The 42236-nt window shown below is 34.4% G+C and carries 31 protein-coding genes and 3 pseudogenes; 17 read left to right on the top strand and 17 right to left on the bottom strand.

The window, feature by feature from the left end; translation table 11 throughout:
• Positions 1-248 precede the first annotated feature (248 nt).
• Together E0F98_RS15445 and E0F98_RS15440 are read left to right on the top strand one after the other, a co-directional pair.
• On the top strand, positions 249-2291 hold the full coding sequence (locus E0F98_RS15445) for a head-tail connector protein (RefSeq protein ID WP_132113071.1): 2043 nt from the start codon (positions 249-251) through the stop codon (positions 2289-2291).
• Positions 2292-2321: 30 nt separating this feature from the next.
• Positions 2322-5774: a DEAD/DEAH box helicase family protein gene (locus tag E0F98_RS15440; RefSeq protein WP_132113069.1), complete on the top strand. Its 3453-nt coding sequence runs from the start codon at positions 2322-2324 to the stop codon at positions 5772-5774.
• On the opposite strand, the gene E0F98_RS15435 is transcribed toward E0F98_RS15440, so the two are convergent.
• Entirely contained in the window at positions 5771-6784 is a 1014-nt protein-coding gene (locus tag E0F98_RS15435) for a helix-turn-helix transcriptional regulator (RefSeq protein WP_132113067.1), read from the bottom strand. The two genes, E0F98_RS15440 and E0F98_RS15435, sit on opposite strands and share 4 nt — an antisense overlap.
• Positions 6785-6895: 111 nt before the next feature.
• Between E0F98_RS15435 and E0F98_RS15430 the strand changes: the two genes are divergently transcribed.
• The 7 genes from E0F98_RS15430 (at position 6896) to E0F98_RS15400 (ending at position 13065) form a co-directional block, all read left to right on the top strand.
• Complete coding sequence (locus E0F98_RS15430; RefSeq protein ID WP_132113065.1) at positions 6896-8704, top strand: DUF3696 domain-containing protein; 1809 nt, start codon at positions 6896-6898, stop codon at positions 8702-8704.
• Between the two features lies 1 nt (position 8705).
• Positions 8706-9659, top strand: coding sequence for a hypothetical protein (locus E0F98_RS15425; RefSeq protein WP_132113063.1), 954 nt, complete (start codon positions 8706-8708; stop codon positions 9657-9659).
• A 376-nt stretch (positions 9660-10035) separates the two neighbouring features.
• Complete coding sequence (locus tag E0F98_RS15420; protein ID WP_132113061.1) at positions 10036-10425, top strand: hypothetical protein; 390 nt, start codon at positions 10036-10038, stop codon at positions 10423-10425.
• 12 nt (positions 10426-10437) lie between these two features.
• Positions 10438-11178 carry an N-formylglutamate amidohydrolase gene (locus tag E0F98_RS15415; protein ID WP_132113059.1) on the top strand — a complete coding sequence of 247 codons (741 nt, stop codon included), beginning with the start codon at positions 10438-10440 and terminating at the stop codon, positions 11176-11178.
• Positions 11179-11397: 219 nt separating this feature from the next.
• Positions 11398-11718 carry a hypothetical protein gene (locus tag E0F98_RS15410; protein WP_132113057.1) on the top strand — a complete coding sequence of 107 codons (321 nt, stop codon included), beginning with the start codon at positions 11398-11400 and terminating at the stop codon, positions 11716-11718.
• 288 nt (positions 11719-12006) lie between these two features.
• Complete coding sequence (locus E0F98_RS15405; RefSeq protein WP_165929339.1) at positions 12007-12294, top strand: DUF6922 domain-containing protein; 288 nt, start codon at positions 12007-12009, stop codon at positions 12292-12294.
• Between the two features lie 3 nt (positions 12295-12297).
• Complete coding sequence (locus E0F98_RS15400) at positions 12298-13065, top strand: nucleotidyl transferase AbiEii/AbiGii toxin family protein (protein WP_132113054.1); 768 nt, start codon at positions 12298-12300, stop codon at positions 13063-13065.
• Between the two features lie 678 nt (positions 13066-13743).
• Here the strand turns inward: E0F98_RS15400 and E0F98_RS16100 are convergent.
• From E0F98_RS16100 to E0F98_RS15385, 5 genes are all read right to left on the bottom strand, one after another.
• Positions 13744-13920 carry a hypothetical protein gene (locus tag E0F98_RS16100; protein WP_165929338.1) on the bottom strand — a complete coding sequence of 59 codons (177 nt, stop codon included), beginning with the start codon at positions 13918-13920 and terminating at the stop codon, positions 13744-13746.
• Positions 13921-14610: 690 nt separating this feature from the next.
• A complete protein-coding gene (locus tag E0F98_RS16095) occupies positions 14611-14784 on the bottom strand; it encodes a hypothetical protein (protein WP_165929337.1) in 174 nt (57 codons plus the stop codon).
• On the bottom strand, positions 14785-15024 hold the full coding sequence (locus E0F98_RS15395) for a hypothetical protein (protein ID WP_132113052.1): 240 nt from the start codon (positions 15022-15024) through the stop codon (positions 14785-14787). It abuts the gene before it with no gap.
• Between the two features lie 18 nt (positions 15025-15042).
• Positions 15043-15468, bottom strand: a complete 426-nt coding sequence (locus tag E0F98_RS15390; RefSeq protein ID WP_132113077.1) for a DUF5675 family protein — start codon at positions 15466-15468, stop codon at positions 15043-15045.
• Between the two features lies 1 nt (position 15469).
• On the bottom strand, positions 15470-16225 hold the full coding sequence (locus tag E0F98_RS15385; protein ID WP_132113050.1) for a hypothetical protein: 756 nt from the start codon (positions 16223-16225) through the stop codon (positions 15470-15472).
• Between the two features lie 306 nt (positions 16226-16531).
• Here E0F98_RS15385 and E0F98_RS15380 point away from each other — a divergent pair, with 306 nt between their 5' ends.
• The 4 genes and pseudogenes from E0F98_RS15380 to E0F98_RS15365 all read left to right on the top strand — a co-directional run bounded on the left by E0F98_RS15380 (position 16532) and on the right by E0F98_RS15365 (position 19339).
• The gene (locus tag E0F98_RS15380) at positions 16532-16771 is read left to right on the top strand and encodes a helix-turn-helix domain-containing protein (protein WP_132113048.1); all 240 of its coding nucleotides are present in this window, start codon (positions 16532-16534) and stop codon (positions 16769-16771) included.
• Positions 16772-16776: 5 nt separating this feature from the next.
• Entirely contained in the window at positions 16777-17109 is a 333-nt protein-coding gene (locus E0F98_RS15375) for a HipA N-terminal domain-containing protein (protein WP_132113046.1), read from the top strand.
• A complete protein-coding gene (locus tag E0F98_RS15370) occupies positions 17102-18052 on the top strand; it encodes a HipA domain-containing protein (RefSeq protein ID WP_132113044.1) in 951 nt (316 codons plus the stop codon). The genes E0F98_RS15375 and E0F98_RS15370 overlap by 8 nt, the downstream gene beginning before the upstream one ends.
• 81 nt (positions 18053-18133) lie before the next feature.
• A pseudogene (locus E0F98_RS15365) lies at positions 18134-19339 on the top strand (IS3 family transposase).
• Positions 19340-19398: 59 nt separating this feature from the next.
• On the opposite strand, the gene E0F98_RS16090 reads toward E0F98_RS15365, so the two are convergent.
• Positions 19399-19995, bottom strand: a complete 597-nt coding sequence (locus tag E0F98_RS16090; RefSeq protein ID WP_165929336.1) for a helix-turn-helix domain-containing protein — start codon at positions 19993-19995, stop codon at positions 19399-19401.
• 876 nt (positions 19996-20871) lie between these two features.
• On the opposite strand from E0F98_RS16090, the gene E0F98_RS15355 reads away from it, so the two are divergent.
• The 3 genes from E0F98_RS15355 (at position 20872) to E0F98_RS15345 (ending at position 27014) form a co-directional block, all read left to right on the top strand.
• The gene (locus tag E0F98_RS15355; RefSeq protein ID WP_132113040.1) at positions 20872-21342 is read left to right on the top strand and encodes a T9SS type A sorting domain-containing protein; all 471 of its coding nucleotides are present in this window, start codon (positions 20872-20874) and stop codon (positions 21340-21342) included.
• Positions 21339-21968, top strand: a complete 630-nt coding sequence (locus E0F98_RS15350) for a hypothetical protein (protein ID WP_132113038.1) — start codon at positions 21339-21341, stop codon at positions 21966-21968. Before E0F98_RS15355 ends, E0F98_RS15350 begins: the two co-directional genes overlap by 4 nt.
• 144 nt (positions 21969-22112) lie before the next feature.
• Positions 22113-27014 (top strand): beta strand repeat-containing protein, encoded by a 4902-nt coding sequence (locus tag E0F98_RS15345; RefSeq protein ID WP_132113036.1) that lies wholly within the window; start codon positions 22113-22115, stop codon positions 27012-27014.
• A gap of 111 nt (positions 27015-27125) precedes the next feature.
• Here E0F98_RS15345 and E0F98_RS15340 read toward each other — a convergent pair.
• The 9 genes and pseudogenes from E0F98_RS15340 to E0F98_RS16355 form a co-directional block, all read right to left on the bottom strand.
• Positions 27126-27677, bottom strand: a pseudogene (locus E0F98_RS15340) (tRNA-dihydrouridine synthase); the annotation flags it as partial.
• Complete coding sequence (locus E0F98_RS15335) at positions 27649-27852, bottom strand: glycoside hydrolase family 92 protein (RefSeq protein WP_262709005.1); 204 nt, start codon at positions 27850-27852, stop codon at positions 27649-27651. The gene E0F98_RS15335 and the pseudogene E0F98_RS15340, both read right to left, overlap by 29 nt.
• A 59-nt stretch (positions 27853-27911) precedes the next feature.
• A complete protein-coding gene (locus E0F98_RS15330) occupies positions 27912-29978 on the bottom strand; it encodes a glycoside hydrolase domain-containing protein (protein ID WP_132113034.1) in 2067 nt (688 codons plus the stop codon).
• Between the two features lie 9 nt (positions 29979-29987).
• A complete protein-coding gene (locus E0F98_RS15325; protein ID WP_132113032.1) occupies positions 29988-31250 on the bottom strand; it encodes a YdcF family protein in 1263 nt (420 codons plus the stop codon).
• A 55-nt stretch (positions 31251-31305) separates the two neighbouring features.
• A complete protein-coding gene (locus tag E0F98_RS15320) occupies positions 31306-32970 on the bottom strand; it encodes a RagB/SusD family nutrient uptake outer membrane protein (RefSeq protein ID WP_132113030.1) in 1665 nt (554 codons plus the stop codon).
• Between the two features lie 11 nt (positions 32971-32981).
• Positions 32982-36371, bottom strand: coding sequence for a SusC/RagA family TonB-linked outer membrane protein (locus tag E0F98_RS15315; protein WP_243699264.1), 3390 nt, complete (start codon positions 36369-36371; stop codon positions 32982-32984).
• Positions 36372-36457: 86 nt separating this feature from the next.
• Positions 36458-37066 (bottom strand): sigma-70 family RNA polymerase sigma factor, encoded by a 609-nt coding sequence (locus E0F98_RS15310; RefSeq protein ID WP_132113026.1) that lies wholly within the window; start codon positions 37064-37066, stop codon positions 36458-36460.
• Positions 37056-38033, bottom strand: coding sequence for a FecR family protein (locus E0F98_RS15305; RefSeq protein WP_132113024.1), 978 nt, complete (start codon positions 38031-38033; stop codon positions 37056-37058). The genes E0F98_RS15310 and E0F98_RS15305 overlap by 11 nt, the downstream gene beginning before the upstream one ends.
• Before the next feature lie 490 nt (positions 38034-38523).
• Positions 38524-38970 (bottom strand): annotated as a pseudogene (locus tag E0F98_RS16355) (IS6 family transposase).
• 207 nt (positions 38971-39177) lie between these two features.
• On the opposite strand from E0F98_RS16355, the gene E0F98_RS15290 reads away from it, so the two are divergent.
• Positions 39178-39432 carry a hypothetical protein gene (locus E0F98_RS15290; protein ID WP_132113022.1) on the top strand — a complete coding sequence of 85 codons (255 nt, stop codon included), beginning with the start codon at positions 39178-39180 and terminating at the stop codon, positions 39430-39432.
• Positions 39433-39972: 540 nt separating this feature from the next.
• Here E0F98_RS15290 and E0F98_RS15285 read toward each other — a convergent pair.
• Positions 39973-42236: T9SS type A sorting domain-containing protein (locus E0F98_RS15285; RefSeq protein WP_132113020.1), on the bottom strand; the 2264-nt coding region annotated here is incomplete at its 5' end.

Raw genomic sequence — 42236 nt, 5'->3', positions numbered from 1 at the left:
AGTAATGATTTGTTTTAAGTCCATAGGATCAAGTTTATTAGCCATATCGTACTGTTTTAGATAACAACAAGATAGTAGCTGATTTTGATCTTTCAAAGTGGCACAAATCGAACCGGAATACCATGATTTATTAGTCAAGTGACACAAATTGAACCAAAATAGTGGCACAAATCGAACCGGAATACTGTGACTTTTTAGTCAAGTGGCACAAATCGAACCGAAATAGTGGCACAAATTGACCGAAATGGGTGGCACGGTCTAACCGAAATCAGTGGCACAAATCGAACCGAGATATCCAAATACTTGACCGCATAAATGAAAGCGATAGAAAAGAGATTTTAAATCAAATTTTTACAGAAAAATGTACTTCGAATGATTATTATAACTATGAATTGTTGGTTTTAATAATTGATCTTTTTAAACAATATGAAATATCAATAAATTATAATATCGTTCAAGAAGATTTGTTGCTAAGGTTATGGGAAAATAAAATTATTAACTATTTCCCTTTTGAATCCATATATAACAATTTAATCAGCTTCAAAAATTACTATTATAGTACCAATAGTGCAGATGAAAAATCAAAATATTTTTCTAAGGCTTCTGCTTACATAGATAAAATCACTAATGCTGATTTTAAAAATATTCTGGCTAAAACTCATTTTGAAAAAGATACCATTAATGAAAAAGATACTTTTCAAACTGTTACATTTTTTATTGATCTTATTTCTGACATCGAAACTAAAAATGAATATATAGCTGAAATCTCCAATAAAGCTGACAGTTATTACAAATTGCAATTATTTATTTTAGACTACACCTATGACATTGATTATAATGACGTTGTAATCTACACTGGTTTACTTTCGTCCACAGCGCAGAAATTATTTTTCAAAAAAACAATCAAATTGATCGCCGAGAAAAAACTGCAACTCACAATCGAGGACCTTCAAAAAATCACAACAATTGACTATCAAACTAGTGAGTATGCCAAAGAAATAGATGGAGTTGGTTTAGATTTTACATTGAGTGTCATCCTAAAAATCATAGTAGATCTTAAAAACGGGACTTCAACATCAAGAAATACCGTTTTTGACATTGTCGCTTCATATGTAAAAAGACCAAAGGATTTACTTGTAATAGATGGTTTCTTTGAAAAATGCACTGGTAAAACTATTATCGAAAAACTCGATAACACCATTAATCCTGAAACCAAAGAGGTAGCAGAACATTATATAACAATTAAAAAAGAAAAATTCTTACCGAGATTTTCAACGTATTGCGATGGTGTAAAGGCAACTATAAAAGGAACAGAAACACCTGCTCTTTGTAAAAAATCAGGATTTGAATTTTGGTGGTGTGAAAATAGTCAATGCTTTGATCCATGTAGGACGAAACACAATAGCAATGAATGGAGACAGTATACTTTAGAAGATATTTTGAGGGTATTACAGATTCCTTTCAACGAAGGACAATATGAAATAATGTTAAATGTGATTAACCGTGTTAATCGATTTTTGTCTCATTTATCATGTAAAAAATGTAATTCTATTCTAAAACCGAAAGGAAAATCAAATTATGCATTTTATGGGGTTACTCATTTTTCTTGTAAGAACGTAGATTGCACAGAGATAGACAAGGATATATACCTTTCACATTGTTTGAATGGTAAATGTGAAGATATTATTGACAGCCGTGATTCCGTAAAATGCAAGACGCATGGTTATGGAGAAGAATGCGGCTGGTACATTTGTAAAAATTGCAATGCTTGCTGTAGTTCAGAAAAACTGGTGGCTCGAAAATCATATCTTGAAAAATTTGGACAAGAATATAAATGTCATATTGAGGGACACCGAAATAGAGGAATACTCTGCTGCAGTGATTGCGGTACAGAAATGATCGAGCCTAAAGTGAATTCAGATTTATATGTTAAACAGCTAAATTGGTTTATAGAACACAAAGACAAGCATGTTAACATAACAAAATATGGCCAAAGACCGAAAGACAATAAGTGGTGGTTTATTTGGAGAAGAGGTCAGTTTAGTTATGATGAGTACAGGAACCATTTGGAAGGACTTATAAAATCAGGCTTTAATATACCTGATTTTAATGATAAAATGAAAGACAGCCAACTAATTGCAGAACCCTTCGAAGAAACAAAATTTTCAAGTGGTACTACCTTTGTCTGCCCAGAATGTGACAACCGATTTGATTTAAATACGTTCAATTTTACAAGAAAGAATGCAATTCAATCTTTTCATAACGTCTTATTTAAACATATTGAAATTTAAGTAGTATTTTAGTCGCATAATTAAATTCTCATGCAAAGTAACTTCATTTTTCTCCAAAACGAATTTCCCGAAATCTATCGTGAAATTCAAGAAGCCGAAAAACACACCTTTACGGCTCCTCGTTATGCAGCGCTATTGTGCAGAAGCACCTTGGAGAAAGCTATGTTTTGGTTGTACAAAAATGATGAAGATTTAGAGCTCCCATATGACACCAAGTTAGGGGCCTTACTCCACAACGAAAGTTTCAAAAACATACTCAAACCAAGTATGTTGATGGAATTGGATATCATACGCCTGAACGGAAATAATGCTGCACACGGTAAGACGGTAAAAGCATTAGATGCATTACAATCCTTAAAAAACAGCTTTCGCTTTCTGACTTTTCTCAGCAAATATTACAGCGAAAACAATCCTGAAATTCCTCTTTTTGACGAGAGAGTAATTCCCTACGGAGATACTAACGATAAAACTAGCAAACAACTGCAAGCACTAGCAGAAAAACTAGAATTAGAACGTGCAGAAGCTCAAAAAACATTAAAACTACAAGTAAAACTAGCAGAAGAGAATAAATCCCTACGCAAGCAATTAGACGAGCAAGAGCAAATCATTGCAGAGCGTAAAGAAGTTCGTTTTCAAGAAATAACAGTTGAACAGGCTATTCCTGAATTAACTTCTGAACACGAAACCCGACTTATTTTAATTGATTTATTATTAAGAGAAGCGGGTTGGGATAAACTCCAACAAGGTAGAGATGTTGAATTCGAGGTATTTGGAATGCCTTTAACTACTAATCCGTCCGGCAAAGGTTTTGTAGATTATGTATTATGGGGTGATAACGGCTTGCCACTAGCAGTAGTTGAAGCTAAAAGTACTATTCATAATGCGTCCAAAGGAAAACATCAAGCCAGTCTATATGCAGATTGTTTAGAAAAAAGTACAGGCCAACGGCCCATTATTTTTTACAGTAATGGATTTGAAACACACCTTTGGGACAATACATTTTATCCTGACCGTAAAGTACAAGGTTTTTATACCAAAGAAGAGCTGCAACTTCTTGTAGATAGACGTCGTGACCGCAAAGATCTAAGAGATTTTGATGTCAATAAGGCTATTGCTGGAAGATATTACCAACTAGAAGCTATTCAACGCGTAGCTGAAAGTCTAGTGACGACATATCAAAATCAACTAAAAGGAAAAAATAGAAAAGCGTTACTGGTTATGGCAACTGGTAGTGGTAAAACAAGAACAGCAGCAGCAATCGTGGATATGTTTACCAAATGTAATTGGGCTAAAAGAATCTTGTTTCTAGCTGATAGAAATGCATTGGTAACACAAGCTAAAAATGCCTTTAAGGAACATTTACCACATCTATCAGCAATTGACTTAACCAAGGAAAAAGAGGATAATGGTACCAGAGTAGTCTTCTCTACTTACAAGACCATTCTAAATAAAATTGACAACCTTAAGAAGGAAGACGAACGCTTTTATGGTGTGGGCCATTTTGATATCATAATCATTGACGAAGCCCACCGTTCAGTTTATTCAAAATACCAATCTATTTTTACGTATTTTGATAGTCTCCTCATTGGCTTAACAGCTACCCCAAAAAAAGATATTGACCACAATACTTATGCACTTTTTGAAATTGAAGATGATAATCCAACCTATGCCTACGAATTAAACAAGGCAGTAGCAGATAAATTTCTAAAACCACCTAAAGCATTCAAAATACCCTTAAAGTTCCCTAGAGAAGGAATAGTATATGATGATCTTTCAGAAGGAGATAAAACAAGATTTAGAGAGATTTTCGGGGTTCAATTTGGTGATGAAAATATAGTTGAGAAAGTAAATAAAAGTCAAATAAACTCCTGGTTATATAACGATGACACCATCGATAGGGTACTCGATTATTTGATGACTAATGGCCAAAAAATAGAAGGCGGTGACAAAATAGGTAAGTCAATTATTTTTGCAAAAAACCATAAACATGCAGCTTTTATTGAAGAACGTTTCAATAAAAACTACCCTCAATATGTCGGTGAATTCCTTAGAGTTATTGATAATTACGAAGATAAGGCTCAGGATCTATTGGAAAAGTTTTGTTTCGATAAGGGAGAAGAAAAAGACCCCCAAATAGCAGTCTCAGTAGATATGATGGACACAGGTGTTGATGCACCTCGAGTATTAAATTTGATTTTTTTCAAAGAAGTAAAATCATTTTCAAAGTACTGGCAGATGATTGGCCGAGGGACTCGTCTATGTCCTGATATTTTTGAACCGGGAGTCGACAAAGAATATTTTTTAATTTTTGATTTCTGTGGTAATTTTGAATATTTCGGTGATAATCCGGATGGTGAAATACAAAAAACCAGTCTTCCACTATCACAACAAACATTCAATACCAAACTCGACATTGTAATGGCCGTTCGCTTATTACAAAACCCTACAGACGAGCAAGAGAAAATCCAAGTTCAATACACGGATGATTTGCATCAATTGGTAGATGATTTAGATGACAGTCGTTTTGAAGTGCGCAAACATTGGCGTTATGTTTTGGAGTATAAAAATAGAGCACGATGGAACAACTTGTTGCAAGGTGATATACTCAACATTCAAAGCAACTTATCTCATCTAATAGATTACAACCAAGATAAAGATGAATTTGCAAAACGATTTGATTTATTGGTTTATAAATTGCAACTGGCCTTGGTTACAGGAAATAAAGCCCAAGTAAAACATATTGATAATATTTTCAATATTGCAAATATGTTATTCACCAAGCGAAATATTCCTGCAGTGCAAGCCAAGCTTTCAACCATAAAGAAACTACAAAACGAACAATTTTGGAGTACAGTTAATGCAGAGAATCTAGAAGAAATTCGTCAAGACATACGTGATTTAGTGCAGTTTCTAAAAGACGAAAAGAAACTAGATCCTATTTATACCTCATTTAGTGATGAACTCGATTTAGATGCCGTAGAAGAAATTGACATAATAGCTTCATACACTAGTTTACAGAGTTACAAAGACCGGGTAGAAGCCTTTATCAGAAAAAACAAATCACATTTGGTAATTGATAAACTATACAAGAATTTACCTATTACCGAAAAAGAAATAGGCGTTTTAGAGCAATTTCTAATTAATGAAGCCTTGGAGAGTAAAGATAAATTTGCTCAAGAATATGGAGACCAGCCGTTAGGTAAATTTATTCGCAATATTGTTGGATTAGATATTGAAGTGTCAAATCAGTTATTTGCAGACTTTATTTCGAAGGGAAATTTAAACGCTAATCAAATCACATTCATTAAAAAAATCATCACTTACCTTAATCAGAAAGGATTTATTGAAAAGGAATTATTGACTCAATCTCCCTTTAACGAGCAACACGATCAGGGTATTTTCGGAATTTTTCCAGAAGAAGATAAAGCAGTAAAAATCATTAAGGTGATCAATCAAGTCAACGAAAATGCAATGTTTGCTTAATAATTCTCTAACCCTTTTAATAAACGTAATTTTATCTTGTCTTGCAAATGTTGAGGTTCTATGACCTTTACGCTTTCACCATAGGACAAAATCAATCGCTCTAATTCGTAGTTAGGCATCACTTTAATCTTCAACTCTAAAGTAAATTCATCAATCCATTTATGCTTTTGGGTTTCGTGTATCGATTTATTCTCCATGTACTTTCCAGTCAATTGGTTAAAATGTAACACGACATCTTCTAAAACAGCATTTACTCCTTTACTAACTCCTATCATGTCCGAAAAATAGTCTTGCCAATCAATAATTTCATTAACTACAAAAGGCACAGAGCACGGTATTACAGACACTATTCTATCAATAGCTACATTCCAGTCCCATTTATAACTTTCGGGATGGAAACCAAACAAAAACCACCGATTATTATACTCTTTTAGATAATAGGGGTGAAAAATATAAGTATAAGGTTCTTCTGTTTTAAAGTCTTTATAGGTGATTTCTAAAGGAGTTTTATTTTGCACGGCATTATACAGTGTACTAAAATATTCAATGCCTTTTAAATCTTGGGAACTGTCAAAACCAATAAACGGTTTCTCATTAGTTGATACTTTTAAATCAGTTTTCAATTTTGCTATAATCTCCTGAATTCCTTCAAACTGTGGCATACCCTCAAATTGTGAAAGCACCTGTATAGCTGACTGGAACTGATCCATTTCTACCTCATTTAACGGAGCATTATTGATAGAATAATTTAAATCTTCATACCGATAAATCCTTTTTTTACCCTCTTTTATATCATCCAGTTCAATACCCCATCCTTCCTCACTTTTCATAAAAGAAATATCATCTTGCAACTGACGAAGTTTAATACATTGGGTTTCATCATCAAACAAATCCAGTAGCTTTTCATTAACTGTCGCCAATAAAATATCAATAGTAAAATTCTTATAAGGATTTTTAAAACAGGCATCTAAAATTTTATAGCGAACAAGTGGCTTTTTTGTGACTGCCATAATATAAAATGATTTAATTTGGTTAGATTTGATACAATACTACGGAATATTTCTTACTATGCAGTAAAGCTGCGTAGATATAGATTTATTTTGCATTAAAATAAACAAAACATGATTAAGAAAATAGGTGTTGAGAATTTTAGAGTATTCAAAGAATTTACTGAATTTGAGATTAGACCTCTTACATTACTTGTTGGTCCAAACAATGCAGGAAAAAGTTCATTTACTAAACTATTACTGTTGTTAAAGAATGGGGTTTCCAAATTAAATTTTGAGGAAGGATTGCATAATTTGGAAAGTTTCGAAAAAGTCCTTAATTGGGAAAATGATAATAAGTTTTTAAAGATTCGATACGATAATCAATTGATTTTTTTGGATGACAGCTTTTTTGTTGATGTCCTTTATGCACCTTTTGGCACAAGTAATGAAATAGTTGCTTTTAATATTGCTAACAAAGAGGCTAGCTTGTTTTCCATCAATCTTACTTCTGATGTAGAAAATAAAAATACTATTTATCGTTTGAATTTGAATATTGATTTAATGATGAATTTACTTTACCATAATGAAAAAACTAATTTTTCAAAGGTAAGTGACAATCGAGAGCTTTATATACCAGGTGCTCCTGAAATCGGTGAGTTAGGAGGTTCAGTGAAAATTTATGAAGGTGATTTGTCAATCGAAAATTATGAAGAAATTTATAAGAGTATTGAGGGATATGGCTTTGAAGAAACTGATTTAGAGTACAATTCGCCAATTGGTAAAATCGTTTTAAAGCACGAAATTAGAAAATTGGAAAAAGATTTTTTACTTTATGATATTTTTATAAAAGGAATAAAAGCAACTCAATATCACAGAGAAGAAATTATTGAACAACAAAAATTAAAATTTTCAAAAGTTAATTTTTATTCTAATTACCCATTAATTTATCAATTAAGTAGCTGTTTAAATAACGCAAACGAACAGGTTAAACTCGAAATTAAAGATTATTTCTCAAAGTCTTTAAAGGAAGAAAATATTGAAATTAAAGAAACTAGATTGGGCAGGTTATTTTTAACCGAAAAATTATTTGAATCAGCAAGTGATAATTCTTATTTTAAAAATAAGAAGATAAATTACCAAAAAACTTTCTTTCAACAATTCGACAACTTTATGAAAGGTTTAGCTGAAGATTTTAATACTATAGAGTATCTTTCTGCAAATAGAGGGAGTCAGAAAAGAATTCTTAGTAATAAATCAGAAAATGATATTGACAAAATTGTATTAGACTTCTTCAATAAATCGGATAAAAATAGAATTTATCTCGAAAAGATATTTACTGTTTTAGAAATTCCGGGAAAGCTTACGGTTGAGCGCTTTGAAAATGTCATTTCAGTAGTTTATTTAACTGTCAATGACAAAAAAATAGCGTTATCTGATGTTGGATTTGGCTACTCACAACTAATTCCGATAATTTTAAAATTAGCAACGCTTTTACCTTCTATTCACAATCCTTCTAAAGTTTTTAATCCAGGTGAACATCAAGAAAATATTTACAAATCTAGAGAATATGGTGAAAATAAAACACTAATAATCGAAGAACCAGAAGCCAATTTACATCCTAGTTTACAATCAAAATTAGCGGATTTGTTAGTCGCTACTATAGAATATTATCCATATATCAATTTTGTTATAGAAACACATAGCGAATATCTAATCAGAAAACTACAATTTTTAACAGCTAATAAATCAGTTACAACAGATAAATCGATTATCTATTATTTCAATGCTGATAAGTATGTAACTGCAAATGAACCAAAAGTTAAACCTATCGAAATCAGAGCAAACGGAAATCTAAGCGATACGTTTGGTCCTGGATTTTATGATGAAACAAGCCGTTTGCAATTTGATTTAATGAAATTGAGCCAAGAACAAAACAATTAGTATGGAACTGTATATTGAAAAGGAGTTTTTGGATAATTTTTATCTCGAATTTGATGATAAAACAGCTTCTGCCTCACAAAAGATTGTAGCGACAATTCTAAAGGAATATGCAGAGGTAGAATGGTTTATTGATTGTACAATTGATTCTATTGAACAATTAGAATCATTGAAAAATGATAATCCATTTTTTCACGCTCGCAGTATCTACAGTAGTCCTATTACGGTGAGATCAATTAAAGAACATTTTTTTGAAAAATCTAAATGTGAGCAAACTTTAATTTTTGCTCAGGGCAATGAAGATTGGTTTAATACTGCTGAACTAAAAGGTGCAATGTGTTTTTCGTCAAAGAACTATAAAGCTAAAATAGAAAGTATTATCTATAGTTGTCATTTTAAGATTGATTTGAGCGATCAATTTAGGGGCTGGGAATTTTTAAGCAATCTAAAAAACATCCCTTTTAATAAAATTATGATTAATGACGGATATATCTTAGCTGATAAAAGCACACAAAAAATACAAGATAACTTGATCCCGATTTTACAAAATATAATAGGGAAAAATTACCAACAAAAGTCCGACTTAGAGATCTATACTAAAGATTTAAATCCTCTTCAGCCAGGAACTTTTGAGCAAATAAAGGACGAGGCAGATAAAAAATTGAGGCGATTAAATAGTGTATTTGCAAATTACCAATTAAAAATAAAAATTATATCAAACACTTTACAAAAAGGGAAGTATGATTTTCACGATAGATTAATTTACCTAAATTTTTTGATCATTGACAGTCCTAAAGGTTTTAATTTGATTCCATATAAAAAATCTAACTCTCAAGTTACAATAGAGACAATATTTGACAAATACACCTACAATCGTATTAAAAATCACAAAAAAATGCATGCCGATTATTTAGACAAAATTGTTAGCCTGCAAACTTTAGAGTTTAAACATACTTAACTCCTATAGAAACTGTCTTCATTGGTTCTAGCTTTTTTTTCTAATTGAATGGCAGCATATCTCTTGAATAATAGACTTTTAGGATAATAAATTTACTCCGCACCTACAATACATATATAGCTTTTTCCTTTGCGTAAGAATTAATTAAAAAAATTATGGAAAAGGCAATGATAATTTTAGACCATTTGCAATTCGATTGTCCAACAACTGAACAAAAACTAGATTAAACCGTTCAATAATAAATCGGTTGTTACTTACAATGCTTGAAGACTAGCTGTATTCCGCTGCATCCTTGAGTAAATCTTTTAATAATCCAATCGCCAAGATAATGATTCCAACAGAACGCAAAATGACTCAAGATATAATTATATAAACGATGAACAGCATAAGCATTAAAACGTACACAGCCCAGGCAACAATAGGATTGTACAAAGCATATTCAAACGAACCTATTACTTTGGGTGATTTTAAAAAAGTAGTGTTCCAATCCCAAGAAAAAATCAAAAAAGAGCTGGGTATAGCTTTAAGCATAAAACTTACGCCATGTGAAATTGTATTCTTAGGTCAGGAAGAACCATCGGTAACGCTTGATTTTATACAATATCCTAAATTTCCAACAACCGAAAAACTGCTGAAAAAAGCAATCCTGCAATTAGTACAATTGCTTATGGAAAGCTTGGATCAAATTAGAACGGTTATAGTATTTCCAGATGATACCATTTGCTTGGAAAAATCAGATGAGATAGATCCTAAAATTCAGTTGTAAAAAAAGAGAACTATGAAAAAGTTAATACTACACATTCCGCATTCCTCCACCATAATTCCGTCGCTACAAGGTTATGTCGTCGGGCAGGATATTCTCAATGCTGAAATAGAAAAGCTAACAGATTGGTATACCGATGAATTATTTAGCAATCCAACTGATGTCAGCGTAGTCGCTCCTTTCTCCCGTATCTTTTGCGACCCAGAGCGTTTCACGGATGACAGTCAGGAGGTAATGGCAAAGTTTGGCATGGGCGTGCTATACGAAACCCTCGACAGCGGCGACAAAATGCGCGAAGTGACGGCCCAAAACAGGGCATTCATTTTAGAAAATTTTTATGACCCACACCACAAAAAATTAAACAGTAGCGTGCTACAGCAGCTGCAACAAACTGAAAAAGCACTAGTAGTCGATTGCCATTCCTTTCCTTCAGTCCCTTTACAAAGAGCGTTGGTTCAAGATACGAACACCCCCGATTACAATATTGGCACCGATGCATTTCATACGCCTCAAAAATTAATCGATTTTTCGAAAGACTACTTTGAAAATTTAGGCTATTCATTAGGCATTGACACCCCTTATAGTGGCACTATAGTACCCATGGAACACTACCATAAAAACAAGAATGTGCAATCCGTTATGCTAGAAGTCAATCGCAGATTGTACCTCAACGAACCTTCCCATCAAAAATCAGAAAATTTTGAACATACAAAAAGTGTTGTACAAGGATTTTTAGCTGGTTTACGTAGTTTATAGAAGGTTCTAGTGAACTTGATTTTTTTTCGATACGAAGAATTCCACGTCGAAAAAAAATATCAAAACCAAAAGCTTGCTGTGCTAGAAAACGATACGTTTACAACGCACCAAATCTTTCGAAATCAAGTAAGCCGACAGAAAAACAAGAGTAAGCTTTACTTCTATATATTTTTTAAATTTCAAGATTAAAATAAAATTACAATTGCAAATAAGTAAAATATGGGAAACATAGTAGCAACCTTATGCCGCAGCTGCGGTTTTAAAAATGAATTTAGATTAGGCGGAGGTAGATTTAGCTATAAAACTAATTGCCCAGTTCCTGCTATTAACAAGGAAACTCTAGAATTCGAAAATGTCAATCATTACGAACATAAAGATTCAGGGAAATATTTATTTTATTCCGATGATGATTTAAAAGGGGATAATTACAATGATAAAAGATTCAGTAATTTTGATCTATATTTTAATGAAGAAGGAAATTACTGTCCCAGTTGCAAAGCCAAAAAACTAGCATTCCGTATCACAATGTATGTAGATTAGTTGATTTGATTATCTCATTCAGGGAAATAAAATCCACGGCTAGTTCAAGTATTCATAAACTCGCTGTCATTCCGTTATGATTTTGAGTGCGAAGATTCCCAACTCAATAACAAAATGCAATACTTCTCGACATCGCGTTGAAAAAGATAATTACAAATACATTTACATATTATGATTAATATAATAAAGGCGATCTTAGTAGTTTGTACTTGCTTAATTACGTGCATAAACACCAGTTTGAGCATTTATTAACGAATAGTATTAAAAAAAAAACACTAATTTTGTATTGTGAAACAATCAGTTAACATAGCAACAATTTTTCCCAAACACTTATTTTGGGATATGGATCATAGTAAACTTAATCTCTCTAGAGACAAGGATATTATAATCCCAAGGGCTTTGTATGCTACCACTCCAGATACTTTTGAAACTGATATTCAAAAATTGGAAAGTTTATATTCTCATAAAATGATTGTTAAATACTTAAAACAAACAAAAGAGAACATAAGCAATAAAGTATGCCTATTGGTAGCCAAAAGATACAATGTTGAACCATTTCTTCGCTTCTCATTATAAGTTATGAAAGCAGTTTCTCCGGCAATATGCGAAATCATTTTAGAGTTACAAAACTTACAATCAATATCTAATTTTTCTTTAGGTGGTGGTACGAATTTAGCATTCCAATACAACCATCGAATTTCAGAGGATATAGATTTATTTTGTCCAAATATTATTGGAAAACAAGGTTTTAACAAAGTCATAGAGGACGTTAAGGAGTATTATGGTGCAAGAGCCAGAAACTTTGATGATCCTTGCGATATTAATGACCAATTCAGTTTTATTCGGTTTTTCATCGATACCAAGCAAGGCGAAACCATAAAAGTAGAGTTACTTCAAAACATGAAGAACCTTTACGATATTGAAATCAAAGATAATATCAAATTACTTTCCAAAAAAGATATTGGACTGTTTAAATTAATTAGTGCGGCAAACCGTTCAGCAAAAAAAGACATCTACGATTTAGATTTCATAACCGATGAAATTCCTTTAATCAATCTATTTCAAGAGTTAAAAGTGAAAACGCTTAAATTCAATACAGATGAAGACAAAACCATTTTTGATCTAAATAAAAATCTATCTCCAATAGAGTTTCCGGAATTACTATTACAATTTGATAACAGTACAGCTACCAGAAATTTGCCAATGCACAGTCACGATAACATTAGTATTATTGAGGGTAATAAAACTTGGATAGAAAGCAAAATAAGTTGGCGTTCCAAAGTCAGAAAACTATACAGCCATTTAGGGAAAGACTTCCCTGGTCCAGTCGGCACAAAAATCAAATAATAATCTAACAAATAAAATGTCAGATTTTTATAAAGATTTTACTTCCAAAAGATCAACTATTTATAGAAAGATTTTAACACTCCCATAAGACAATTTAGCTAATCACATCACGAGCAAACAATAGGTCTCCCTCCGGTCGCTTCCTTTGTTCCGCTCGGCGGTTCCAGTCGGTGTACCCTGAACTCGTTTCAGGGTCTATAACGTGACTTTCTTCAGGATCCTCCTCCGTTCCACCGACGCAATACGGCCACAATAAAACAGCAGTCCCGCCCCAAAAGCGGGACAACTATTTTTTTGAGCCATATCGCTCCTCATCTCCACACGGTCGCTTCCTGCGTTCGGTCGGGCTACCATAACCATAATACCGCTTCATTTCGTTTACCCTGATAAAAATCAGGGTCTACTCCATTCCAGCCGTATTATAGTTATAGCCCTCCGTTTTTTCAGCGGTTGCTCCTTCGCTCAGCCATCGGGTTTGGCTCCGTTCCGTGAAAAACGGCACTTTGCCCTAAATCAAGGTTTCCCGCTAAAAAAAGGCGGGAGAATTTTAATTTTTACCCGCCGTTACACGCTCTTAGCCGCTACGTTTCGCGCCAACTGCACACACAACTACTACTAATTGTCATCCCGCGCGGTGTCAAGGAACAGAACGATTCAAAGGGCACTCAACTCCCGCTTCTAAGGCGGCTGTTCGATTGCCGCAACCCCGCCACTGCGCTCCTCATCCGCAATAAAAGTTCCTTCTCGTCCAAAAGGACGAGACCACTTTTTATTGCTCCTTGCGGTGCTTGGGGGTGTTTGATTGCCTCTTAAACACGACTCATTTCCAAGAGAGAATCCAGAACAACCCTGCATTTTATCGAAAAGAAAGAGAAAAAAAGAGAGCAAAACTAGCGTCCATTCCTCACTCTCAGTCGGCTTCGAGCTGAAGTAATTTCAGCTTCTCAGCGCTCCGTTTCCGTTCGTCTTTTCCGCTTTAAGAACGGCTTTCTTTTTTTCTCTTTTTTCTTTTCGAAAAAATTTAAACAGAAAAAAAGGCCGAACCTAATCCAAATAACTACTCCGAACTTCATCATTAGAACACGCCAAAAAGACACTCATTACCAGAACAATACACAATATATCCTAAACAAAGGGATGAATAGCGATAAATGGAACGAAGTGGAATTCAGCAATTCCAAAAAAACAATAGAAAGGCATTGGTAAACCCCGAAAACAGTGAAACCGAAATCATCACATTTTAAACAAAAAAAAACCTAATCTTACGACTAGGCTTTCCTATAAAATTCAGTAAAGGTTACCACACGTAAACTGAATTCCTATTTTACTCTGAACTTGGTTTACTCTGAACTTGTTTCAGAGTCTCAGATTATTTTGAACTTGGTTTACTCTGAACTTGTTTCAGAGTCTCAGATTATTTTGAACTTGGTTTACTCTGAACTTGTTTCAGAGTCTCAGATTATTTTGAACTTGGTTTACTCTGAACTTGTTTCAGAGTCTCAGATTATTTTGAACTTGGTTTACTCTAAACTTGTTTCAGAGTCTCTATTTCTGATTCTTGGTCAACCATTTTAAAAAGAGCGAAACCAAAAAACTTGCTAGCGCTCCAACTACTGCTAAGATAATGGTTTTTACAATATCTTCCGAAAATATGTTGGGTGCAATACTCAACAAGGTTCCCGATGCGGTTCCGGTTTTTAAAGTTAAATTCGTTTCCATCTATCCCCTATTTTCTTCAGCATCTTTTCCATGCTTGTGATCTTCAACCGTCAATTGACTAACTGCCGATAGTATGCCGCCCACAACTCCCAAATAACCTGCAACGCTTACTATTACCACTGGCAATGCCAAGGGGGCAGCAACAATACTACTACTAATTCCTAGTAAAACCAAACCGACATTTCTCAAAATCCTAAAAAACTTCGGAGTGGGTGCCTTTGCTCTCTCAATTACATTCATAATTTTTCTATTTATTTTCTAACTTGTCATCCTGAGCGGAGTCGAAGGATTAGATTGAATAATGATTTTTACTTCTAAATTGCTTGCCAATAGCGGGAAAACTAAATCTCGTAACTTTTCCATAGCCAGGCGAGAATAGATCCCCTTCCCTATTCCAATGTGTTTCGTGACAGGAGCAATGCAGCCCAACAATTCCGTTTTCGCATCATTGGCCGGATGGATTAATATTAAATCTCTTGCCGGAACATGCAGCAAATGCAAATGCCATTTGAATTTTGGACTATGCCGCCGCTGTAAAACATATTCACCTTCAGGAACACAAGAAATGCGTCTTTGGTTTTCCAACCAAGGCAACTCGATGGTATAACAAACTAAGGTGCCGTTCCATTCTAAAATCCCTTGCGTTCCATCAGGAAAATACGTCCTATTTAACACCAGCAACATCTTACAATCCACTAACTTCCACTAAGGCCAATGGATTAAACGCTCCATTTTTCAATGGATACATCTGGCCATTAACTTCTTGGTAAAACTCAACTCCCAAAGCCAAAAACAAAGGTTTTGTACTGTTGGCAGTTACCGCATTACTATGACTGATTACCGCCGTGGCCGTCATATCCCAAGGAAGAATAACCGTTTCCGAACTACTGCTAACAAATGTTTCGGCTTCAAAATCAACTTCGGCACCAGCCGAAATAATTTTAAAGTGAGTCGTTCCACTTGGCGCTGCAATCATATTAGCCGGAATAAACGAGTCCAGGTCAACGCTAATATTCCCGGCCGTTCTGTTAATTACCCCCGCAAATGGCGCGAACAAACTTGTGCCAAGTTTCCCACGGATATTGAACTCAAAACCAGCGAGTAATTCGGCCTCACCATCAATCACATTTCGCATACCACGAATACTAACCAAATCCGCTTGAATCACTTTGACCATAGCCTGAGTCAGTCGACTTACCATTCTACCATCGGCAGAATTTAAAAGCAACGCTCTTAAAGCGGTTCTCAAAATCTTTCCAGCCTTCCCGGCTCTTCCAAACTCAGAATTGTTCTCACGCGTTCTTTGGAAAGCGGGATCACTTTTGATTCTGCTGGCTTCGATACCACCTTTTTTTCTGGCCAAATGCCCGTCTTGGGTTTTGTAAAAAGTAATATCCCCAATAGTACCTTTCAATTTAATTATGCCTTTCTGTCTTGCCATAATTCCTAAAATTTAAGTTTATAATTTGTTTTAAATTCGGCTTAATCCACCATCCGTTGCAACAATTCCGATGGATAGCCCAACAAATTTTAGCCAATTAAATCGCATTACAATCACTCCCCTATTCGAGATGTCACTATCAAACTTAAATGGCATAAAACGACTAAAATGGCACTAATAGATCTAAAATAAGCATCCGATAAAACTATATGCAAGAGCATAGAAAACCTGTCTAAAAATCTAAACTATATGTTTATACATATAATTTTGTATATTTGTTCTAATTGGATGTAAATACATATAATCATGATAACACTAGCAGACTTTGTAAAACAAAAAAGAAATGAAGTAAACCTGACTCAAGAAGCGTTTGCAGAACGCGCTGGAGTGGCACTAACTGTTATTCGAAAAATTGAACAAGGAAAAGAAAATCTGAATCTAGAGCGGGTAAACCAAGTATTAAAAATGTTCGGACACACCTTAGCCCCTGTTAATGCAAGAGAATTGACCCTGTCTGCCCGACAGTCAGACAAAATTAACGAATAATAAATATGAGAAAAGCAGCCATATTTTACAAAGAGTTATTAGCGGGAATCCTCACAGAAACAGATGAAGGAGATTACAACTTTCAATATGATGAAAAATACATCAAGGATTATCCAAAGCAGTTTCTAACGTTTACCATGCCAGTAAGCAACAAAAGATATACTGACAAACGACTATTTCCTTTTTTTGAGGGACTAATCCCTGAAGGCTGGTTATTGGATATCGCATCCAAAAACTGGAAAATCAATCCAAACGACCGAATGGGTTTACTGATGGCCTGTTGCCAAAATTGCATCGGAGCTGTTAGTGTTCAACCAATACCAGACGAAGATGAGTAAGAAATGCCTCTACTGCTATAAAATAGTAGACAATCAAATTATTGGTGAATTTCATGAGCAGTGCAGCTTAGATTTTTTTGGAACAAAAAAGCAACCTGCATTCGAACATACCCTGCAACAAATGACAGCGCTTGCATTAAACGTGGTAGAGCGAAGCGTAGCAGTACCAGGAGTACAGCCCAAGTTGTCGTTATCCATTGTAAATGACACAATCCAAGACGGAAATAAAGGACGTTTAACCGTTGTAGGTGCTTTGGGTGGTAATTATATTTTCAAACCGCCATCCGAACAATTTCACGAAATGCCGGCAAACGAACACCTAACCATGCGCATTGCAGAAGCTTTTGGTATCAATACCGTAAAGTCAAGCCTAATCCGACTACAATCTGGAGAGCTATCTTATATAACCAAACGAATCGATAGATCGGCAACAGGAGAAAAAATCCACATGCTTGACATGTTCCAGATCACTGAAGCTTTTGACAAATACAAAAGTTCGATGGAAAAAATAGGTAAAGCCATCAACGAATATTCTGATAATACCTTATTGGATAAAGTATATTTCTTGGAGTTAGCAATTTTCAGCTTCTTAACAGGAAATAACGACATGCATCTCAAGAACTTCTCGATGATAAACACAGGCGATACCTGGACATTAGCCCCTGCCTATGATCTTCTGAACGTAGCTATTGCAAATCCAGAAGACACCGAGGAACTAGCTTTAACATTAGATGGCAAAAAGAAAAAATTAAAATGGGAGCATTTCGAACGATTGGGAAAATCATTAGATTTAAACGATAAACAAATCAAAGGAATTGCAAAACGATTTCAGAAAAATAAACCTATCGCCATCCAATGGATCAATACCTCTTTCCTATCCGATGAATACAAAGAAAAATATAAAATCTTGCTAGAAGAGAGATACACTACCCTATTCTTATAAACACCTTAAAATCAATTACTTTTTTTGAACGTGCAAACTTAGCCTACACAGAAAGTTAAGAAATAATCTTAATTTTAGCCTATGAAAGAAGTCCGCAAAATTTATGACAAAGCTTTTAAAGAAAAAGCCGTTCAATTGAGTTACGAGAGAACAAATGTATCGGAACTCGCCAGAGAGTTAGGAGTCACAGCACCACAGTTGTATAAATGGCGCAAAGAGCACGAGGAGTTTGGAGAAGGAAGTTTTCCTGGGAAAGGAAATTTAAAACTCACTCCCGAGCAAGAAAAAATCCACGAACTGGAGAAAAGACTCAAAGATGCCGAGTTAGAACGTGATATATTAAAAAAAGCAATCGGCATTTTTTCCAAGAGTGGTCGATGATTTATAGTTTCATTAAAAACAATGAACAAGTATTCCCGATTGAAAAAATGTGCAAAGTTCTACAAGTGAGTAGTGGAAGTTATTACCGATGGAAGAAACAAGTAATTACAGCAAGACGACAACTAAAAATTATCATAAAAGAAAAGATAACATTGATTTATTTTGCAGCGAAACAAAGATATGGAAGTCCTAGAATAACATTGGAATTACAGTATTTAGGTTATAAAGTTTCACGACCCGAGAGCTTTGCTCGAACAGGCGAAGCAATTACAGTTGCAAAATATTATGAAAGAACTTGGCTTAAGAAGCAAATTAAGCAAAAAGTTCAAAGTTACAACCAACTCAAATCATAATTATTTAGTTGTCGAAAATGTATTAAATAGAGAGTTTATTGTAAAAATGCCTTCAAAAGTTTGGGTTTCGGATATTACTTATATCCAAACTAAAGAGGGGTTTGTATACCTGACCACTATTATGGATTTATACGACAGAAAAATTATTGGTTGGAGTTTGAGTGACGCAATGAGTACAGAAGAAACTACGCTTGGAGCATGGAAAATGGCGGTTAAAAACCGAGATATTGATGAAGGTTTGATTTTTCATTCTGACCGAGGTGTCCAATATGCCAGTAAAAAGTTTGTAAATGTTCTTGATTCCTATAAAAAAATAACCCGCAGTATGAGTCGTAAAGGAAAGTGCTGGGATAATGCTGTGGCGGAAAGCTTCTTCAAATCTTTGAAAACGGAATTGATTTATGGGAACAAACTGATTTCTAAAGAACAAATGAAACTGGAGATTTTTGAATACATTGAAATTTGGTACAACAGAAAAAGGAGACACTCTGCTTTGAATTATGCAACTATTGAAGAATTTAACAATCAAATTAATTACAAAAATGTAGCTTAACTTATACTGCAGGTTTTATTTGCATATCCAGTCCGTGCACAAGCTGCTAATGAATGGATTTATATAGACAATATATATTTTTGCGGAGAGATTCCTGTACTGCTTTTAAAACTGGTAAAAAAAGGATTATAGGATGCAAATCCTACTTCTTTTGCCAATGATTCTATCGTATTTGTTTTTAAATAGTTTGATTCAATCAATAGAATCGAACGATGAATTCGGATTTTCTTTTTATAGTCTGAAAACGAGATTTTAGAATGATATTTATACAGATAATTTACATGGCTGTTTGGGATATTTAATTTTATTGCTAAATCATTCATTGAAAATTTCGATTCTTTAAACAATTCAAAATCTAAAGTAATTTTCTCGATTTCACTAATATAGCGTGCAATATTGGGATCTATTTTTTCTTTTAGCTTGCTATCTTGAATATTTTTTTGGTCTTTGTTAGATTCAAGAATCCAATCAGTATCGAATGGCAAATTAAAGGTAGCGGATTCTTTTAGGGGATTATTAGAAATAGTATATCCATAAAGTATTTCAGGAGAAATTAAGACTTTAAAAAAGGTCAGTATCCATACTATCGCACCAAGCCACTGAAAACGTTCGCCAGCAACAAAACCAGTGCGATTGTCTTCTAAAAATAGAGCCATAAAAAGTTTGATCGAAATAATTAGTAAGATGAAAAATAAAAAAAGAGTCCATTTTTTAATTAAGCTAGCGTATTTACCATCAATTATGGCTTTGTCTTTTTGGGTCCAAACATTCTTATTTAAGATGTAGTAAGCCAGAAAACAATAGCTTATATTATACAGAAATAAAACGAAAAAGGTAGAGAAATAAAAAAAAGAAGGAAGTACCTTATTTGTACTAACGATGGATATATTTAGGGCCAAAAACACGATCGGAAAAACAAAATGGACAAGATCTTTCTTTATAAATGACTTCTGATTGGCAATCAAATTTTTAAAATACAAATAATAACTGGGAATGATCAGTATAAGAAACTTGTTGTAATTAATATAATGTTCTTTTAAAAAACCTAAATAACCAAAGGATAAAAATCCATTTAATAAAAAACGAATTGAAATTAAAACAAAAATCAACGTTAAATAAAAATTCATCATTCTATTTACCCTGTAGTTTGACAGCGTTATGATTACGGTGAGAATACCAAATATACCGGTGATGATGAAAAGTAAGTTTACAATCAAAATTTATATTTTTTGAAATGAAATTAAAAAGCAATTTTTATTGCAGTTGTTACTATGCAAAAATATAAATATATATAGTAGTAATTCCATCTTTTGGGTCACAAAAAAATTAAAAATTAACTAATTTTTTTTCAACCAACGGTAAAACAATCTTTTTGGGATTTCTAACCTATTTTCTATTTCGGAATATTCTTACTTAAATAGTTACTAAAAACTAAAAAACACTTACTATTTCTCTTTATTCATGTATTTTATCGGATTTATATTGTCAGACATCGATGTTTTTATTTTATTATTGCTTAAAATCAAATTCACATGAAGTATTTACTTTTACTGTTCAGTATCACTTTTCAAGGACAAGTCCTGCACCATCAAATGCTTTCGTCACAAGGAATGACCACAAAAACAGCTGAGGGTTATATTATAAGTCAAACTATAGGTCAACAAAGTGTTACTGGAAATTCGAATACTAAAGAAGTTGTTATGCAAGGATTTCAGCAAAGTCTTTGGGGAAGCTTTATAGCTTCTAATGAGAAAGCCGAGATTGTTACCAGAACCTATCCTAATCCGTTTAAGGATATTATCAATTTTGAATTCTCACAACTCATGCCTAATCCTATTGATATTCATGTTTTTGACATCAGTGGGCGGTTAGTTTTCTCAAAAGAAGTAAAAATTGAAAACACTATTTTGACCGTTGAACTGGCTAACTTACCCCGCTCAGAATATTTAGTTCAACTACAGACTACAAATTTTAAATACTATACTAAAATAATTAAACAATGATAAAAAACTACTTATTTATTTTCTTCTTTTTGGTTGCAATTCCTCTTTTTTCACAAGAGCTATATTTCAAAACAGGTAAAAATTATACCAAGTACATTTATAAAGATGAAAGTCATCAAGTAAATCCAAATATTCAAAGTGGAACGGGTAATTTTTATGAAGTTGGTTTAGTAAAACCTTTAGGTATCAACAAATTTTCCTATGAACTCGGACTTTCGTTGAATGATTACAATGCAATCGGGGGCAACTCCGCCAATTCTTATCGTTGGGATACGCAGTATCTTGGAGTGCATGGTGGCTTGACCTATTCTTTATTAACTAGCAAGAACAAACCTAAAAAAGATTTTGATGTTTTGGTTCGAACAGGATTGAATGCTTCAACCTTAATTTACGGTAAACAAGAAATCAACGGAATTTACTATGATTTGATGAATCAAAAAGAATTTTCAGGTCTTGTATTAGGAACTGCTGTAGGATTGACTACCAAGTACGCTATATCTTCTTTTGGAGCCTTAAGTCTAGGCTATAATTTTTGTCAGAGTATAAATGTTACCAATACTTCCAAAGAAAATTTATCATTTAATACCAATCAATTAGAGTTAGGCGTGTATTTTAACATGAACTAATTTTTATGAATAGTTATTGGTAAAAATGAGTTTTGAAGTCAACTTTATAAACCTGCCGCTAGGCAGACATCAAAAAGACATTAATAGAGTGAAGTTACTCATGAGTAAGTCGCTATGTCCACTAACAAATAAATTTCAGAAAATATGAAAAAAATAATTTTACTATTTGTGTTTTTTATAGCATCACAAACTTTTGCTCAAACCAATGGGATAAGTTACCAGGCTATAATAATGAATCCAAAGGGAGAATCGATGCCAGGGGTGAATAATGCCAATAGTCCTGTTGTAAACAAGAATATTTGCATGGTATTTAAATTTGTTGATGAATTTTCAAATGTTGAATACCAAGAAACAGCTCAAATCAAAACAGATGGCTTTGGAATGGTGAATCTAGTTATAGGTAAGGGTACGCAAACTGCTGGATATGCAGCTTCTTTTCAGTCTATTGTATGGAGTAGTATGAAGAAAAGTTTAATTGTAGGAATTAATACCAATGGAAATTGTGCAACTTATACAGAGATAAGCAATCAGGAATTTAGTTATGCACCTCTTGCTTTTTCGGCAATTAATGCAGAAAATGTTACTGGTGTTGTTGCTATAGAAAACGGGGGTACTAATGCTACTACTCTTTTAGGAGCTAGAACCAATTTAGAAATAAACAATCTCGACAATACATCAGATTTGAATAAGCCTGTTAGTACCGCTACTCAAATGGCATTGAATCTTAAAGAAGATTTAGCAAACAAATCAATTGATGTAACTATAGATGGCAATTCGGACACTAAATACCCGAGTGTAAAATCGGTAAAAATGTATGTTGATGGTAAATTATTGTTTTTAACCAATGGATTAGACGCAGAAGTAAACAGAGCTAAAGTAGCAGAAAATACCTTAACAACAAATCTAGCTGCCGAAACTACAGCAAGAACTTCGGCAGATGTAACTTTGACAGCTAATTTAACTACGGAAGCAAATTCCAGAATTGCCGCTGATAATACCTTAACAACAAATCTAGCTGCAGAAACTACAGCAAGAACTTCGGCAGATGCAACTTTAGCAGAAAATTTAACTACTGAATCAAATTCCAGAATTGCCGCTGATAATACCTTAACAACAAATCTAGCTGCTGAAACTACAGCAAGAACTTCGGCAGATGCAACTTTGACGGCTAATTTAACTACTGAATCAAATTCCAGAATTGCCGCTGATAATACCTTAACAACAAATCTAGCTGCTGAAACTACAGCAAGAACTTCGGCAGATGCAACTTTGACGGCTAATTTAACTACTGAATCAAATTCCAGAATTGCCGCTGATAATACCTTAACAACAAATMTAGCTGCAGAAACTACAGCAAGAACTTCGGCAGATGCAACTTTAGCAGAAAATTTAACTACTGAATCAAATTCCAGAATTGCCGCTGATAATACCTTAACAACAAATCTAGCTGCCGAAACTACAGCAAGAACTTCGGCAGATGYAACTTTGACAGCTAATTTAACTACGGAAGCAAATTCCAGAATTGCCGCTGATAATACCTTAACAACAAATCTAGCTGCTGAAACTACAGCAAGAACTTCGGCAGATGCAACTTTGACAGCTAATTTAACTACGGAAGCAAATTCCAGAATTGCCGCTGATAATACCTTAACAACAAATCTAGCTGCTGAAACTACAGCAAGAACTTCGGCAGATGCAACTTTAGCAGAAAATTTAACTACTGAATCAAATTCCAGAATTGCCGCTGATAATACATTAACGACAAATCTAGCTACTGAAACTACAGCAAGAACTTCGGCAGATGCGACTTTAGCAGAAAATTTAACTTTAGAAGTAAACAGAGCAACGGAAGCAGAAAATACCATTGCTGCTAATTTGGTTACAGAAAAAGACAATCGTATCACAGCCGATGAAACAATTACTACAAATTTAACTGCAGAAGTAAATTCCAGAATTGCCGCTGATAATATGTTGCAAACTAATATTACTGCTGTGAATACAGCTTTGGATGTAAAAGCAAATCTAGCTTCACCTACTTTTACAGGAACGGTTTCAGGAATTGATAAAGCGATGGTTGGTTTGTCAAATATTGACAACACATCTGATATAAACAAACCCGTTTCTACAGCTACGCAAACAGCACTGAATTTAAAAGAAGATTCAGTAAACAAAAGCACAGACATAACTACTGATGGAACATCAGATGCGAAATATCCAAGTGTTAAATCGGTAAAATCGTATGTAGATGCAAGTGCTACGTCGGCTTCTAGTGCTTTAGCAAATGAAACGAGCAATCGAACAGCTGCTGATGTAACTTTACAAACGAATATCACAGCAGTTCAAGACGATGTTGATGCCAATGAAACAGCAACAAATACGGCATTAAATTTAAAAGCAAATCTAGCTTCACCTACTTTTACAGGAACGGTTTCAGGAATTGATAAAGCGATGGTTGGTTTGTCAAATATTGACAACACATCTGATGTAAAGAAACCCGTTTCTACAGCTACGCAAACAGCACTGAATTTAAAAGAAGATACAGTAAACAAAAGCACAGACATAACTACTGACGGAACATCAGATGCGAAATATCCAAGTGTTAAATCGGTAAAATCGTATGTAGATGCAAGTGCTACGTCGGCTTCTAGTGCTTTAGCAAATGAAACGAGCAATCGAACAGCTGCTGATGTAACTTTACAAACGAATATCACAGCAGTTCAAGACGATGTTGATGCCAATGAAACAGCAACAAATACGGCATTAAATTTAAAAGCAAATCTAGCTTCACCTACTTTTACAGGAACGGTTTCGGGAATTGATAAAACTATGGTTGGTTTGGAAAATACTGACAATACATCAGATTTGAATAAACCAATTTCAGACGCTACACAAACAGCTTTGGATTTAAAAGTTGATAAAGTTTCAGGAAAACAGTTATCGACTAACGATTATACTGATTTAGAGAAAACAAAATTGGAAGCGATTATTGGAACCAATACAGGAGATCAAGATATTTCGGGGATTGAAATAAATTCATCGAAAATTGGGAATTTATCAAGTTTGACAACAACTGCTCAATCTAATTTGGTCGCTGCGGTTAATGAAGTAGGAGCATCAACAAATTCAAATACAACACATATTGGTGATTTATCTGAATTGGCAACAACTGCTCAATCTAATTTGGTAGCTGCAGTTAATGAAGTAGGGACATCGACTAGTTTAAATACTTCAAAAATAGGTGATTTATCAAGTTTACAATCAACAGCTTCAAATTTAGTTTCAGCGGTTAATAAAGTTATTGCGGAAAAAGCAAACTTAGAGTCTCCAGAATTTACAGGAACACCAACGGCTCCAACAGCCGATTTAGGAACCAATACCAATCAAATTGCTACAGCAGAGTTTGTTAGTGCTGCTGTTACAGGGAAATTTGTAGACTTAACTACTGCACAAACCATTGATGGAGCAAAAACTTTCAGTAGTGATATCAAGGTAAATGGCATTACAGTAGGCAAAGGGAAGGCTGATGCTGGATTTAATGATCACAATATTGCTTTAGGTGTGAACACATTATATAATAATCAAACTGGTCAAAAGCTTTTGGCAATAGGAACTAGTGCTCTTTACAGCAATATAAGTGGATTGTCTAACTATGGTGTAGGTTATGGTGCTTTAGCATCAAATCAAACCGGAAATCAAAACTTGGCTGTTGGCGAATCAGCCTTAAATAGAGCTACTGGCTCAAATAATACGGCAATAGGACAAAATGCACTTTCGACAGGGGTAGCAATTAGTAACAGTACAAGTCTTGGATACAATGCTGGAAATCAAAATTTAGGCAGTAACAATACTTTTTTAGGTGCTAATACTGGTCAGGTAACTCCTGGTCCTGGGCAAGACAATAGTACTGCAATTGGTTATGGGGCAGAAGTGAATGGCAGCAATCAAATTCAACTGGGTAACTCCCAGATAGAGTCTGTGAAAACAAGTGGTACATTAACTACAGGAGCAATAACGATACCGAATACAGACGGACAACTAGGACAAGTACTTAGTACCAATGGTGAGGGGATTTTATCTTGGACTACTCCTACATCTGCATCTAGTGACGATTTTGTGGATTTGACAAGTAATCAAACTATTACTGGTGAAAAAACTTTTGGATCGAATCTAATCGTAAATGGAATTACTGTTGGAGGTTCTTATGATGATATGGGAATGGAACCTAGTAATACTTTATTAGGTTATAATGTAACGACGGGAAATTGGAATTCTGAATCGACTGCTATTGGTTACAAAGCAAGTGCAACAGGACCACAATCTATTGCGTTAGGATCTGAAGCAAGTGCTAATCAAACACAGGGGATTTCCATTGGTTATCATTCTAGCATAGGTTCGGGTTATGGTTTTGCCATTGGTAGTTATGCTCAATCTAATGCAGAGTTATCTGTTGCATTAGGTCCATTTACACAAACTAGTGGGAATTATTCACTTGCAATAGGGTATCAAGCTAATGCCAGTGCAGAAAATTCAATAGCAATTGGAAAAGAGGCGACAGTTTCAACAAACAATACAATTCAGCTTGGAAATACAGCTATTACAGATGTAAAAACTACTGGGAATATTACTGGAAACTCATTTATTAAATTAGGAGGAACCTCTGCTCAATTTTTAATGGCTGATGGATCAGTTTCTAGTGCTTCCTCTGGTAGAACGGTGTTGAGTACTGTAACAATAGATTCTAGCAATTTAAATAATTATAACGTATCAAATGTTTCTATAATCTTTGTAAAGCCTGGCGCTAATTGGACAAATATATATGGTTTACAAGGTGGAGTTTTAGGTCAAGTTATTCATATATATTCTGTAAATAATCAGACCTCTAATTGTTGTACAGGTCTTTCTTTGTGGAATTTTGCTTCTAGTAACAATACTGGTATTCAAAAATTTTTTGCACCGGGTAATATTAATATTTCTTCAAATGAAAATACTATTCTAATTTATGATGGTACGTACTGGAGAGTCACTAAAATTGGAGGGATGTATTGAATTATAAAGATAAATTTTAGTAGTATAATTGATTACACTATCAAAATTTAAAACATAAGAATTAAAAAAGGTTCAACTTTACGTTTGAACCTTTTTTGTTAAAATAAAAAATCACCCCTCCTTAACAATCTCCCTAACTGCCTGCTCATAATTCCTTATGCTTTTAGCCTTTTTTATCTTTTTATGCACTTTATGCGGATTCGAAAAAATCACTGAAAAGTATTCCCACAAATGGTGCATTTTTAATAAAATATGGGTGGCACCCGATAAAGACTCGCTGTAACCTGCATACAAAGTGTCGTGAAAATCGCTAAACAACTCCATTTTGTTAGAGGGATATTCAGAGCTATTGTTTTTAATCATAGAAGGTAAAAATGGATCAGCAATCAAGCCGCGACCTATCATCCAATGGTCGATGGTAGGAAAGCGTTCTTGCATTTTGTGGAATTGCGCTACCGAAGTAATATCGCCGTTGTAATATAATTTCAATTTAGTGTTATCTACGCATTGCTGAAAACCGTCTAAATTCACTCCGCCATTGTACAATTGTTTTCCAATACGGGCGTGAATAGCTATGTTTTTAACGGGATATTTTTCAATTAAAGGTAGTACATTCAAAATTTCTTCGGGAGTTTCATATCCCAAACGCATTTTCATTAAAATAGGTCTGAACAACCGTATCCAAAAGAATATTCCGAAACAGTTTTTGTGATTTCCAAGGTTGGGAACTTGCATTATAAAGTCCGGGAACTTGCAAGTCCGGCTGATTCGCATAATTGTAATTGTCCTCTGCAAAAAATTGATCCAATTGCTTTAAAAAGAGAGCTTCTTGTTTTATGGAGTAAAGGATATTAAGTAAAAAAAAATCATTGACACCTAATTTACTAATAAATTATATTACTCTGTTTTTGAAATCCACTGATCTTTAATTCCCCAATTTTCATTAGGTAATGCGCCAGTTTCAATGATTAGGGTTCCACCACTACTAATCTCTTCCTGCGACAGCCAGTTTCTAAATAAAGGCTGACCGTTTAAACTAGCCGATTGAATATAAAAGTGATCTTTATTGTAATTACGAACTTTAATATGAAATGATTTTCCATTTTCCCAATTTAATTTTACTGTTTCAAAGATTGGAGCGGTCAAATAGTAAATGGGGCTTCCAATATTTGCTGGTGAGAGTCCTATACTTCGCATCACAAACCAAGAAGACATTGTACCTGCATCATCATCCATAGTACGCACATAGGCTTGAGGTTCGTTCTTATAGATCCTTCCAATATAGGAATCAATCCCTTTACTATTGTCATTAAAATAGGTCTGAACAACCGTATCCAAAAGAATATTCCTAAACAGTTTTTGTGATTTCCAAGGTTGGGAACTTGCATTATACAGTCCAGGAACTTGCAAGTCCGGCTGATTCGCATGATTGTAATTGTCCTCTGCAAAAAATTGATCCAATTGCTTTAAAAAGAGAGCTTCTCCTCCTATTATTTTTTTTAGACCCAACACGTCAAAAGGTACAAACCAGCGATACTGCCAAACCGTACCTTGATACATCCCGCGAGCAGGCATTTTATCAATATCTTTCCGGGATAAATCGGCAAAATCTTTTTCCCAATAGCGCTTATAGTCTTTTGCTTTATTCAAATACTTAGTACTCAATAAAGAGTCTTTAGTAATATTCAGGATTTCCGAAAGTGCCCAACTGTCATACGAAGATTCCAAAGCCTTATCAGGTGAGGTGTATTCTAATCGGTCCACTTCTGCTATTAAGGAATCTTTGATGGCAGTAAAATCTACAGGATATCCTTTTTTATAGCCGTCCAACAAAACGACAATCGCATGTTCCGTCCTTACTGTGGGTGAGGATTCGTATTTTGTGGCCCAATTATTTTTTCCATAAGGATACAAATTAGCGATAGATTTTATTAATGGTCCAAAGCGCTCCGGATAAGCCAGAGAAAGCATGGGTAATTGTTCGCGATAATTATCCCAAATGGCCCAACCGTTGTATATTGGACTTGTAGTTTTTTGAACGGAACCGTCAATAGCTTTATAGGTGCCATCAGTTTCCGAAACTAAAAACGGAGCTTGTAATCCTCGATATAAGAGCGAATAGAATAAATCTTCCCGATCTTTTTCGCCATCAACTTCAATTCTGTTCAAATGATGATTCCACTCAGCAGTAGTTTGCACAGCCAAGTCGTTTATAGATATCGCTTCTATTTTTGCTTTGGCGAAAGCCGTACTCACGGAAGAAAAACCAACACGAACTTCCATTTCAGTTGCATCTTCAAGCACTGAAATACGATACTGATGGTCTGCAGCTTTTGTTATTGTTGCTAAATTAGAGAATTCCAACTCGTAATAAATACGGTAAATTCCCTTATCACAAGTAGTTTGGGTATCAATCCAACCGCTGATGCTTTTGGTGCCAATTTCGTGTTCTTCCGCAACAAATCGATTGACAAAAGCGTGGGATAAATCAATATAAAGCCCTGCTCCTTTTCTTGGAAATTTGTACTGATGTATTCCAAAATTATGTTTGACACTCATTTGAGCCTGAATTCCATTTTCGAAAGCTACTTTATAAACACCTGGACTAGCTGATTCTTGTTTTTTTAGCAATAGCGTTTCGGTATCGCCGTCCAAAATAGGTTTGATTAAAAGATTTCCACCACTTCCTAAACATCCAACTCCTTCTATACGGCTGTGGGTAAACCCCAAAAATTTCTTTGCCAGATACTCGTAACCCGAATGAATATGAGGATAAGTTTGAGGTCCAATACTCATCATATTGAAAGGTGAAGATGCAGATGGGGACATTTGACCATGATCGCCAGAAGTACCCAAAAAGACATTTACTTTTTCTACTGTCGACCTTTCATTAGCAACATTATTTTTTAAAGGTTGGCAGGCTGCAGCTAAGATTGCAAGTCCTAAAATAAATATTTTTTTCATGGTATAGATTTATGGATCTAAGGGATCAATTGGATTTTGATGTAGCGATTCTATTTTTGGAATAAATTCTATCGCAGTCGAATTTAGTCTTTTTAAAATAATGGTAGGCAAATAACCCAATTCCACCATACAACGAGCATTAAAATTTGCGTTTCCTACATAATCGCTATGTTTAGCGTTCGTTACTACAATACTTTTCTTGTCAAGAGGCATTTGACTAGCAATCATCAACCTACTGGCATTGCGCAAATTGGTAGTGGTATGTCTGGCAAAAGGATCAATAAGAATATTTTCTTCGGGAACATGATATATATTCATTAATTCTTTTTTCATTTCAATAGCCTCACAATATGTTGCTCTAAAAGGATGGGCATGACCTCCGGAAACAATAATCAAAGGGGCTTTCTTAGCTTCATATTCCAGTACTCCCAATTGTAGGTTTAGTTTTCCAATGGCGGACAATCGGTCTTGATAATTTTCTGGTCCGTTACCCAAAATTAAAACAGACGCATAATCAAAAGCATCGAAATTGACTTTCTTTAAATTAGCTATTGCCTTCTTATTCTCAATTTCCTCTAAGGGTTCGTAGCGAGCCACCTCATCCCGATGGTTCATATACAAAAGTGATAAACTGAAATCTAGACTTTCTTGAAAAAACAGTCTATTCCCTATCGGCTTTTTATTGTGAAGAAAATCAGCCCACATAAAAACAGATCCTTTGTAAAATTCTGAATGTACGTCATAAGAAACAGAATCCATTTTAGCATATTGAGGGGCTTCGCCAAGACCATAAACGGTCATAATGCGGTTCATTCCCTTAGCACAAACTTGCCATGCTTCTAGCAAGAATTCAGTATCACTAAGATTTTTAAAATTCTCATATTTCCCAGAGGAACGTAAATTATTTTTTACAAAATTTTGCAGTTCCTTTTTGTTTCTCATCAAAAGCCGAAGTTCTTCTTCAATACTTTCGAGTTCTTTTTCTTTGAATTGATAGCGCTTAATCAAGCAGGACAGACTGTCTTTACAAGAATTTAGTTTAGAACTGAGCTCTTCCTGCTGCTTATTAAAAATCGTTTTGAAAACACTATTATTTTCAAGCATTTGACTAATAACTTTATCGTTTTGAATGGCAGTCAACAAATAAAAATTTTTATCTTGAATCAAGGAACTAGATTTAGAAGAGGTATAACCCAATTCAAATCCTTTTCCTTTTTGACTATAGCCTGAAATAAAAACAAGCGCGATTAGTATGTAAATTATTTTTTTCATCTTTTTCAAATAAAAACTGGGCAACCTTTTCGATTGCCCAATTTAGTTTAATTTTCTAAAAGCCATTATTTTGAGTTACTGTACCTACTGGCATAGCATCAATATACCGCTGTGGTATTGGGAAATATTCGTTTTTTCCTTTCGTAAATACAGCATTGGTCAAATGCGTTCTTCTTGTTTTTTCTACTGCTAGATACTTATTGATAACTGTATCGGCTTCTCCCCATCGAACCAAATTAAAGAAACGGTGTCCTTCCATGGCCAATTCCAAACGAGTTTCTAAATGTACCGCTGCTCTTGCTGCAATTTTATCTGTCCAAATCGTGCTATAAGGTTTAATATTGTAAATCGCTGCGTTGGCACTTCCATCGAGAGTTTTTACATAGGCAGAATTAGCGGCACGATTCCGAATTTGATTCACTAAAATTCGAGCTTCATCTACTTTTCCTATTTCTACTGCGGCCTCCGCTCTCCATAAAACAACCTCCGCATATCGAATTATGTAATAATTTAAAGCATTGACATATGGCCAAACAGTAACATGAAAAGCCGATTTAGCAGAAACAATTCGCTTTTTAGGAGCAAATGCACCATAAGTTGCCAAATCTCTCGCCCAGCTGTCTTGGTATAAAACGCCTAAATCCTTATAAGGTATTCCCGGACGCCCTATTGTGATATCAATACGTGGATCTAGATTGTCACTGGATATAATGTTAATGTTATTTTCTAATGGCAAACCGGAAGCATCCGTTTTAAAGGCATTCACAAGATTCTGTGTAGGACGGTGAAAACCATATTGGGAATAAAATGGACCTCCAGGTGCTGACAAACGATCTCCTATACTTCCGTTATAGGAACTAGGTTGACCATCTTTTACAGATAGTTGTATAGCAAAAATAACTTCCTTATTATTATCATTTTCCGGTAAAAATATTTGCTGAAAATCAGCTAACAAGCCATAATTACTATTAATTATTTCAGTTGTTGCATCATAAGCCAATTGCCATTTGTTTTGAAAAACATAACATTTTGCTAAATAGGATTTAGCAGCAATCTTGGTTGGCCTACCTAATTCCGTTTGTGTATCTGGCAGATCGGCATACGCCAATTGAAAATCAGCTTCGATTTTAGTCCATAACTCGTCCGAACTTAAAGTAGTATTAGATTTGGCATAATCAGCAACTGTAGCTGCCGTTTCATCAATATACGGGATACGATTGTATATTTTCTTCAACTCAAAATAAAAATGACCTCTTAAGAATCGTAATTCTGCCATTCGTTTGACTTTCAAACTGGCTTCAAAGTCAGGAGAAGCATTTAATAAACGCATGGCTTCATTTGCCCGTTTCACTCCTTCGTAAAGTGCTACCCATTTGCGTTCTATATCTAGGGTGGTTGAATTTTCATTATAAATTTCCATTTGGTGAATATTGTTCTGATCTCCAGTGCCTCCGCCACCTTTGTAGCTGTCATCGGAAGTTACATCACCAAAACTCCAGTTAGAACTTGGTGAATTAAGTGCATTAGAAGCTCCGTCAATTTGACCGTTTAAAACGCTATACGCTGATATAATAGCCCGTTCTACATTAGCAGGCTTCGTCATTTCTGAAGGATCAACTTCGCCGTAGGTAACTTCTTCTAGGAATGTATCGGAACAAGAACTCATTTGAAGTCCTAAAACCAGAAAAACTACTATTTTTATTGTGTTTTTTATTCGCATTATTTTTAAATTTAAAAGTTTAAATTACAACCAAAAGTAAATGTTCTTGAAGTGGGATAAATTCCTCTATCGATACCTATGTCAAGATTTCGGTTGCTTGAAGAATAACTTTGCAGCCCAATTTGTGGTGTCAAACCACTATATTTTGTAATAGTGAATACATTACTAGCCTGCCCATACAATCGCAATTTCATTCCAGCTAGAACATCCTGAGAAAAAGTATAACCCAATTGTAAATTGTTTAATTTAAAATAAGAACCGTCTTCAACGTAATAAGAAGAAGGACGAATGTTGTTATTTCTATCATCTAATGACAATCTTGGTATTGTAGAGCTCGGATTATCAACCGTCCACGCTCCTAATAGTGCACTGTCCTTATTGTAAGCAGCCTGATTGAAGAAATTGGTTTTATACTTCGTTAAATTATAAATGTCATTTCCAAAACTTCCATTAAAAAACATTCCTAAATCAAACTGTTTGTATTTCAGGTTGATATTAAAACCTAGCATGACATCCGGGTGAGGAGAACCGATAAAGGCTCTGTCATTATTGTTAATTACTCCATCACCGTTTACATCTTTAAACTTCAGATCTCCTGCTTGCGCATTGGGTTGCATACCATAATCCGTAGCTTCTTGTTGACTTCTAAATAAGCCATCGGAAACAAATCCGTAAAAGGATCCAATAGGTTGCCCAATGGCACTCCTGGATATCTCCTGACCAAAATTTACGGTATGTAAGGAAGAACTAGGAATACCAAGATATGCCACACTATTCAACGCGGTCAATTCATTTTTGTATCCAGTCAAATTCAAAGCAAGATCGTATGAAAAATCGCTAATTTTATCTGCGTATTTTAAATCCAATTCAAAACCGTGATTTTTCATTTGTCCATCATTAATCCATTGTCCGTCATTAGTCCCTCCGTATGTTAATGGAATGACATTATAAACCAAAATATCATCCGTCCCCTTGGTGTAATATTCTGCCGTAACATTTAATTTATTATTAAAAAAACCAAGATCAAATCCAATTGTTTTTTGAGTAGTGGTTTCCCACGATAAATTAGCATTAGAAACTCGGGTTTGTGTTAATCCTGTAGAAATAGCATTCTGACCTCCAATGGCATAATCTGAATAATTATTGTTGTTTGAATAACTATCTACTGTTGAATAAGATGGTAATTCTTGATTCCCAGTTTGTCCCCAACTAGCACGAACTAAAAAAGAACTAAAAGTCTTTCCAAAATCAAAAAAATCTTCCTTATCCAATCTCCATCCACCAGAAACTGCTGGAAAAGTGCCCCAATTATTATTTGCTAATCTTGAAGTCCCATCTCTTCTAACGGTAGCACTTACTATATACTTTTGGTTGAAATTGTAATTTACTCTACCAAAATATGAGTTTAAGGCCCATTCATTTGCTGTTCCCGAGTTTAATTGATTTTCAGTACCATACGTTAAATATCTAAAATTTGGATCTTCATAAAGGAAATTTTGACGAGAGGCACCAAAACCTTCATAATAATATTTAATAGCTTCCTGTCCTAAAAGAATATCCAGATTGTGTTCACCAAACTTTTTTTGGTAATTTAAAGTGTTGGATATAGTAAGCTGGTAATTAAAATTGTTACTTGTCGTTAAAGCATTTTTAACATTTTGCGAAAGAATCTCATTATAAACAGGTGAAAAACCTCTATAATTATAATTTTGAAAGTCTAATCCCACAGAGGTCTTAAATGTAAAATCACTAATTTTTGCACTGGCAAAAACATTCCCTAAAAGCTGAATTCGCTTTTGTTTATTGTCTTTAGCTCGAGTTAAATTACCTAATGGATTGGCTATATCATTGATTGGGTTTCCAGCAAAATTCCCGTTTATATCATATACCGGAACAATGGAAGGAAATTGTAAAGCATCGTAAACAATACTCCCCAAAGCACTGTTGCTTCCTGTTGCAACTTGCTCCGAATAAGAAGCCGTAAAGTTTTCGCCAATAGTCAGAAAATCTTTAATAGCATAACTAGAATTAAATCGTGCCGAATAACGTTCAAATCCAGTATGTCTTATAATTCCTTCCTGATTAAAATAACCTAGTGAAAAAGCATGCTGACTTTTTTTATCTCCTTTCGACAAGGATAAGTTATAAGAATGAACCGCTGCCGGTTGCATAATTTCATTAATCCATTTTACATCACCACTAGGAATCGTATTGGCAGAATTAAGAAACCCTGGAATTACAGGTGAATTAGGATTATTGCCATAGATACCACTTGCCGGTACTTTTCCATCATTTTTAGTCGCTTGCCAAAGTAAATCTCCATACTGTTGTGCAGTCAACATATTAGGTAAATTGAAAGCGGATTGAACTCCAGAATATCCATCAAATTGCATTTCAGTTTTACCACTTTTCCCTCCTTTTTTTGTAGTTATAACGACAACACCATTAGCAGCACGAGAACCATAAATAGAGGAAGAGGCAGCATCTTTTAATACTTGAAGTGTTTCAATGTCTGATGGATTGATACCATTTAAACCATTTGACGTTGGAATTCCATCTATAATGACTAATGGATCGTTATTGTTAATGGTACTAAACCCGCGTACCCGAATAGAAGATCCTCCTCCTGGACTGTTATCACTCATGATTTGAACACCTGGTAAGCGGCCTTCAAGCATTTCTACTACATTTGCTTTGGGTTGTGATTTAATCTCTTTCATTTTTACAGTAGAGATAGAACTGGTAACATTTCTTTTTTGTTCTGTACCATAACCTACAATTACAATCTCATCTAATTGAGAAGCCAATTCAGAAAGTACTACTTTAATTTCAGACTTGTTTTCAATATTGATTTCTTTAGTGCCAAATCCTACATAACTAAAAGACAAAACCGTTGTATTTGCAGGAACATTGATTGTAAATTTTCCGTCTAAATCAGTCGTTGTAGCGGTCGTGGTTCCTGCTACAAAAACAGAAGCTCCAGGTATAGGAAAATTAGATTCATCTAAAACTATCCCGATAATTTTTCGATTTTCTTGATCCTTTTTAAAAATGCTATTTGGACTAATCCCAATTAGTTCTTTTACTAAAACTCCATTTTTAGTGATTTTAAAATCAAGACTCACTTTGGTTTTCAAAACCGCTAATACTTGATTTAAATCTTGGTTATTTATTGTAATAGAAATTTTTTTTTGAAGAAAATTTTGATCTGACCTATAAATAAACTTACTGTTTATTTGCCTTTCTATGAGAGTAAAGGTTTCCTTTATGGAAACGTCTTTTAGGTTTAAATTGATTTTCTCTTTTTTTGCAACATTTACTTCAACAGTACTTGTTGGTGAAGTATTCGAATAAGATATCCCATTACCAAACAGAAGTATTAAGGATAAGGTTAACATCATTTTTTGTTTCATTTTATCTGTGATTATTTATTGTTGTTTTAACAAACTAAAACTGCTCATTTAAAAGCTGGTTTTTCTACTAATTATTAGATGGACTTAAGTAATCCTCTTTTTTTATATGATTCCAAAGTTCTACTTATAAATTTGAGTGCAATAGCTATATGATTTTCAACCGTTTTAGGAGTAACGTTTAAAATTTCCGCAATTTCTTTGTATTTTAATCCGTCAATTCTACTAAGTTCAAAAGCTTGACGTGATTTTTTAGGAATAATATCTAATATTTCACGTATCAAATTGGTATTCATTTCCTTTTGTTCATTTTCAATAATCTCCTGCTCTCTACTTGGCGAAAACATAGAATTTATAGTTTTAGTTTCATCAATTTGTTGGCAAAACTGCTGTGATTTCCGTGCTGTTTTTAAACTGTTTTTCACTATTACATAGATATAAGATTTAGGGTTTTTAATTTTATCAAGAATATTTCTATTGGTCCACAACTGAATAAAAATATCAGCCACCTTTTCTTCGACAAGGCAAGAGTTCGATTCATAACTCATTCCAAAACGACACAAAGGCGCATAATACCTATTAAAGAATAATTCCATCGCTTCGTATTGACCATTTCGAATTTGCTGAAATAAATAATCGTCTGAAAAACAATCTCTACCGCCCATTTTTGTTTGATTAATTTTCATGATACTTGGTTATTTCGATGTTATTTTGAATGGTTTTTGTTATACTCACATCTGAAATAAACTCTAAAGAAGTTATAAATTCATCAATTGTCTGGTTTTTAAAAGCACCTTTTATATGCTGATTTGCAATCGCAGAATCTTTAATGATAAAATTTACGCCGTAGAATTGATTAATCTTTGGAAGTGCGGCTACAAATTTCTCATCATCTAAAATGAGTATATTGTCTTTCCATGCAGAAACCTTATTAATATCAAAATTTCTTTTGATCACTAATTTGGTTTTGGAATTCCATACTAATTCTTCATTTGGTATTAGGTTAATTTCATCCTTACTTTCTTTAAGCAATACATTTACCTTTCCTTTGGCTAAAGAAACAGTCTGATTAATACTAGTGCTACTGACATTAAACTCCGTTCCTAAAACTTTCACATTAAAATCATTGGTATGGACAATAAAAGGGGAATCAATATTCTTTGTCACTTTAAAAAAAGCTTCCCCTTTCAACCAAATATATCTTCGTTTTCCAAAATCACTCGAATATTTAACTTCACTGCCCGAATTTAAAATAACAGTGCTGCTATCCGGTAAAATAAAAGTAAGCCGTTGTCCTTTTGGTGCAATTCTATGATTGGTATATTCAGATTGTGTCAGTCCGATGAAATAAAAACCCAGACAAAAAACCAACAAAAATGCCATAGAGATAACTACCTTTTTTTTAATGGAAACTTTTGCAGATCTAACCTTTTCTGGTTTGTTGTATTTATTAAGAATTTCTTCAAAAGAAAGAGTTCGTTTTGGTATTTCACTATTGCGGTAACTGATCCAAATGGTTTGAAAATTTTCAAAAACAGCAAATAGATCATCATCCAAAGACAATTCAATTTCAAATACAGATCGCTCTGCTTTTGACATTTCATTGGCAAGATACCTCACACATTTTTTTTCCTTATGATTAACATTCAACATAAATATTTTCCTTTGCTTATAGGAGTCAAAATAAAAGAAATACCCCTAATTTTCAATACTATCAAATCGACACCATATTGTTAATGAATCGTTAATAGCCTGTTTATAGTGGAAGCAAGTCCTCGCTTAGAAAATTATATTTTGATAAAACTATTAAATCTAAAAAGTGACTAAGAGCTTAAACCGAAATCCGTTAGAAATACAAACGACTATCTACAAAGAATCGATTGTCGTCAAAACATCAGGCGGGAACAGAACAAGCTCGAAAATGGGTTTGCAAGCATAGAGGAGTTCTGGCAACAAACCTGTTAAAAAATTGAACAGGTGGTTTATTATTAAATTTTAAAAAGAGTAAATATAAAGATTCCTTTCGTGCTTTAGCAGATATTTTATTAGAAATATCTATATAAAATTAATGTTCCTTATAGATAACTGTCAGCGGTTCTGTCTCATCTGCCCTATAAATCCAAGAGAAATCAGCGACCCGAAATTATGCGGCTAATTTGCAAAATGATCTGAACAGACTTGTGCCTGACTTAAGTATCTGATTCTTTCTCAACATGTGTACCACTTCAATTCCTACTAAGGTTCTTTTGGCGGGCTCAAAACTTTTAAAACCCAAACCGTTTTGTATCCGCCATTTTATAAAACGATGATCCTGCTCAACAATATTATTGAGATATTTAGATGGCCTAATCTTTAAATTCGAAAATTATTGTTTGTTGTAAACCCATATTGCGCTGATGTTAGAGCCGCTTTTATCTATATTTATTACCCTTGACCGGCAACTATTATTTATTGCTTTAATTTGGAATGACTGCGCACTCATTCTTTGACTTCTTTTGGTCAGAAGAAAATCTATCGTATTACCTAACTTATCAACAGCCCGATATAAGTAACACCAGATACCTTTTACCTTTATATAAATTTCATCCACTCGCCAGCTAGCGCCTACTCTGTTCTTTCTCTTTTTGATTTGTGATTCAATCAAAGGTGCAAATTTAAAAATCCAAGGCTGAATCGCAGCATGATTAACTGCTAGAGTAATAATCGTTTTTCACTTAAAATAAGTGTTTTTCACGTTAAAAAAGCACCCGAAGAAGGAATACTGTTGGGTTATGGTGCTTTAATAGAAGCGTTTGCTTTGGCTAGCTTAGCCAATCGTTTAACATCAATAAGCCCTAAAAAACGCCAGTACACTACTGACCATTGGCAAGTACTTACTTCACGTCACGAACCTGAAGACACTCTTTACAAACAGCTTGCTTTTGCTTTAAGATACGAAGGAATAAATTTGTTGTTTTTCAAAAAGCTATTTGAAAAAATACCAGAAGAAACCATAACATCATTGGTACAAATAGAACCGCAAGGACAATACAGTCGTAAAGTTTGGTTCTAATACGAATGGCTCATAGGAAAGACCTTGAATATTCCCGATTTAGATAAAGGAAATTGAAAAAAATTACATTGCATATTTTTACACCTAATGGCAAGAAAAAACGGAAGCAATTTTAGTAGAACAACTGAAAATTCAACTGAAAAGTTGGGTTATAGTTTAGTAGTTAACGTAAGTTTTTTTTGTAGGAGGTACTTTTAAAAATAACAAGGTCTTGAAATGATTTTTTATCTTTCATTTTAACTGGGTTTTTGGTTAGATCTACTCGTTGTTGGCTTTACGATTCCCGCCATTAATTATGATTATAATATTTGTCTGATTTGATTATCTGAGCGTACTCCAAAAATAAAAACTCTTTTAAAGGGAATAATTCATTTATTTTTTTTAAGTTTTTTATTCGATATATATTATTATATATCAATTATTAAAATAATGAGCCCGATTATATATCGAGCTCATTTTTATCAAAATAAATTATAAATTTGTCTGAATTTTTGGGTTTAGGCTATATTGGAAGCCATTTTTATTCAATATTGTTTTAAATTAATATTTAGTTGAAATAATTTTTTTGACTTCAGCACCTTGGTTGGTAGTTACTCTAATAAAGTAAACTTGCCCCGACTGTGTTGAGAACCCTACATTCATTTTAAGTTCTTTTTCATTATATCCTCTAGCATCATAAGTAGTTTGAAGTAAAACACCTCTAATATCAAAGATTTCAATTGTTACTTCTGAGTCATTTTCGAAATGATATTTAACATTCAATTCATCCTTGAACGGTATCGGATAAACATCAAAACTAGTTGAAGCAATTTTTGCTGTAGTCGTAGATGTTGAAGCAATTCTTGCTGTAGTCGTAGATGTAGAATATGCTGCCGAACAATCTGCAACTAAACTAATAGAAGTTTGTGAATTTTGAACTACCGTATAATTATTAGTAATAGTATCGTTCAAGTTATCAATACTAGTTGAAAAATTATAGACAACTGTAGGTTTCGTACTTCCTAAATAAGATCCACCTTGTATTGATTTACTATCATATTTAACAGACAATACATAAGTCATACCAGGGGTAGCATTAGTAATAGTTAACGAACCTTGTGATTTATTTGTGATAACTCCAGCATCAGATTTTTTCTTACAATTAGCATCCCATAATACAATTTGGTTTGAAGCTTGTATTGCAAATAACCCAAACTGATTAACAGCCGTAGCATTTCCTTTAACTTGATTTATTTTAATAATAAAGCTTGTGCTTGGAGCAACAACAGCAGTGTAATAGAAGAATACTCCTGGTGTAACAACTGTAATTTTATTTTTTCCAGTTGCGTAACATATCTGGGCCAATTCTCTACCATTACCACCTTGTCTGAAATCTGAACAAGTTGTTCCTGTATTGAATATATCTCCATTTAAAACACACGTTTTAATTACATTGGTAATCGCTGTTGCACTTTCACATCCATTAATTAACTGTTTAACACTATATGTTCCAGTAGCAGTTACGGTTATAGATGGAGTAGTTGCTCCATTACTCCATAACAAACTTCCTGTATAGTTATGAGCTGTTACAGTCCAAGTATCATTACAATTATCAACAAAATTAACCGTTGGTGTTGCAGGTTGTGTTCCTGTTACAACCCAAGCACAAGTTGTTGTGTTGAAAGTTGCTGTTTCAAAACACGCTGTAGTTGGGCGTACGGGTTGTGTTCCTGTTATAACCCAAGCACAAGTTGTTGTGTTGAAAGTTGCTGTTTCATAACACGCTGTAGTTGGACGTACGGGTTGTGTTCCTGTTACAATCCAAGCACAAGTTGTTGTGTTGAATGTTGCTGTTTCATAACACGCTATAGTTGGGCGTACGGGTTGTGTTCCTGTTACAATCCAAGCACAAGTTGTTGTGTTGAAAGTTGCTGTTTCATAACACGCTAATCCGGTTGGCGCATCAGGTTGTACTCCAGAGATGTCATAGGTACAAGTTGTTGTGTTAAAAGTTGCTGTTTGGTAACACGCTAATCCGATTGGCGCATCCGGTTGTACTCCATAGATGTCATAGGCACAAGTTACACCATTGAAGATCGCCGTTTGGTAGCACGCTAATCCGATTGGCGCATCAGGTTGTACTCCAGTGATGTCATAAGTACAAGTTGTTGTGTTGAAAGTAGCTGTTTGGTAACACGCTAATCCGATTGGCGCAYCAGGCTGTACTCCAGAGATGTCATAGGCACAAGTTACACCATTGAAAGTCGCTGTTTGGTAACACGCTAATCCAATTGGCGCATCAGGTTGTACTCCAGAGATGTCATAGGCACAAGTTACACCATTGAAGRTCGCTGTTTCATAACACGCTAATCCGATTGGCGCATCAGGTTGTACTCCAGAGATGTCATAGGAACAAGTTACACCATTGAAAGTAGCTGTTTGGTAACACGCTAATCCAATTGGCGCATCCGGCTGTACTCCAGAGATGTCATAGGCACAAGTTACACCATTGAAAGTAGCTATTTCATAACAAGCTAATCCAGTTGGCGCATCAGGTTGTACTCCAGAGATGTCATAGGTACAAGTTACACCATTGAAGATCGCTGTTTGGTAACACGCTAATCCGATTGGCGCATCAGGCTGTACTCCAGAGATGTCATAGGTACAAGTTACACCATTGAAAGTAGCTGTTTGGTAACACGCTAATCCRGTTGGCGCATCAGGTTGTACTCCAGAGATGTCATAGGCACAAGTTACACCATTGAAAGTCGCTGTTTGGTAACACGCTAATCCGATTGGCGCATCCGGTTGTACTCCTGAGATGT

It is taken from the genome of Flavobacterium hiemivividum (assembly GCF_004349145.1).
Classification (GTDB): Bacteria; Bacteroidota; Bacteroidia; order Flavobacteriales; family Flavobacteriaceae; genus Flavobacterium; species Flavobacterium hiemivividum.
Note: the sequence above shows the minus strand (reverse complement) of the source record. Positions and strands in the feature narration are given on the sequence as shown.

What these genes read in the sequence shown, in the direction of transcription:
- E0F98_RS15410 (WP_132113057.1), top strand. Translation starts at nt 11,398, where the DNA reads ATGGGAAACATAGTAGCAACCTTATGCCGCAGCTGCGGTTTTAAAAAT.
- E0F98_RS15430 (WP_132113065.1), top strand. Translation starts at nt 6,896, where the DNA reads ATGATTAAGAAAATAGGTGTTGAGAATTTTAGAGTATTCAAAGAATTT.
- E0F98_RS15420 (WP_132113061.1), top strand. Translation starts at nt 10,036, where the DNA reads ATGAACAGCATAAGCATTAAAACGTACACAGCCCAGGCAACAATAGGA.
- E0F98_RS15390 (WP_132113077.1), bottom strand. Translation starts at nt 15,468, where the DNA reads ATGTTGCTGGTGTTAAATAGGACGTATTTTCCTGATGGAACGCAAGGG.
- E0F98_RS16100 (WP_165929338.1), bottom strand. Translation starts at nt 13,920, where the DNA reads ATGCAGGGTTGTTCTGGATTCTCTCTTGGAAATGAGTCGTGTTTAAGA.
- E0F98_RS15315 (WP_243699264.1), bottom strand. Translation starts at nt 36,371, where the DNA reads ATGATGTTAACCTTATCCTTAATACTTCTGTTTGGTAATGGGATATCT.
- E0F98_RS15400 (WP_132113054.1), top strand. Translation starts at nt 12,298, where the DNA reads ATGAAAGCAGTTTCTCCGGCAATATGCGAAATCATTTTAGAGTTACAA.
- E0F98_RS15385 (WP_132113050.1), bottom strand. Translation starts at nt 16,225, where the DNA reads ATGGCAAGACAGAAAGGCATAATTAAATTGAAAGGTACTATTGGGGAT.
- E0F98_RS15350 (WP_132113038.1), top strand. Translation starts at nt 21,339, where the DNA reads ATGATAAAAAACTACTTATTTATTTTCTTCTTTTTGGTTGCAATTCCT.
- E0F98_RS16090 (WP_165929336.1), bottom strand. Translation starts at nt 19,995, where the DNA reads ATGGCTCTATTTTTAGAAGACAATCGCACTGGTTTTGTTGCTGGCGAA.
- E0F98_RS15330 (WP_132113034.1), bottom strand. Translation starts at nt 29,978, where the DNA reads ATGAAAAAAATATTTATTTTAGGACTTGCAATCTTAGCTGCAGCCTGC.
- E0F98_RS15370 (WP_132113044.1), top strand. Translation starts at nt 17,102, where the DNA reads ATGAGTAAGAAATGCCTCTACTGCTATAAAATAGTAGACAATCAAATT.
- E0F98_RS16095 (WP_165929337.1), bottom strand. Translation starts at nt 14,784, where the DNA reads ATGGAAACGAATTTAACTTTAAAAACCGGAACCGCATCGGGAACCTTG.
- E0F98_RS15355 (WP_132113040.1), top strand. Translation starts at nt 20,872, where the DNA reads ATGAAGTATTTACTTTTACTGTTCAGTATCACTTTTCAAGGACAAGTC.
- E0F98_RS15310 (WP_132113026.1), bottom strand. Translation starts at nt 37,066, where the DNA reads ATGAAAATTAATCAAACAAAAATGGGCGGTAGAGATTGTTTTTCAGAC.
- E0F98_RS15375 (WP_132113046.1), top strand. Translation starts at nt 16,777, where the DNA reads ATGAGAAAAGCAGCCATATTTTACAAAGAGTTATTAGCGGGAATCCTC.
- E0F98_RS15440 (WP_132113069.1), top strand. Translation starts at nt 2,322, where the DNA reads ATGCAAAGTAACTTCATTTTTCTCCAAAACGAATTTCCCGAAATCTAT.
- E0F98_RS15325 (WP_132113032.1), bottom strand. Translation starts at nt 31,250, where the DNA reads ATGAAAAAAATAATTTACATACTAATCGCGCTTGTTTTTATTTCAGGC.
- E0F98_RS15425 (WP_132113063.1), top strand. Translation starts at nt 8,706, where the DNA reads ATGGAACTGTATATTGAAAAGGAGTTTTTGGATAATTTTTATCTCGAA.
- E0F98_RS15415 (WP_132113059.1), top strand. Translation starts at nt 10,438, where the DNA reads ATGAAAAAGTTAATACTACACATTCCGCATTCCTCCACCATAATTCCG.
- E0F98_RS15435 (WP_132113067.1), bottom strand. Translation starts at nt 6,784, where the DNA reads ATGGCAGTCACAAAAAAGCCACTTGTTCGCTATAAAATTTTAGATGCC.
- E0F98_RS15380 (WP_132113048.1), top strand. Translation starts at nt 16,532, where the DNA reads ATGATAACACTAGCAGACTTTGTAAAACAAAAAAGAAATGAAGTAAAC.
- E0F98_RS15395 (WP_132113052.1), bottom strand. Translation starts at nt 15,024, where the DNA reads ATGAATGTAATTGAGAGAGCAAAGGCACCCACTCCGAAGTTTTTTAGG.
- E0F98_RS15320 (WP_132113030.1), bottom strand. Translation starts at nt 32,970, where the DNA reads ATGCGAATAAAAAACACAATAAAAATAGTAGTTTTTCTGGTTTTAGGA.
- E0F98_RS15305 (WP_132113024.1), bottom strand. Translation starts at nt 38,033, where the DNA reads ATGTTGAATGTTAATCATAAGGAAAAAAAATGTGTGAGGTATCTTGCC.